The organism is Pseudomonas sp. C1C7 (assembly GCF_013359595.1).
Taxonomy (GTDB): Bacteria; Pseudomonadota; Gammaproteobacteria; order Pseudomonadales; family Pseudomonadaceae; genus Aquipseudomonas.
Genome location: NZ_JABFMP010000049.1, coordinates 1 through 45333 on the forward strand (window position 1 = coordinate 1; position 45333 = coordinate 45333).

A 45333-nucleotide genomic window follows, 5' to 3' on the forward strand; every position below is an offset into this window, starting at 1 on the left:
GCTTCAACATTTCCATTGGCTGACCCACCGCCTTCGCGAGCAAGCCCGCTCCCACAGGGTTCTGTGCTGTACACGAAATCCACAGACACCCAAAAACACTGTAGGAGCTGCCGAAGGCTGCGATCTTTTGAATTTGCTTTAAAAACAAAGTCAAAAGATCGCAGCCTTCGGCAGCTCCTAGAGGGGATGGCGTGGCTCAATAGATGGCGTAAACCTTCCTCACCGTCTCCAGCACATCCCAGCGCCCGGTCCAGCCCGGCGGCAGGATGATCAGGTCCCCGCCGCTCACATCCATGGTTTCGCCGCTGGCGTCATCGGTCAACTGGGCCCGGCCGGACAGGATGTAGGTGAACTCCGTATCCGGACGATTGACCACCGGCCATCCCCCCGGCTGGCATTCCCAGATCCCCAGATTGCCCGTCGCTTCAGGCGCCAGGGTCTGGATGGCGATCTGCGGATCGCCCTTGTCTGCCCCGGCGCGCTGGCCGGCGGCCGTCAGTGGCAACTCATGAATAGCGGCGTTTTTGATGATGGTGAAAGTAGGCATGAAGTTCTCCTGTTAATGCGCACCGGTCAATTTTTCCAGCAACATGGCGGTGCGTGATGGGCGATGGGTGAAGCGCTCTTCGATATCGCTCAGGGACGCGGCGGCGAGTCCGCTGTTCACCCCCAGCCAGCGCAGCGGCTCGGGTTCCCAGGACGGAGATCGATGATTGACGATCGGCAAGCTGTTGATGTCGTCGTTCTGTTCAAGGATCAGGTTGCGCAGAATGCGGCCCGCCAGATTGCTGGTGGCGACGCCATCACCGACATAGTTGCCGGCCCAGGCGATGCGGTTCTTGCGGTCGATGCTCACCGTCGGGCACCAATCCCGGGAGACGCCCAGCGCGCCACCCCAGCGATGAGTGATCCGGGCATCGGCCAGGTCCGGGAAGAACTCGAGCATTGTTTTGTGGATCTTGCTGTGAACGTTGTCCACCAGATCCGAATCCTCGGAAATCTTCGAACCCCACTGATAAGGCGCGCCCCGGCCACCGAACACCAGACGTCCCTCGGCCGTGACCTGCCCGTACACCCGCAGATGGCGCATATCGTTGAAGGCCAGACGGTGATGCAGGTTCAGCTTGCGCCGCAGATCCTCAGGCAACGGCTCGGTGGCCAGCACCAGCGAATACAGCGGAATCACAAAACGCGAATGCCCCGGTTGCTGCGAAGTGAAGGCCTCGGTGGCGCGCACCGTAAACTTTGCGTTGATCGAACCCTGCGCCGTACGCACGACGCCCGGTGCATGCGCGGTGACCGCCGAGTGCTCGTAGATGGTTGCGCCCATCTGCTCCACCAGCCGGGCCAGACCGCGCACCAGCTTGCCGGGATGAATCAGCGCGCAATGCTTGGTGTACAGCCCGCCCAATGCGCCCCGCGCACCGACCGTGGCGACAGCCTGGGCCTGATCGAGCATCTGCCACTGATCCGGCAGCCCGAACCGCGCCGAGGCCTCCACCGTTGCCCGCACCCGGTCAAGCTGCGGCGAGCTGCGGGCCAGGGAGAGAAACCCCTGCTTGGCATAGTCCGCATCGACTCCTTCCACGGCCAGCACACGGCCGATCTCGTCGACCGTGTGGTTCATCGCGCCCTGCAGCTTCAAGGCCGCCTCGTGGGAATACATCTGCGCCACCCGGCCCAGGGAAATCGGGAAGATCGCCGAGGCCCAGCCGCCGTTGCGGCCCGAGGCACCGAACCCGACTTCGTGCTTTTCCACCAGCACCACGCGCAACGACGGGTTGCTCTTGAGCAGGTAATAGGCCGTCCACAAACCGGTGTATCCGGCGCCGATGATGGCGACGTCCGCCTCCACCGAGCCGTCCAGGCGCGCACGGGACGGACCTTGCTCGAACCAGAGCGGCTTGTTGGGCAGTTGGGTCAAATCAATTTTTGCTGACATCGGATGGCTTCCCATAGACGGCCATGAACAAGGGGTTTCAAGCGACAGGTGTGCGCTGCGCGGCCACTTCACCGGCCCGTTGCCGGCTACGGGACAGGCGCAACACCCCGTAGGACGCGGCAATCGCGGCGATGGCGATCAGGCATTGCCCGAGGCTCAGTTGCATCGACGGATCGAAGGCCATGCTCATCAGTACGGCGATGATCGAGGCCGTCACCAGCAGCGGCAGCCAGGGGTGCCACCACATGGCGAACTTCAGGCTGCCCTCTTGCACCCAGCGGCGGCGCAGCTTGAGTTGCGACAGGCAGATCACCAGGTAGACGAACAGGAACACCGTGCCGGAGGAATTGATCAGGAACTGGAAGACCGTGTCCGGCCAGATCGCGGCGATCACCACGCAGCCATAGCCCACCAGGGTCGATGCGATCACGCCACGCACCGGCACGCCCTTGCGGCTGACACCGGCGATCCAGCGAGGCGCTTCGTCGTTGGACGCCAGCACATAAAGCAGTCGCGATGAGGTGTAGAGCCCGGCATTCAATACCGACAGCACCGCCACCAGAATCACCGCCGTCAGCATGTGCCCGGCGCCGGGAATGCCGATGTGCTCCAGGGTGGCCACGAACGGCGACTTGCCGGCCTTCATTTCGGTCCACGGTTGCGCGACAACAATGAAGAAGGTCGCCAGCACGAAGAACACCAGGATGCGCAGCATCACGGTATTCACGGCCTTGCGAATGTTGCGCGAAGGGTCTTCGGATTCAGCCGCGGCGAGGGTCGCGACTTCGACGCCGGTCATGGAGAAGATCACCACCACGACGCCGGTGAACAGTGAACCAAGGCCATGAGGCAGAAACCCGCCATGGTCGGTGAGGTTGCTGAAGCTTGCGGTCGAGTTGGGCCACAGATGGAACACGTAGGCGCCGGTGACCAGCAGGAACACGATGATGGCCGCGACCTTGACCCCGGCGAACCAGTACTCGGCCTCACCGAAGGAGTGCACCGACATCAGGTTCAGCAGGGTCATGCTCACCATCAGCCCAAGGGCGATGACCCACACCGGTATGTCGGGGAACCAGCCATTGATGATCTGCCCGCCGACCACCGCTTCGAAGCCGACCACGATCACCCAGAAATACCAGTACAGCCAGCCGGTCATGTAGCCGGCCGGTCGCCCGAAGGCCATGCGCGCGTAGTCGACGAAAGAGCCCTTGGCCGGATGCGCCGCCGCCATTTCGCCAAGCATGCGCATCACCAGGGCGACGATGACCCCGGTGATCGCATAAGTGATGAAAGCACCGGGCCCGGTGGACGCAATGACCGCGCTGGACCCCACGAACAGCCCCGCGCCAATGACGCCGCCCAGGGCCAGCATGCTGATGTGTCGCGTCTTTAAAGCCCGTTTCAAGCGCGGATCGTGTTCAGTCTGAATAGGCATCGGTTGTCTCCTTTTATTGTTAGTCATCAACACCGCCTGGGTTGAAGACTAGGGAGGACCGACCAGACTGAACATCGACAGAATCCAAGCGCAGCGAGCCCGCTTCAGACAAATGTATGAAAGCAAGAGCCTTGGCCTTGCAAGGGGTGCCGTGCCATCTTATGGAGATCTGGAGTCCAAGCCACCGAATCAGGCACCGAGACGATCAGCATGCAGACGCTTTGGGATGATGGTGAACGAGTCCTCAGCCGCAGCGAGCGACCGGGTGAGGCTCAAAGTGCCCTGATAGTACGGCCAGCTGGCGAGAAGCCGTTACCGGAAAGCCTTGATCGCCTCGCGCACGAGTATTCCCTGCGCGACGAACTCGATGACAGCTGGGCGGCGCGCCCGCTCCAGTTGCTGCGCCAGAACAATCAAACTCTGCTGATCCTGACGGATCCGGGGGGCGAGCCGCTCGCCTCCCTGCTGGGTGCGCCCATGGCAATCGGCGCGTTCCTGCATCTGGCCACCGGCATGGCGGCGGCACTGGGCAAGCTGCACCAGCAAGGCCTGGTCCACAAGGATCTCAAGCCGGCGCATATCCTGGTCAATTGCGCCGACGGACACACGCGCTTGACCGGTTTCGGCCTGGCTTCGCGATTACTCCGCGAGCGACTGCCTCCGCAAACCATCGCCGGTACGCTGGCCTACATGGCACCCGAGCAGACGGGCCGGATGAATCGCTCGATCGATTCTCGCAGCGACCTCTACGCGCTCGGCATCACCTTCTATCAAATGCTGACCGCTACCCTGCCCTTCGATGCCAGCGACCCCATGGAGTGGATTCACTGCCACATCGCCAAAAAACCCGAGGCGCCCGGCAAGCGAGTCCCGGCCATTCCCGAGGTGCTCTGCGGTATCGTCATGAAGCTGCTGGCCAAGACAGCCGAGGAGCGTTACCAGACCGCAGCGGGGGTGGAGAGTGATCTGCGCCGCTGCCTGACGCAATGGCAGGAACAGCGGCACATCAGCGACTTTGCACTCGACCAGCACGGCACATCGGATCGATTGCTGATCCCGGAAAAGCTCTACGGCCGCGAACGCGAGGTCGCCAGGCTGATCGACACCTTCAATCGCATTGTCGCCAGCAGCACGCCGCAACTGCTGCTGGTTTCGGGGTACTCGGGCATCGGCAAGTCCTCGGTGGTCAATGAACTGCACAAGGCGCTGGTGCCGCCCCGGGGCCTGTTCGCCTGCGGCAAATTCGATCAGTACAAGCGTGATATTCCCTATGCGACCCTGGTCCAGGCTTTCCAGGGCCTGGTGCACACGCTGCTGGGCAAAAGTGATACGGAACTGGCGCACTGGCGCGGCGCCCTGAAGCAGGCGCTTGAGCCCAACGCCTCTCTGATCACCGATCTTATTCCGGAACTGGAACTGATCATCGGCAAGCCGCCAGCGCTGCCTGACCTTGAGCCACAGCAGGCCAAACACCGGTTCCAGCAGGTGCTGCGACGCTTCATCGGTGTCTTCGCCCAGGCTGAACACCCGCTGGCATTGTTTCTTGACGACCTGCAGTGGCTGGACGCCGCCACGCTCGACCTGCTCAAGGACCTGCTGACCCAATCGGATCTGCGCCACCTGATGCTGATCGGTGCCTACCGCGACAACGAAGTCGATGCCTTGCATCCCCTGACGGACAAGCTCCAGGCCATCAGGAAGGCCGGCGGCAGCATCGATGAAATCACCCTGGCGCCGTTGTCCAGGGCGGATATCGAACAACTGATCGCCGATTCGCTGCATTGCCAAACGGCGCGAATCGAACCCCTGGCGCAACTGGTGCAGGAAAAGACCGCCGGCAATCCGTTTTTCGTCATTCAGTTTCTGCAGGCCCTCGCCGACGAGGGCCTGCTGACCTTCGATCATGCCGCCAGGCAATGGAGCTGGAACGCCGATCGCATCCACGCCAAGGGTTACACGGAGAATGTCGTCGACCTGATGGTCCACAAGCTGACCCGTCTGCCAAGCGACACGCAACAGGCATTGCAGTACCTGGCGTGCCTTGGCAACGTCGCCGACATCAATACCCTGGCCCGTGTGCTGGACATCCCGCCATTGCAGGTCGACAGGCTGTTCCGGGAGGCGATTCGACAGGAACTGGTCGAGCGACGGGACAACGCCTGTGCCTTCGCTCACGACCGCATTCATGAAGCCACCTACTCGCTGATTCCCGAGGCGTCGCGCGCCAGGATGCACCTGCGCATTGGTCGATTGCTGGCCGCGCAGAAGCGCTGGCAAACACGTGACGATGAAATTTTCGAGATCGTCGGCCAGCTCAATCGCTGCATTTCGCTGATTACCCGCCAGGACGAGCGCGAACGCCTGGCGCACTACAACCTGCTGGCCGGCCAGCGCGCCAGGAAGTCCACCGCGTTCGCATCGGCGCTGACCTATCTTTCCATTGGCGCGCAATTGCTGGACGAGGACTGCTGGACGCGCCGGCACGAACTGATTTTTGCCCTGGAGTCGAACCGGGCGGCCTGCGAGTTTCTGACCGGGCAACTGCAGGTCGCCGCAGAGCGATTGTGCGTCCTGGCCAACCACGCAGAAACAGCGACGGAGCAATCGCAGATCGCCTGCCTGCAGGTGAACCTCTATCTGGTGCTCGACCAGCGGGAACACGCGGTAGCAGCCTGTCTCAGGTTTCTGGCCAAAGTCGGCATCGAGTGGTCGCCCCACCCGAGCGAAGAGCAGGTTCAAAGCGAATACCAACAGCTTAAGACGCTGCTCCGGGATCGCCCCATTGCTGATCTCATCGACCTGCCGCCCATGCAGGCCACCGTCGCTCTGGCAACCCTGGAGGCCTTGACCACCCTGATCGCCGCCGCCTTGCACACCGATGCGAACCTGGCCTGCCGGACGATTTGCAAGGCCATCACGCTGAGCCTCGAATATGGCAACGGCGACGCGTCCTGTGTCGCCTATGCCAACTTTCCCCGGGTGGCCGGCCGGCGTTTCGGCGACTATGTGGCCGGACAGCGTTTCGGGCAGCTGGGTTGCGAGCTGGTGGAGAAACGAGGCCTGGAAAAATACGTGCCTCGCACCTTTTTATGCTTTTCACTGTTCGTCGAGCGCTGGATACAGCCCGTCGGCACTTGCCGCGCCACGCTCAGCCGGGTCTTCGAGGTGGCCAGCCGGATCGGTGACATTCCCTTCGCCTCCTTTGCCTGCAACAGCCTCTATTCGAACCTGTTGTTCACCGGTGAGCCATTGGCCGGGCTGCAAAGTGAAGCCGAACACGGCCTGGCATTCAGTCGCAAAGTACAGTTCGGCATGGTGACCGCCTTTATCGAGAACCAGCTGGCGCTGATCCGGACGCTGCGCGGTTCCACGCCTCGGTTTGGTGTACTTGAAGACCCGCAGTTCAGTGAGCGCAACATTGAATCCCGCCTGCCCAAGAGCTCCAGGGTCTACGCCTGCTGGTACTGGATCCGCAAGCTGCAGGCGCGTTACCTGGCCGGTGACTATGAGAGCGCCAGGCACGCGGCCGCCCAGGCCGAATCACTGCTCTGGACCACCCACACGTTTATCGAGGAAGCCGAGTTTTACTTCTACAGTGCCCTGGCCCATGCCGCCTGCTGCGATGGCACCGCTGCCGGCGAGCAGGCACAGGCGCTGGCCGCCATGGTCGCCAGTCATCGGCAGCTGGAAATCTGGACCGGGCAATGCGCCGACAACTTCGCCAGCCGCCTGGCCCTGGTCGGCGCTGAAATTGCCCGTGTCGAGGATCGGCCGGTCGAGGCCGAACATTTGTACGAACAGGCCATTGAACAGGCGCAACACAATGCCCAATTGCATATCGAGGCAATGGCCAACGAACTGGCGTCGCGGTTCTATGAAGCCCGTGGTTTTACCAGGATCGCCCGGGCGTATCTCCAGGATGCGCGCTACAGCTATCTACGCTGGGGCGCTGACGCGAAGGTGCGACAACTGGAAGCGGACTTTGCGCACCTCAGGCCTGAAGAACGCGTGCTCAGCCCGACAACCACCATTGCCACGCCGGTGGAGTGCCTTGATCTGGCGACCGTGCTCAAGGTGTCGCAGGCCGCTTCCGGCGACATCGTTCTGGAAAAGCTGATCGAGATGGTCATGGCGACCGCTGTCGAACAGGCCGGTGCCGAGCGCGGCCTGCTGATTCTGGCGGACGGTAGCGAGCCCCGGATCGCCGCCGAGGCTTGCACCGGCGAGCATGCCACCCGGTGGCGCGATGTGGTGATTGGTACGCAGTCGTTGAGCACGGAGCTTCTACCCACATCGATCGTCTATCAGGTGTTGCGCACCCGCGAGATCCTGGTGTTTGACAATGCCGCCAGCGAATCGCCGTTCGCCGCCGATCCCTATGTCCGGCAACAGGGTGTCCGCTCGATTCTGTGCCTGCCGCTGATGAACCAGGCCCATCTGACCGGTGCGTTGTACCTGGAAAACCGACTCAATGCCGGGGTGTTCAACCCGGCGCGGATCGCGGTGCTGAAACTGGTCACGCAGCAGACTGCCATCTCCCTGGAAAATGCCAGGTTGTACCGTGATATCGCGGCGCGGGAAGCGAAAATCCGTCGTTTGGTCGACTCCAACATCATCGGCATCATCGTCGGCACCACGGACGGCGACATTATCGAGGCCAATGATGCCTTTCTGCAGATGGTCGGTTACGCGCGCGAGGACCTGGTGTCAGGCCAGATACGCTGGATGGACCTGACGCCGCCCGAGTTTCTTGCCGACAGCATGCGCTCTATGCAAGAGGCCCTGAATTCCGGGCAAGCCAACCTGGCAGAGAAGGAATACTTCAGGAAGGATGGCAGCCGGGTGCCCGTACTGGTCGGTCTGGCCATGTTCGAGCCCAGTCGCAAACAGGGTGTCGCGTTCGTGCTCGATTTGAGCGAGCGTAAAAAGGCAGAGCAGCAGGTACGTGATGGGGAGCGGCGATATCGCGAAGTGCAGACTGAACTGGCCCACGCCAACCGGGTCGCGACCATGGGCCAGCTCGCCGCCTCGATTGCCCATGAAGTCAGTCAACCGATCGCCGCAACGATGATGAATGCCCAGGCGGCGGTGCGCTGGCTGAGCATCGAGCCGCCCGAGACCGACGAGGTTCGACAGGCGCTGGCCAGCCTGATCAAGGATGCCAACCGGGCGGCGGATGTCCTGGGCCGGATCCGCGGGCACATTCACAAGGCACCGTCGCACAAAGAGCCGCTGGACATCACGGCGGCGATCCGCGAAATCGTCGAGTTCACCCGGGCCCAGGCGACCAAAAGCGCTGTCTCGGTGCATACGCAACTGACCGAAGGCTTGCCTCTGGTCAAGGGCGACCGGGTGGAATTGCAGCAGGTCCTTTTGAATCTGATCATCAACGCGTTCGAGGCCATGGGCACGCTGAACGATGAACAACGGCACCTGCACATTCGTTCGGCACTGGACGACAACGACTGTGTGCTGGTGAGCGTCAGCGATTCGGGACCGGGTTTCGAAGGGGAACTGGCGGAAAAAGTCTTCAAGTCCTTCTACACCACCAAGGCCACCGGGCTGGGCATGGGCCTGTCGATCTGTCGTTCGATCATCGAGGCCCATGGCGGGCGCTTGTGGGCATGCGCGAACCATCCTCGGGGTGCGATCGTGCAGTTCTCGCTGCCGGCTTGCTGAATCTGCGTTGCCCGCGATGGACACTGAGGGGTGTCAGGCTGCCAGCGTTATCGTTGGCGACCATCGCGAGCGTGCTCGCTCCTACAGGGGGCGAGCGTCAGAAGGTATGGAACAGCATCAATCCGCCCTCGGCATCCGGGCTGGCATCGGAAAAGCCCTTGACCGCATACAGCTGGACTTTCCACTCATGGTTGAGCCGGTGCGTGAGAAACAAGGTCAGTTCCTGAATCTGCGAACCGGTGGAGACGACCCTGTCCCGCCAGTCATAGGAAAGTCCCGCCGACGTGCGGGTGGCTACGGGCATGGCAAAGCCCAGGGTGGCGAAGAACGGATCGTCGAAATCGGTACCCGTCGGGTCGCCGTACTTCTTCCAGCCCAAGGTGGCGAAGCTGGTCATCCGGCCAAAGCCCTTGGCCACGTCGACCTGGGCGGTGTAGTCGGTTTTGCCGGTGCCCAGGCACTGGTCTTCATCGGCGGTGGGAAACTTGACCTTGCCGATCAGGTCCACCAGCAGCCCGCCTTCACTGCCATCGAGCAGTGCGTAATCGACGCTGGTAACGGTATCGCCCATGCCGCTTTCCACGTCCCGGCAACCGCCGGGCAGCGGATCGCCATCGGGGCCGACTTCGGGGTTGGTGATGCGCAGCCAAGGGACGGTGACCTTGTAGATCATGGGGCCGGTTTCGTACTTGGCCACGACCGGCACGTACCAGATTTCCGAGGTGGTGCCCGTGCCATAGTCGCCGCTGGAGTAATCGACGCCGATGGCGGTGCTGAAGGTATCGGCCAGGGCTGGTGCCGAAAGACTTGCCAGCAGGCTGGCAAAAAGGGAAAGCATGGGTCTCATCTTCACCTCAAGTCCTGTCGAGAACTGTGATCGGACTTACCCAGCCTAGTTGCTTATTGACCGGTTGTAGAAATGACTGCGCCGCTCACTGGCGGCCTGATCGATCCGGACGTTCTGCCTTCTCGGTTTTCTCGACTTTCTCAACGCGCTCCGGGAGCTCTACTTTTTCCACCTTCTCGACCTTTTCCGGTCGCTCTACTTTCTCTACTTTTTCGACCTTCTCCGGTCGCTCCACTTTCTCGACTTTTTCAACTTTTTCCGGTCGTTCCACCTTTTCGACTTTCTCGACCTTCTCCGGTCGTTCCACCTTCTCGACCTTTTCTACTCTTTCTACTTTCTCGACCTTCTCAACTTTTTCGACTTTCTCGACTTTCTCGACTTTTTCAACCTTCTCTACCCTCTCGACCCTGTCAGACGGCCCGCTATTGTCGATTCTCTCGACTTTTTCAATCTTGTCGGACGGTCCGCTGTTGTCGATCCTTTCAGGCTGCTCAACTTTCTCACCGCGCTCGGACTTGCCGGACTTGTCCACCGATTCGGACTTGCCGCTTTCACTGCGGTCGACGTGATCGCTGCCACCGCCCTTGCCACTGCGATCATCGAGGCTTTCATTGCGATCCCTTGAATCGCCGCTTCCATGACCGCTACTGCTGCGATCATCTGCGTTATTGGAGCCGCGCGAATCATCGGAGCCATGCCCCGAGTCCTGCCCGGTGCCACTTTCCATCCGACCACGCCCCGAGTTATCGATGCGTTCACTGTTGAACTCGACACGGGTGGCCCGCACTTCCCGCCCGCCACTGAACACCCCGCTCACCCGGACCCGTTGGTCCACGGCCAATGCTTCGGAGCCCTCGCCGACAAACACGGTGTCGCGACCCAGTTTCACGTTGAAGCCACCCACCACCATGCGACCATCCTGCTTGCTCTGCACAAGACCTTCGATGACGGCTTCGCGCACCCGACCGGCAAACGGCAGGCTCGGATCGGGACGGCTTTGCGCCACTTCCAGCTGGCGACCGGACCACTGGCCACGCACCAGCACTTCCTGAGCCGGTGCCACACGAGTGCCCAGTTTCAAACCTTGCAGCGTACCGGCGCGATCGACCGTACCGATGGCGCTGGCTTCCTTGAGGCCCGGCGCCCGTTCGATGCGGCTGGCCACCACTTGTCCCTGGGCATCGCGCAAGCCGCTGACCCGCACCGGATCGCCCGGCCGCAGCCCTTCGGCAACCCGGGCGCCTGCCGCCAGGCGCACCGGTTGCCCCATGACCCGCAGCGGGGCCTTGGCATCGGGCAGCGCGGTCAGCGGGCCTTCATACACGTTGATGATCGAAATGCGTCCGGCCTGCAGGCCGCGTTTGGTCGGGAAGGCTTCCACGGCCACCACCTGACCGATCGCCAGATGCTCGCTGCTGGCGGCGACGCCGTTTTCGCTGACCGGCACGTCCTTGCCGAAATGCACTTCCATGCCATTGACGCAGATCGAGGCGAAGCCGGTGATGGTGCCGACGATACCGGTGCCGCCGGTACCGCCCGGGCTGAAGATCGGTGCCCCGGTGCCGCCCACGCCACCGTTATCACGATGAATGACGGGGCCATCCACGCCGGCCGCCACCGCGCCGGTGCCACCGGTGCCGCCAGGACGCTGCCTGGTGACAGGCGCGCCAGCGCCGTTGCCCATGCCGCTGGTTTCGCTGCTGACGCCGGTTCCGCCGGTGCCACCGGGGAACTGCATGCCGGTTGCACCGGCCATGCCCACTTCATCGCGGCTCACACAGGCCGGCGCTGCATCCACCCACGCCGAAGTCACCGGGTTCAAACCCAGAACCAGGACGAGCGTGACGGCACTGAAGCAGCGCTTGAGGGAAATCATGGTGCGGGTTTCACCGGCGAATGGGGCTCTGTGGGCTCAGTGTAGAAATAAAGTCCGATAGTGATGCGCTGGCGTTTGTCGATCGCCGGCAGATCCGCGTTTTCCAGATCCGCGGCGAGCCGGCTGAACTCCAGCAGCGTCTGCATGCCCTCGCTGGCCACGGCCTCGCGCAGTTTCTCGACGCTGACCGCACTCAGAGAATCATAGTGCACGCTACGTTCGAAGAGCGGTTCGCCGTCGCCGCTCAGGTTATGCACCGCGGCGCTGGCATGGTCGTGCAGGTTGTGGCCCAGATACGCAGCCTTTTCATCGAAGCCCTTCTGCGGCACGAAGGCCTGGGCTTCAAGGTGCACGCAATCCTGCTCATCGAGCCGTACGACGCCCAGGCGCAACCACTCGTCGAGCACCACCCGTGCGCGGATGTCGGTACTGATTTTCGCCACCAGGGCATCGAAGGAGCAGTCACCCCCGGCGCTGGCCAATCGCGGCAGCGGCAATGCATGACCGGAGCGTTTGCAGAATGGCTGACAGGTGGTCCAAGCGTTGACCAACTGTGCGCCCAGGGTGATGTTTTCCGGCAGGGTCGAGACCGACGCTTCGCTCTCGCTGCGCAGCCGCCGGACATCCTTGCGATGAACCCCGGTCAGCAGGCTGATGCGGCTGTCGCTCGGGGCCTTGTCGTCCAGGCGAAATTCCCGATCGGCCACATCGACGAAGACTTCCTTGAGCAGATCGGCGAACACCGTGTAAGTGACCCCTTTGCGCAGCATCAGGCGCACGAGCGGGCGCATGACCCGTCGCAGGGCACTTATCAGAGAGGGAGGGAGTGTTGGCGATTGCATTCAGCGAATTCCTTGACAGTTGACCCCAGTATAACGACGCGGGAAAAAATCCCATACGAGCTTGTTGCCTTCTTTTCCGGGACAGCTGCAAGGTTTGCCAACCATGCATCGAATCGTGCATCAAAGGGGGCGTTTCGAGCCGAGTCACGCCTCATGCAAAACCCGCCCCCGAGGTTTTGCATGAGCGCTCATTTGCTGCGCAGGTCAGCTCCTGTGATTGTCATCCCCCGGTTCGCCGCCGACGTGAACGCCGCGGTCATCACCCGGTTCGCCACCCACATGGTTGCCACGATTATCACCAGGCTCGCCGCCAACATGATTGCCATGGTCGTCGCCAGGCTCGCCCCCAACATGATTGCCATGATCGTCCCCGGGCTCACCGCCCACATGATTGCCATGATCATCGCCAGGCTCTCCACCAGCGTGATTGCCGTGATCGTCACCGGCTTCAGCATGATTGCCGTTGCGTCCGGAATTCGAGTTCCCAGCGTGGTCCGAGCCCGCATTGCCGTGACCGCTGCCACTGTTGCCGCCACCATTGCCAGCATGACCGCCGCCGTCACCACCATTTCCGCTACCGCCGCCATTTCCACCATGGCCGCCTCCGTTTCCGCTGCCACCACCGCCGCCGCCACCGTGACCACCGCCGTTACCGCCACCACCACCGCCTCCGTTACCGCCACCGCCTCCACCGCCGTGACCACCACCGCCTCCACCGCCACCCCCGCCGCCATGTCCGCCACCTTCTTTGGCGTAAGCGCTGGAGTCGTGGGAAATCGAATCAGGAATCAAAACAATGGATGCCGACAGCACACCACCGATGGCCATCGCCAATAGAGCCCGTTTGAACACTGCTTGAACTTGCATATTCCGCCTCCTGGTCATTACCGCGAGAAACGTCGAATCAAGTCGGGAATGGTCTTGAATGCTTTGGAATTCTGTGCGTGGGATTTTTTCCCACATCGAAAAACTAGACCCGTTTGGACGGACGTTCAAGGGGCGCAGGGAAAAGCCGACCGGTGGTTGGTCGGGGGGCGGTCAGGCACAACGATGACGCCGGCTGCCTGATACCACGTGGTGTTCTGGCGTTCATCGCGAGCAGGCTCGCTCCCACAGGTTTTGTGGTGGATGTGAAACCTCTGGTCGACCCTGAATTTCTGTAGGAGCTGGCGAGTGCAACGAGGCTGCGATCTTTTAAGATCAAAAGATCGCAGCCTTCGGCAGCTCCTTCACGGGTGTGGTGGGTGTGATCAGCTGGCTTGTTCCAACGCCGAAAACAGGCTCACGAACTCCTGCGACAGCTTGTGTCGTGGCGCCAGATGAATCATCGGCACCGACGCCTCATGGGACTCACGCATCTTGACCGTGCTGCTCAAGTAATCCGGCAACACCGGCAACCCTTCGGCCACCAGCTCATCGATCAGCGTCTTGTGCAAATTGGCCCGCGCCTCGAACTGGTTGACCACCACCCCTTCCACAATCAACGACTCGTTGTGGTCAGCCCGCAACTCGCTGACTTGCGCAATGACGTTGTACAGCGCCTGGCGGGAGAAGCTGTCGCAGTCGAAGGGAATCAGCACCCGGTCAGCGGCGATCAGCGCGCTGTAGGTATAGAAATTCAGCGACGGCGGCGTATCGATATAAATGCGCTCGTAATCCTCGGAAAGCTCCACCAGCAGACGCCGCAGCTTGTTGATCTTGAACTTGGACTCAAGCTTCGCCTGCAAGTCCGTCAACTCGCGGCTGGCCGTGACCAGATGCAGATTGTTGTAGCGCGTATCGGTGATGGCCACGCGATTCTTCTTGCTGGCCGGGCCGCTGGACAGGGTCTGCTTGAAGAAATCGGCGATCCCCACGGGAATGTCATCGCCGGTAAGTCCTGTCAGATAGTGGGTCGAGTTGGCCTGGGGATCGAGATCCACCAGCAACGTCCTGTAGCCCTCCGCAGCACTGACTGCCGCGAGATTGCAGGCGATGCTCGATTTGCCAACGCCTCCTTTTTGATTGAATACCGCTCGACGCATGGGACCGACAACCTTATTAGGAATCCTTGTTGGCTACTGCACTCGATCATAAGAATGAAATATTTCAAAAATGTTTCCAAATGACATTTTTGTTTCACTTTCGAGTCAGCGATTGAGCCTGGACCATGGTTTTGACCCTGAAGTGACTTGCAAGTCGTGCGATTGAGCTAACGTCTAGATGTTCGCCTTGCCAGGTTAAGGACCACAGCACCATGAGCCCTTCGGATTCTTCGCCGCCAGTTACGGAACCGGGTCGCATCGCACACAGGGGTACCGGCGGCAACACCGGTCCAAGCCGATGGCTGCCGGGGCTCAAAACACTGCGCGAGTACAAGATCGCCTGGCTGCGCCACGACATCATGGCCGGCCTGGTGCTGACCACGATGCTGGTGCCGGTCGGCATCGCCTACGCCGTGGCATCCGGTGTTCCAGGCATTTATGGCCTGTACGCCACCATCATTCCCCTCATCGCCTACGCCCTGTTCGGGCCGAGCCGGATCCTCGTACTCGGGCCGGATTCCTCGCTGGCTGCGGTGATTCTCGCCGTCATCCTGCCGCTGTCCGGTGGCGATCCCATGCGCGCCGTCGCCCTGGCCAGCATGATGGCGATCGTTTCGGGAGTGGTGTGCATTCTGGCGGGCATCGCGCGGCTCGGCTTCATTACCGAGTTACTGTCCAAGCCGATCCGCTACGGCTACATGAACGGGATCGCGCTGACGGTGTTGATCAGCCAGTTGCCGAAGCTGTTCGGGTTTTCCATCGATGCCGACGGTCCGTTGCGAAATGTGATGGCCATCGTCACGTCGATCCTGAACGGCAAGACCAACTGGGTGACCTTTGCGGTGGGCGCGGCGACGCTGGTGGTGATCCTGCTGCTCAAGGGCCACAAGCGTATTCCCGGGATTCTGATTGCCGTGGCGGGCGCGACGATTGTCGTGGGCATACTGGACCTCGGGGCGCGCGCCGGGGTCTCGATCCTCGGGCAACTGCCGCAAGGTTTGCCGGCATTCGCGATTCCGTGGATCACCCGCGAAGACATTGTTCCGGTGATCATCGGCGGTTGCGCCGTCGCCCTGGTCTCGTTCGCCGATACCAGCGTGCTGTCCCGGGTCTACGCGGCACGCACGCGCACTTATGTCGACCCGAACCAGGAAATGGCCGGCCTGGGGTTTGCCAATCTGGCGGCCGGGTTCTTCCAGGGTTTCCCCATCAGCAGCAGTTCTTCGCGCACCCCGGTGGCCGAGGCCGCTGGGGCGAAAACCCAGCTGACCGGCGTGGTCGGCGCGGTGGCGGTGGCGGTGTTGCTGATGGTCGCGCCGAACCTGCTGGAACACCTGCCCAATAGCGCACTGGCTGCAGTAGTGATCGCCTCGGCCATCGGCCTGATCGAAATCACCGACCTGCGTCGCATCTACCGCATGCAACGTTGGGAGTTCTGGCTGTCGATCGTCTGCACCATTGGCGTGGCGGTGTTCGGGGCCATCGAGGGCATCGGCATCGCCATCGTGATCGCCGTCATCGAATTCCTCTGGGATGGCTGGCGCCCCTACTCCGCCGTGCTCGGCCAGGCCCAGGGCGTGAAGGGTTTCCACGACATCCAGCGCTACCCGGACGCCACCCTGATCCCCGGCCTGGTGCTGTTTCGCTGGGACGCTTCGCTGTTTTTCGCCAACGCCGAACTGTTCCACGATCGCGTGCTGGACGCCATCGCCGCATCGCCAACGCCGGTGCGCTGGCTGGTGATTGCGGCAGAACCGATCACCAGTGTGGATGTGACCTCTGCCGACATGCTGTCGGAGCTGGACGACACTTTGAAGGCGGCGGGGATCGAGTTGTGTCTGGCGGAGATGAAGGATCCGGTGAAGGACAAGCTCAAGCGGTTCGGGTTGTTCGAGAAGCTGGGTGAAGGGGCGTTTTTTCCGACGGTGGATGATGCGGTGAGTAACTACCTTTCGAAAATCTGAACCGAACACAATCCATGTAGCAGCTGGCGCAGCCTGCGTCCGGCTGCGAAGCAGTCGCAAAACCTGAATACGAGGTCTGCCTGACACACCGCGTGGGCTGATTTCACGACGGCTGCGCAGCCGGACGCAGGCTGCGCCAGCTGCTACAGGATCTCATCGTCTGGTCAATCTGCTAGCTGGCTACCAGTGCTTTGGCGTCGCTCAAACCCTCGCATCACAACCCACACCCCGTCACTCACCAACGCCAGCACAACCGCCACCCCACCAATGCAAAACAACAGCACATGATTGCCATGGCTACTGGCGAACAACCACGAATACGCATACCCGGCCAACGCCTGAAACAGCGCAAAGACAACCGTGGCCCGACTCCACGCAGCACCTTGGGCCGCCGGATCACGGGTCAGTTGCTGCACGCGCCCGAGGGTGACCGGCACGATGCCCGGTGGAAAGCTGCCAATCACGAACACCGCCGGCACCAGCCACAGCGTCTGGCTCGACAGCGCAAGCACAGCAATGGCGAACAACTGACTGGTCAGCGCCACCCGATTGCTGGCAGTCGGGCCAATGCGGTCAGACAATGCACCGTAGACAATCGGCCCCGCGATCGCGCCCAGGCCATACACCACCCAAAGCATGGCGGCCGAGTGAGTACCCCACCCTAGCCCCCTCGCCACATAATCGACGAGAAACAACATCGTCGGCACCAGCACCACGGCCATCAGCGCGTACTGCACATAAATCAGCCCCAATCCCGGCGAAACCGCCGTGGTTCCAGACACCGGCGTCGCGGCAGACGCAACGGCGCGCGGCCAGCCAGTCCAGCTGATCGCGGTCAGCACCAAGGCAACCACACCCAACCCGATCCAGGTCTCACGCAATCCCATTTCCAGCAACAGCGGAACCACGGTGCCCGAAGCGGAAATCCCCAATCCCAGACCCAGGAAAATCGCCCCACTGGCCAACCCCTTGCGCGCCCCCGGCAGATACGGCAACACCGTGCTCGCCGCCAGCACCATGATCACGCCGCCGGCCAGACCGGACACGAAGCGCCAGGTGAAAAACCACGGGATAGACAACGGCAACGCACAAGCAAAAAACGCCAGCGCCACCAGCAGCATCATCCACTGCAGGCTGCGCCGGGCCGTGAACATCCGCGCCAGCGGGCGACCGCAGAAGGCGCCGGCAAGGTAGCCGACCAGATTCGCTGCGCCCAGATAGATCACTTCGTTGGCGGCGAACCAGCGGGCTTCGATCAGCGCCGGAACCAGCGGCGTGTAGGCAAAACGCGCCAGGCCAATGCCGACCAGACTGGCGCACAGCCCGGCCAGCACGGCATGTAAGGGGTGAGGTTGTGTACTGCGCATGGGGGACTCCTGAGGTGCCTCGATGGGGAGGCGCAAAGTGTGCGGATCATCTTTGACAGGCCTGTCATGATTGGCAGTGTTGACATGTTTGACAGGCATGTCAAGATCGCCTTCATCCCCTTCACGCAGGACGATCGACATGGCAGGCGTACGTCAATTCAACGAAGAGCAGACCCTGGATCTGGCCATGGAGCTGTTCTGGCGCCAGGGTTTCGGGGCGACCTCGATGCCGCAACTGGCGGAGGCGACGGGCGTGTTGCGCGGTTCGCTGTACAACGCCTATGGCGACAAACAGGCGCTGTTTCTCGAAGTGTTCGCCCGCTACAAGGCGCGATTTCTCGACGCTGCGCGCCAGGCACTGGACGAGCCGCAACTGGATCTGGCGCTCAAGGCGTTCTTTGCCTACACCATCGCTTCCATGACCTTGGGCAGCCCGCCGCGCGGTTGCCTGACCACCAAGACCGCCATCGACGAAGCCGCCAACAGCGAGCCGATCCGCGAAGCCTTGCGCGGTTTGCTCGATGGTCTGGAGGGATTGCTCGTGGAGCGGTTTTCAACCGAAGAGGCCCGAGAGCGCCTGACCCTGGACCCGGTGGCTGCGGCGCGGCTGGTGGTCAGCCAGACCCGGGGCATTGTGGTGATCGAACGCCTTTACCAGGACGCGCAACGCCTGCAGGACATCGCCGATTCGCTGGTTGCGGTTCTGACGCATCCAAGGGTGAAGTGAAAAACGCCGGCCAATTACCGTAGACTGCGCACCCTTTGGGCGTGAGGAAACGATGCAGATCAGAGGCGAACGGGCCGCCACGGCGTGTGGTTTGGTGGCGATTCTTTTGTGGAGTACCGCCGCGGGACTGATCCGGAGCGTCAGCGAAATCTTCGGCCCCCTGGGCGGCGCCGCGTTGATCTACACACTGGGCGCGATCATGTTGGTGGCCTTCCTGGGCAAACCCCGCCTGCGCTCCACGCCGCGCATCTACCTGATCCTCGGCACCGCGCTGTTCGTCGCCTACGAGGTGTGTCTGTCGCTGGCGCTGGGTTTCGCCAGCAACCGCAATCAGGCCATCGAACTGGGCGTGGTCAATTACCTCTGGCCCTGCCTGACCGTGTTGCTGGCCATCGTCATGAACGGACAAAAGGCACGCTGGATCATCGTCCCGGGCACTGCCTTGGCGTTGTTCGGCATCCTCTGGGTGGTCAGCGGCGACGGGCTGTCACTGCCCGGCATCATCGCCAACGTGCAATCCAACCCGCTGAGCTACAGCCTTGCACTGGGCTGTGGGATTACCTTTGCGCTGTACTGCAACGTCACGCGAAAGTACGCCGGCGGGCAGAATCTGGTGGCGCTGTTCTTCGTCATTACCGCGTGTGTACTCTGGTTGAAACTGGGGTTGAGCAGCGAGGTGCTTCCCGCGTTTACCCTGCATGGCAGCCTGCAATTGATCGCCGCCGGTGTTGCCATGGCGGGTGGTTATGCGCTTTGGAACATCGGGATTTTGCGCGGCAACCTGACGTTGCTGGCGACTGCGTCGTATTCTGCGCCGGTGTTGTCGTCGGCCTTTGCGGCGTTGTGGTTGGGGGCGTCGTTGGCGGCGCAGTTCTGGCAAGGCGCGGTGATGGTGACGGTCGGATCCCTCATCTGCTGGCAAGCAACCCGCGAACGCTGATCCACACCCCGTAGGAGCGAGGCTTGCCCGCGAAGGCAGCTTGTCAGGCAGCGCAGATGGTGAAACGGAGTGTCAGGCGATGCAGACCCCCGCTGCGGCTATACAACGGTGGAACCGTGTGAAGGGCACTACGTTCATCAAGCGCGACGTATGCAAGGCAATACGCGCCCCCTGTAGCAGCTGGCGAAGCCAGCGGCTACATGTCATGTGGCGCTTTCGAGGCCGCATTTTTTGAACTCCCCAATCCCCCCCGACGTCTAGCAAACAGGTGGGCGTCGTCCGGCCGCTCATGTTTTTCGCCGAAGCAGACACTGACCGGTACCGTGGTACACACCCGCAATCTGGAGAACGGTGAACTGGAACTGCAAATCGACGTTTGAAACACAGATCACAATCGTACTCATCGCCCGCGTCATCTCTAATTCGAGTACTGGTCATGTTTACAGAAGAACAAGAAAGGTGAACGACTTGCCCTATCTGGATTGGGTCCAATGGCCGGCAATGCTGGTGACGGTATTGTCTGCCTGGCTGATCGGGTCGCAACGTCCCGGTCGGAGAATGGCGGGATTCGTGAGCTTTATCTTCAGCAATATTCTGTGGGTGGCCTGGGGGCTGTATGCCCATGCCTATGCGCTGATCGTTCTGCAGTTCTGTCTTTGCCTGATGAACCTTCGCGGGTTCAAGAAGAACTTCGAGCGCCAGTGAGCAGAGCCTTGGCGCGTTTGTGCAGGAGCTGCCGAAGGCTGCGATCTGTTGATTTTTGCTTTTGAAGACAAGATCAAAAGATCGCAGCCTCGTTTCACTCGACAGCTCCTGCACAGGCATCCTCACTGCGGCGTTATTGGCACGGATTTTCAATAATTTGAATTTTCCCGAGCCCCGCGACTCTTTCCCTTAGAACTTAAGGAGAGACTTATGGCCCGCGCAGATATGTTCATCATCGAGTACCACCTTCATGGAAAGCCAAAGTCTTTCATCATTCGCGCGCAGTCCATGAACAATGCCCAGGCGTGGCATTGGGCCAGTTGTGATGCCGGTGTTGCACCGATTCCCAAGCCGGGGCGGCCGCCGTTAAAGGTCGTTTCGCGGCCGCAGGCGGAAAAGTATGGGATTACGGAGGTGAAGTGGCGGGAAACGGCGACGTTGGAGTGGACGCAGACGCCTTGATGTCGAATTGAAAGAACTTGTCTGTTGAGAACAGGCTGACCTGTGGCGAGGGGGGCTTGCAACCGCCGAGCAAATCGGTCAAATCCTCGTCCCAGACTGCCTGATGCCCAGGCGATCCATCTCATCGGTCTGACGCACCAGCTCGTCGTGCCAGGCGTCGGGGCAGTCCATGCGCAGCGGCTTGTTATCCAGCGCGCGGCGCCAGGCATCCAGGGTTCGCAGTCGTAACTCCTGTGCCGGTGTGAGCAGATTTCTGAAGGCATGCATGCTCTGGCCCTCGCGGTATTTCCAGGTGGAGCGAGGGACAGGGGGATAGGTTCACAAGATCTGACGATCAGCGCGGCTGATCCAATTGAAACTGTAGGAGCGAGGCTTGCCCGCGAGGGCGTCAGGCCAGCCGACATCGATGTTGAATGTGCCAGTCTCTTCGCGAGCAAGCCTGCTCCCACAGGTGTTTGCGCCAATCACAAATCCTGCAAACGACACAGGACCTGTAGCAGCTGGCGAAGCCAGCGTTCGGCTGCGAAGCAGTCGTGAAATCAGCAAACGCGGTGTATCAGGGAGACCTCGCATTCAGGTTTTACGACTGCTTCGCAGCCGAACGCAGGCTTCGCCAGCTGCTACAAGGATCGCGTTTGCCTGAGCTGATTGGCGTCAGGGATTGCCCGGCTGCTGCGGGGTTGATTCATTTTTTGCGCGGCATCACCGCGCCCGGGACCTGTCGATCCTCGTCTGTGCCGATTCGTCGTGTAAGGGTCTGGACCCTGGGGCTGGCGTTGAAGTTCGTCCGGATGTGGTCGCGCGCCTTGGTTATCTGCAATGGCGCCCGAGGGTCAGTCTTGCAGACTGCACGCCTGTATTTCGTACAGGGCTTGCGCAAGTGCCTGATTTTCCTGGGACTGGAACGTGCGTCGGGTTTGGCACAGGAAATGCGACAGCTGTCGGGACACCTCAACGCCTGACCATCGGTCAGGGCTAATTCCGTGAAGCCTGAGGCAGCCAAAAATGAACGCCATCGACCTTCTGAAAGCCGACCACGAAAAAGTCAAAACCATCCTCGGCCAGTTGAGTGAATCGACTGAGAGAGCGACCAAAAAACGCGTTGAACTGCTGGACAAGCTGGAAATGGAGATTTCCATCCATACCAAGCTGGAAGAGGAAATCCTCTACCCCGCCTTCAAGCAGGCCGGCACCAAGGAAGAGGACGTCATGTACTTCGAGGCCAAGGAAGAGCACCGCACGGTGGATTCGCTGGTGCTGCCGGACCTCAAGGAAACGGACCCGGGAACGCCTGAGTTTGCCGGGCGGGTGAAGGTGGTCAAGGAGTTGCTGGAGCACCATATCGAAGAGGAAGAGACGGAGATGTTTCCCAAGGCGAAGAAGCTGCTGGGCAAGGCGAAGCTGGATGAGCTTGGGGAGCAGATGGAAATGATGAAAAGCAGCTTCAAGAAGGAATGGGCGGCTAGCCATATGGCTGCGTAATTTCCCCCCTGTGGGAGCGTGCCTGCTCGCGATGGTTGTCAACGATAATGCGGGCTGCCTGAATGCCGTCGTTGATCGTGCGTTCATGGCGAGCAGGCTCGCTCCCCCAAAGGGGGCACGGGAGATCTGCGATGAAAAATCCGGCGGCCGACGTACAGGCCCTTTTACTCGAACCCAACGACTGGGTGCCCAACAACCCGCGCTTGCCGGTGCTGATCTACCCGCAAGCGTTTGCCGTGCAGGGCAGCGACCCGGCAGCCAGCATCGAACAGGTGTTCACCGCCAACGGCTGGCCACCGCAATGGCGTGACGGGGTTTACGACTATCACCATTACCACACCGAAGGCCATGAAGTGCTCGGCATTGCCAGCGGCCAGGCGCGGTTGATGATGGGTGGACCGGACGGCTACGAACTCCACGTCAGCGCAGGCGATGCGCTGTTGCTGCCGGCGGGCACTGGCCACTGCAACCTCGGCTCCAGCGACGATTTTCTGGTGGTCGGCGCCTACCCGCCGGGCCAGCGGCCGGACATCTGCCGGGATGCGCCGGATGACGCGCAGATGCAGCGCATCAAAGACCTGCCCTTTCCCGATTCTGATCCTGTACAGGGCAAGCAAGGCGCGGTAAAGCAATACTGGGCAGATCAATCCCGCACAGGATGAACCTTGCCGCTGAAGACCTTGAAGCCGTAGGTGTTGTAGATGAGCGTGACCGGGACCAGCACGGCGAAGCCGATCAGCATGAATAGCTGGCTGTTCGGACTGGAAGCGGCGGCTTGTAGCGTCAGGTTCGGCGGTACGATCAGCGGAAACAGGGCGATCACCATCAAGGCGAATGACAGCACGAAAATGCCCAGCGCGGCGAACAGCGGTACGTAATCCCTATGGCCTCGAAAGCCAAGCCTGAAAACGATCAGCAATGAAGCCAGCAACACCGAAGCCGGCAGCCAGACAAGCGGACTGGCGAGCCTTAACGCATACCGACTGTCCAGCATCGCCGTCCACACAACCAGAACAACCAGCAACACCACAGTGACGTTTGCCAACACCCTCGCCTGCCGGGCCGATCGCCAATGCAGCTCATCCACCGTGCGCCAGTAAAGCCAGCAGGCGCCCAGCCATGCGTAACCCACCACCAGCACCACGCCGCAATACAGCGGGAACAACTGCAGCCATTCGAGACCATCACCGCTGTACTGCCCGCCGCTGTGGGGCACGCCCTGAACCAGGGCCCCCAGCACCACGCCCTGGGTCATGCCCGCCAGCAACGAGCCGCACATCAGCAGACCATCGACCCAACGTTTGCTCCTGTCTCCCGGGGCGTGGTCGCGAAACTCCAGCGCGACTGCGCGCAGGATCAGCGCCAGGAACATCAGGATGAAAGGCAAGTAGAGCGCGGGCAGCAGGATGGCGTAGGCCAGCGGGAACAAGGCGAGCAGCCCGCCACCCGCGAGCACCAGCCAGGTTTCGTTGGCGTCCCAGATGGGCAGCAGGGTGATGGCGATGGCGCGTCTTTGGCGGCTGGAGCGGGTCAGGCCCAGCAGGATGCCAGCGCCCAGGTCGGTGCCGTCGAGAAGCACGTAGTTCAACGCCGAGAAGCCCAGGGCTGCGGCTGATAGCAGGGTCATCCAGTTGAGGTCGGTCATGGTCAGTCCCTATTTGAACGATACGCGCACCTGTGGCGAGGGGGCTTGCCCCCTCGCCACAGGGTTTGGCGCAAATTCAAGCGTCTCCTGTTTCATCAGCCAGCGTCGGCTGCGGCCCCGGCTGCTCTTCATGCGGTGGCTCGCGCAACACCCGCAACAACACCCAAAGCCCGACACCGAATATCACCAGATAAAAAACCAGAATCACCCAAGTCGATCCAACCACCTGCCCCCGCGACACCGCCGCCAGACTGTCCGCCGTGCGCATCAGCCCATAAATAGTGAACGGCTGGCGCCCAACCTCAGTCACCGTCCAACCGCTGAGCATTGCCACCAGCCCCGCAGGCGACATCAGCACGCAGCTGCGCAGCATCCAGCGCCGGGCGAACAGACGTCCCCGCCAACGCAATACCGCACCGACCAAACCCTGCCCGAGCATCAACACACCCAACCCCACCATCGCGCGAAAGGCGAAGAACACCACCGGCACCGGCGGAATATCCTCGGGCGCAAATTCGTCCAGCGCGGCGATGGTGCCGGTCAGGTTGTAACGCAGGTACAACGAACCCACATGCGGGATCGCCACCTCCCAGTCATTACGCCGCTCGCCCATGTTCGGCAGCGCGAACAGCCGCAAGGGCTCGCCCTCGCCTTCCGATGGCCGGCTCCAGGAAGCTTCGATGGCGGCGATTTTTGCCGGCTGTACCTTGAGCGTGTGCTCGCCATGCAAGTGCCCGACAACGAACTGCAAAGGCGCCAAAACCAGGATCGCCCACAGCGCCATGGACAATTGCAGGCGCGCCCGCGGGTTGCCCGAATCACGCAACAATTGCCAGGCGCCGACGCCCGCCACCACAGTCGCGGTGCCAAGCAGCGCAGCGAACGTCATGTGCACCAGCCGATAGGGAAACGACGGATTGAAGATGATCGCCCACCAGTCCTCGGCAATGAACCGACCATCGGCCGCGATGGCATACCCGGCCGGCGTTTGCATCCAGGAATTGGCCGAGAGTATCCAGAACGCACTGATCAGTGACCCCGCCGCCACTGCGCCCGTGGCGAAAAAGTGCAGGCGCGGGCCGACCTTTTTCAGGCCGAACAGCATGATCCCGAGAAAACCGGCCTCAAGAAAAAAAGCCGCCAGTACCTCGTAAAACATCAACGGCCCGAGGATATCCCCGGCCTGGGTCGACAACCGCGACCAGTTGAGCCCGAACTGGTACTCCATGATCAGGCCCGTGGCCGTGCCCACCGCGATATTGAGCGCAAACACCTTCAGCCAGTAGCGATAGACGTCCAGGTAAATCCGGCGCCTGCGCCACAACCAAAGCGCTTCGAGCACCAGCAGGAAGTTGGCCAGTCCAATGGTCAGCGCGGCGAGCACGATGTGAAAACTGATGGTGATCGCGAACTGCGCCCGCGCCGCCATCAACGCTGAATCAGCCGCTTCCATAACGCTCATTCAGCGCAAATTCCCTTTCAAGGACTGGCAGGTTCACCATCGACCGCCCTGTCCATGGACGAAACCGGCAGTGGCGGAAACTGTTCATTGAGCAGCGCGATGTGGTCCAGCGCCTGGCGAAACAGGGTGTCGGCCTTGCCACGTTGCTGCAGGTACTCCAGGAATTTCTCGCTGTCGAATTCCGGTTGTTCGAGCATTTCTGACGCGCAACGACTGAGGGCGTTGGCCTCTTCAAACAGTTTTTTGTTCTGCTCCATCGCGAAACGTCGGCAGGCCAGGAGCTGAGCGGCTGAGTAACGGGAATGCATGTAACGATTCCTTTTATAGGCGGCTCATGGGCGTGACGGAGATGGCGCAGGAGAGCCGAACCTGGTGCCCCAGAATCGACGCATTTTTAGCCGTCGATGTGCCTGTGACAGCGAGGTTCGAAGGAAAGATCAAAGTATTTGCATGCCGCCGGGCGGGAAATTCGCACAGGCGCTACCACTGGTAAAACCGAATGAATTTATGGTCCGGGCTGCTTCTCTGACGTTTACAGCCAGGAAAAGTCAGCGGAGCAGCCCTATGACAGCGCTAGAAAGGATCAACGAAAATTCGACTGCGGCGCCCACGTGCTCCCGTGACATCCCTTCCATCTATCACGTGGCCCTCAATTGCGAGGTGGATGCTCACACTGACCTGCTCAAAGACTTCCTGCACAGGCAACTGGATGCCGTGCGCGACCTGCCCTGTCCTCTTCCGGACGACGTCGCGCTGTGGCCTGACTGGATGGCGGAAAACGCCAGAGAGGTCGCCGATGAATATGCCCTGTACCTGCAAGGCCGCCATGCCGGTGAGCCCCGTCGCTTCTTCGGCAACAAGGCCCATGCGTTGTATTTCCTGCAACGGGTCGCGCCGGCCAAGCTGGTGGACGGCGCCTGGCTCTACAGCGCAGTCAAACACCCGACCGACTGGCGCTACCACGGCCTGATCCGCACCTATCTTGAAGAACTGGGCGACGGCGATCCGGCGCTGAACCATGTGGTGCTGTACCGCAATCTGCTGGCCAGCCATGACTGCGTGGCCTCCCATCAACTGGATGACGAGCTTTACCTGCAGGGCGCGTTGCAGCTGACCCTGGGGCATCTGGGGGATGATTTTCTGCCGGAGGTCATCGGCTACAACCTTGGCTACGAGCAATTGCCGCTGCACCTGCTGATCAGCGCTTTCGAGCTCAATGAGCTGGGGATCGACCCGTATTACTTCACCCTGCATGTGACCATCGACAACGCCAGCACCGGGCATGCGCGCAAGGCGGTGGAGGCGGTTTCGGCGTTTCTGGCCGGGGCCGGCGATCCCGATGGGTTTCTCGCCCGTCTGCGTCGAGGCTACATGCTCAATGAGCTGGGCAAGGGTTCGACCTCGGTGATCCAGTCGTTTGATCTGGAACAGGAGCTGGTCGGCATGCTCGAACGCAAGCGCTCCTTTGGCCAGCACATGCATTCCGATTACTGCCGGCTCGAAGGCAAGACGGTGAACGAGTGGCTGGCTGCTCCGGGGCAGATTCGCGGATTTCTGGCGGCGCTGGAGGAACGGGGCTGGATCAGGCGCTATGAAGACCCCGAACAGAGTCGTTTCTGGCAGCTTGTCGATGGCCCGGGCGCGGCGATGTTCGGGGTGTTCAACGGCTATGAGAAGCAGTTGCTGCGGGACTGGATTGCCGGGGATTCGCCGAGTGCGAATCCGTTCAGGGCGCAGTTCCGGCGCACGCAACCGGTACGGGCGATGGTTGACGAACCGTCTGGCGAGAACCGGCCTCTGGACGAGCTGGTCGGCAAGCTGTCGCCAGCGCTGCATCCCGGCCCCGAAGGCCTGCAAGCCACCCGCCTGTATGCCCGGCAATTCGGCCTCGCGGGGGGCAACCCATGAATCAGCTGAACGTCGTCGCACAGGACACCGAACATGACCTTCCGCTGCTGCAATTGGGCAGACGATTGCAGGCCGATCAATACCGCTTCATCACGGTGACGCCCCTGACCCATCAACGGGTGAACGCGCGTGCGGAGAATCATCGGGCGCGCCATCTGCGGGATATTTTTGGCTGGAGCCGGCCGTTCGAGTCCGAGCTGTTGCCCGAGGCGGAACTGAGGACTCTGATGGAGTGCGGCCTGCTGCGAGCCCACGGCGGGATGTGGCTAAGCGAGGTGCGGTGGTCGAGCATTGATGATTTGCTGTTCGTGCATTCGAGCTTTCCCACCACCAGCCATGATTCGGTGTTTTTCGGGCCTGACACTTACCGTTTCGCCCAGGCGATACAGGAGCATCTACGCACGTCCAGCCACAGGATCCAGAATGCCGTCGATATTGGTTGCGGCAGCGGCGCGGGGGCGATCGTGATTGCCCAGGCCCGGCGCGATGCCCAGGTGCTGGCGGTGGACATCAACCCCACGGCCCTGCGATACACGGCGGTGAATGCCGCGCTGGCGGAGGTCGAGAACGTGGCCACGCAGCCGAGCGATCTGCTGGGCAATGTGTTTGGGCAGTTCGATTTGATTGTCGCCAATCCCCCGTACATGCAGGACATCCAGCAGCGGGCGTATCGGCATGGTGGGGAGAATCTTGGGTCGGATCTTTCGGTGAAGATCGTTGGGCAGGCGATTGAGCGACTGGCGCCGGGTGGCACCTTGTTGCTGTACACGGGTGCACCTTCGGTGGATGGGGTCGATATTTTCTTCAAGCATGCGTGGCCGCTGTTCGACAGGCCTGACTTGAGCTGGACCTACAGGGAAATGGACCCGGATGTGTTTGGCGAGGAACTGGAAAGCGCGACCTATGCGATGGCTGAGCGTATTGCGGCAGTTGTGCTGACCGTCACCCGAATGCCAGCCAGTTAAGAATGTTCCAGACGATGAGAACACTGTGGCGAGGGTGATTCAAAGATAGGCAGGGTTATTCAGATGAGACTATTGTCCGGCCGCTTTTCACAGGCGTGTTCGCCCCGGCAGGTTTCCATCAGCAGATGATCCACGACATGGGACAAAGCCTCCTGATCACCCTTCCCGCGAGTCAGCACTTCCTGATAAACCTGCCGTTGCCGCTGCGCGCTGCTACCGTCGCTAATCATTCTGCGAATCTGCGCAAAAACACTCTCCACTCCCATCGCCCGAGCGGTTTTCTTCAGAATCCGCTCGGTCAAAAACAACCACTGCTCAAGGGTAACCGGCCGATCGAACCCTTCGACAAGAAACTCCGCATTCAGCCCCGAACGCTTGGCTCTCCAGCGATTTTCCATCAGCATCCAGCGCGATTTCTGCGTGTAGCTCGAACCCGGGCGCGGTAGTTCGATGGCGTAGGCGATCATCAGGCGAAAGAACGAAGCGATGCACAGCGCATCATCCAGGCGCGGGCAGGCGTCGGTCATGCGCAGTTCCAGGGTCGGGTACTTGGCGGAAGGCCTGATCCCCCACCAGCATTCGCTCGCGGACCTGATCGAGCCCGTTGAAAGCATGAAGGCGATGTAGGCGTTGTAGTCGAAGTGATCAGCGAGGTACTCCGGCACGCCCATGCGCGGCCACTCATCGCAGGCGGTCTGGCGATAGCTGTCAAAACCACTGTCACTGCCCTCCCAGAACGGTGACGAACTGCTCAACGCCAGGAGCAGCGGGGTCCAGGGCAGCACTTCGTTCATCACCAGGATGCGATCGAGCCGGTGGGGAATTTCCACATGCACGTGCAACCCCGACAGCAGACTGCGCCGCGCCACTCGTTGGTAGTCCTTGAACAACTGCTGGAAATGAGACTGGTCGGTGGCGTATTGCGTACGCCAATCGGCCATGGGATGGGAGCCGGCGCACACCAGGCCCAGGTCAAAGGGCTGGAGGGCATCGCGCAAAGCATCGCGGGCGTCGGTGAGGTATTCGGCGGCTTGCGGCAGGCTGGTGAACACCGGTGATGCGACTTCGATCTGCGCCTGGAACATCTCGTAAGCGAAGCTCTCGCCGACTGCCGCTTTACAGTGGTCGACAACCTCTCCGGTCAGTTGGCCGGGCATCTGTCGGGTGAACAGGTCCGTCACGAAATATTCTTCTTCCATTCCGAACTTCAGCTGTTCGTTCATTGCTCCTCCAGTGAGCCAAATGACGATCAGGTCCTTCGGCACAGGCGTCAGAGTGCGTTGCGGACGGGGAGAATCCGGTTCTTCTATGTGGAGGGAAGGCTCGAGCCAGACGTTCCCGTGGACCGACCGAAGGTTGGCGGGAGCTGGCGAATGGGGGGGATGCTACCGGCCTCATCGCGAGCAGGCTCGCTCCCACAATCCGCGCTAAACCGAAATCTCTGTAGGAGCGAGGCCGCGAAGAGGCTGGCAACCACAAAATATCTTCCGCTTGACACACCGCCTTCGCGGCCAAGCCTCGCTCCTACAGGTTTTTCGGGTGTATGCAGAATCTGCAATCAACCAGCTCCTACAGGGTTACTGGTTGATCATGGCACTGCAAACCGTCTCGATGGTTTGCACCAGTTCCTCGTACTGCACCGGCTTGGTCAGGTGCCGGTCGAAGCCGGCGTCGCGGGCTTTGTGCGGGTCGTTGCCGGCGCCGTTTTCGCGAGGCGGACGAGTTGTACCTGCAGGCGGTCAACAATGGCGACTTCCAGGAAATGTCCGAGCGCAGCAAGGCCTTCCACATGGCCATCGCCCACGCCAGCCACAACCCCTATTTCACCAGCACCTACGAGCGCCTGCTGGGCGAAGGCCAGCGCCTGCTGCACCTGCATTTCGACCACGTCGTCAGCTCCGCCAGCGCCCACCGCCTGGGCCGCGACCACGACGAAATGATCGAAGCCATCGCGGCGCGGGACGCGGACGCCGCGGAAAAAGCCGCGCATGAACACACGATGCTGTTCCAGCAGCGTTTCCTCGACTACATGCGCCAGAACCTCACTGCCGCCATCAGCGTTTGACCCATCCCCCGCAGGCTGCGATCTCTTGTAAAAAATCAAAGGATCGCAGCCTCGTTGCACTCGGCAGCTCCTACAACGCCCTGTGTCGTCCAGAATCTCTGCGCGGAAAACCTCCAGATACGCACATTCATACAATCACTGCCCGCGACAGCGCCGTGAAAATGTCCGCTCTCTCAAGCGTCCCCAGGCTATGGGCACTCGATCAGGAACCGGATGAATGCGCGTCACTTACTGGCTGCTTTGGCTACTTCCCGCCACCAGTGCGGCAGCCCTGGCCGACGAACCCTTGGCGCAAGGCTTTGTGGATGGCTCGTCACTCAACCTGCTGAACCGCAACTTCTTCCTGCAAAGCGACTACCGATCCCCTACCCCGGCCAACCAGAGCTACAAGCAGGAGTGGGCCCAGGGTTTCATCGCTTCCTTCGCCTCCGGTTTTACCCCGGGCACTATCGGTTTCGGGGTCGATGCCCATGGTTTTCTCGGGGTGAAGCTCGACGGTGGCAAGGGGCATGCCGGGACGGGGTTGCTGCCGCTGGATTCGGACGGGCGCAGTGACAGCAACTACTCCAGTGCCGGTGGCGCGGTGAAGCTGCGTACCTCGAAAACCACCCTGGCCTACGGCGAGATGATGGTGGAAACCCCGGTGTTCGACACCGCTGACAAGCGCCTGCAACCGGAATACGCCACGGGGTTTGTGCTCGACAGCCGGGAGCTGGACGATGTGCATGTGCAGGCCGGGCGTTTCACGGCGTTCAAGAATCAGGATGCGTCGACCGGCAAAGGAGATTTCACCGGGTATGGGGCGAGTACCGATACCGGCGGGATCAGCTTTCTAGGTGCGCAGTTGTTCGAAGATCAGCCGTTGGGTGGTGCGTTGTATGCCTCGCAGCTGAGCGAGACCTGGCGGCAGTACTACGCCAACCTGCACCTGAACCAGTCCGGGTTCTTTATCGACGGGAACGTCTATCACACCCGGGATTACGGCGAGGCGGCGGCCGGGGCGATCGATAACACGGCTTATAGCCTGTCGGGGAAATACAAGGTGGGGGCGCAGGGCTTCACCCTGGCCTATCAGAAGATCCACGGTGATACGCCGTTCGATTTTGTCGGGGGCGATTCGATCTATCTGGCCAACTCGATCAAGTACGCCGACTTCAACGGCCCCGGCGAGCGCTCATGGCAGGCGCGTTACGATCTGGATATGGGGGCTTTCGGTGTTCCCGGTCTGACGTTCATGACCCGCTATGTCGCCGGTCGCGGCATTGACGGTACTCATGCGCCGCAAGGGGGCGCGTACAACCCGTTCGATCCGGATACCGGCCAGTTCGTGCCGCAGCAAGGGGATGGCGGACGCCATTGGGAGCGGGATATCGATGTGCACTACGTCGTGCAATCGGGTCCGGCGAAGAATCTGTCGATGAAGCTGTCCCATGTGACCCATCGGGCCAACAGCGCCCAGGCCGGGGATGACATTGACCGGATCTACATCGTCCTCGAGTACCCCCTCAGTTGGGGGCACTTTTGAACCGGGTCAGGCGAGCTTGATCACACCACCCTGAATCTCGTCCCGCGCCATGCGCAGGTCGGTGGCGTCCTGGTTGAGCTGGTGAATCAAATTGAACAGCCGTTGCCGCAACACCTCGTCCTTGAGCTGTTCAGTTGCACGCATCACATCCAGCGCCGCGGCTTCATTGTTGCTGGCGACGGAGTCGAGCAGTTTGCGCATGCTTCTCGATGGCCGATTCATCGTGGATCCCTTCTGATTTGGTGGAGCGGATGATACGGGGGCTTTGTTGCGTCTATGTTTCAGGATTCTCGGGTCGCCTACCAACTCCGAACACACCGCAGTTCCCTGTGGGAGCGGGCTTGCCCGCGAAGGCGTCAGGTGGGCCGGCATCATTGTTGGATGTGCCGGCCTCTTCGCGGGCAAGCCCGCTCCCACAAGTTTCTGCGTTGATCACAAATCCCGTGTAGGAGCTGCCGCAGGCTGCGAACTTTTGATCTTGCCTTTAAAAGATCGCAGCCTCGTTGCACACGACAGCTCCTACAGTGATGGGTGTAAGCCTGTCAGCCCGCCACGCTCTCGCGAATCAGCTTTTTGTTGATCTTGCCAACGCTGGTCTTCGGGATTTCGCTGACGAATTTGAACTGCTTGGGGATGGCCCATTTGTTGATGCGGCCGCCGTCGACGAAGGCTTGCAGGTGGGCTTCGAGCAGTTTGCGGTCCAGGTATTGGCCGGTTTCGCACACCACCATGGCCATCGGGCGTTCGCCCCACTGCTCGTCAGCGATGCCGACCACCGCCACCGACATCACCGCCGGGTGTTCGCTGATCAGGCTTTCCAGTTCCAGGGAGCTGATCCACTCGCCGCCGGTCTTGATCACGTCCTTGATCCGGTCCTTGATTTCCACGCAGCCCTGCGGGTCGATCGAGGCCATGTCGCCGGTGTGCAGCCAGCCGCCGTCCCAAAGCTCGGCGCCCTTGCCCTTCTCCTTCAGGTAACCTTGGGTCAGCCACGGTGAGCGCACCACGATTTCGCCCAGGGACTCGCCGTCGTGGGCGACATCCTGGCCGTTGGCGTCGATGATTTTCAGGTCGACCATCGGGATCGGCGTGCCGGTCTTGATCCGTGTCGGCAACTGCTCCGTCATCGGCTTTTTCAGGTCCTCATCACGCAGATAGGTCAGGCACAGCAGCGGACAGGTCTCCGACATGCCATAACCGGCATGCATCACCATGCCCCGGCTGCTGGCTTCGCTGGCGATGCCCAAAGGCAAGGCACTGCCGCCGATGAGAATCTTCCAACCGTCGAAGCGACCCTTCTTGCCCTCTTCGCAGTTGAGGATCATCTGCAAAATCGTCGGCACACAGTGGGAGAAGCTGACCTTCTCTTCTCGATACAGGCGCACCAGGCTGTTGGGCTCGTAACGCCCCGGATAAACCTGCTTGAGCCCCATCAGGGTCGCCACGTACGGCACGCCCCAGGCATGCACGTGGAACATCGGGGTGATCGGCATGTACACGTCATCCGAACGCAGCAGCGGCTGGCCCTGGTACACGCCCAGGGTGCCGACCGCGTTCAGGGTGTGCAGCACCAGTTGCCGATGGGTGAAGTACACGCCCTTCGGATCGCCGGTGGTGCCGGTGGTGTAGAACAGCGTCGCCACCGAGTTCTCGTCGAAATCCGGGAACTCGTACTGGTCCGACGCCTCGGCCAGCAGCGCCTCGTACTCGCCGATCACCGGCAGCGAGGCATTGGCCGCTTCGTTGTCGCTCAGCTGCACGAAGCCCTTCACCGTGGTCAGGCGATCCTGGATCTGCTCGACCAGCTGCAGGAAGTCGTCATGCACCAGCACCAGGTCGTCCTCGGCGTGGTTCATGGTGAACAGCACCTGCTCCGGCGACAGGCGAATGTTCACCGTGTGCAGCACCGCGCCGATCATCGGCACGGCGAAAAAGCATTCCAGGTAGCGATGGCTGTCCCAGTCGAGCAAGGCTACGGTGTCGCCGGCCTTGACCCCGGCCGCGGTCAGCGCATTGGCCAGGCGGCGGATGCGCTGGTTGAGCGTCTGGTAGCTGTAGCGCAGCTTGTCGGCGTAGACGATTTCCCGGCCCGGCTCGTAACGCACGCCGGACAACAGCAATTGCTTGATCAGCAAGGGATAGGCGTAGGCGCCTTCGGCGGGCGGAATTATTTTTGTCGCCATCATCAATAGTTTCCTTGTTCTTTAGAACTGGTCGGCTTGCAGCGCGAAGAGGCAATCGCTACCGGCCTTGGCCGATGCGCTCAGCGAATGGATACGCGGCAGCAGTCGAGCGAAGTAGAAGCGCGCGGTGGCCAGCTTGCTGGTGTAGAAATCGTCCGAAGAATCGGCAACCAATGCGGCCCCCGCCATCTGCGCCCACATGTAGGCGTAGGCGGTGTAGCCGAACACGTGCAGGTACTCCACCGAGGCCGCGCCGACTTCATTCGGGTTGTGCTGGGCGCGGTCGAGCAGCCAGTCGGTCAGTTCGTCGAGAACGTCCACGGCAGCGTTCAGCGGCTTGGTGAACTCGCCCAGTTCGGCGCTGGCATTGGCGGTGAATTCGCGGATTTGCGAAGCGAACAGACGGTAAAGCGCCCCGCCACTGCCGACGATCTTGCGCCCGGCCAGGTCCAGGGACTGGATGCCATTGGTGCCTTCGTAGATCTGGGTGATGCGCACATCACGCACCAGTTGCTCCTGGCCCCACTCGCGGATGTAGCCGTGGCCGCCGAAAACCATCTGCCCGTGCAGGGTGGTTTCCAGGCCCATGTCGGTGAGGAACGCCTTGGCCACCGGGGTCAGCAACGCCACCAGTTCCTGGGCGCGGTTGCGGGCCGTGGCGTCTTCGCTGTACTTGGCGGTGTCCAGTTGCAGCGCGACGTAGCTGGAGAACGCGCGGCCGCCTTCGTTCAGGGCCTTCATGGTCAGCAGCATGCGGCGCACGTCCGGGTGGACGATGATCGGGTCGGCGGCCTTGTCCTTGTTCTGCGCGCCGGTGGGCGCACGGCTCTGGATGCGGTCCTGGGCATAGGCCAGGGCGTTCTGGTAGGAACGCTCACCCTGGGCCAGGCCCTGGATACCGACGCCCAGGCGCTCGTAGTTCATCATGGTGAACATCGCCGCCAGGCCCTTGTTCGGCGCATCGACGATCCAGCCGGTGGCGCCGTCGAAGTTCATCACGCAGGTGGCCGAGGCCTTGATGCCCATCTTGTGTTCAATGGAACCGCAGGACAGCGCATTGCGCTCACCCAAAGAACCGTCGGCATTGACCAGCACCTTGGGCACCAGGAACAGCGAAATGCCCTTGGGCCCCGCCGGTGCATCCGGCAGGCGCGCCAGCACCAGGTGGATGATGTTTTCGGTCAGGTCCTGCTCGCCGCCGGTGATGAAGATCTTGCTGCCGCTGAGCTTGTAGCTGCCGTCAGCCTGGGGCTCGGCGCGGGTGCGGATCATGCCCAGGTCGGTGCCGGCGTGGGCTTCGGTCAGGCACATGGAACCGGTCCAGGTGCCGGCGTACATGTTCGGCAGGTAAGCGGCCTTCAGCTCTTCGCTGGCGTGGGCGTTGATCGACAGGCAGGCGCCTGCCGTCAGCATCGGGTACAGGCCGAACGACAGGCTGGCGGCGTTGACCATTTCTTCGACCTGCGCCGAGATCGCCTTGGGCATACCCATGCCGCCGTAGTGCGGATCACCGCCGACACCGACCCAGCCACCTTCGGCGAAAGCCTGATACGCCTGGGCAAAACCTTGCGGCGCGTTGACGGTGTCCGGGCTCCAGGTGCAGCCCTGTTCGTCGCTCGGGCGGTTCAACGGGGCAATGACCTCGCCCGTGATCTTGCCGGCCTCTTCGAGGATCGCGGCCGCGGTGTCTTCGTCGATCACCTCGGCCAGGCGGGGCATTTGCGCCCACAGCCGGGAGACCTGGAAAACCTCGTTGAGTACGAAGCGCATGTCGCGCAGGGGAGCTTTGTAGTCAGACATTGTTGGCTTACTCGGAAGTGGTCAGGGCATGCGGTACGCCCGGACGTTCAGTGGTTTCAATGTTTTCGGGGGTTGCAACGGCACCGGTCGCCGGTACCCGCTCGCGCAGCAGGAAGTACGACAGGGCCGGGATCAGGATCAGCGCGCCGAGCATGTTCCACAGGAACATGAAGGTCAGCAGGATGCCCATGTCGGCCTGGAACTTGATCGGTGACCAGACCCAGCACACCACGCCCGCCGCCAGGGTGATGCCCACCAGCCCGACCACCCGGCCGGTGAAGGACACGGCGTTGCGATAGGCCTGGGACAGCGGCAGCCCCTGGCGCTGGAAGTGCAATTGCACGCTGAGCAGGTACAAGGCGTAGTCGACGCCGATCCCCACGCCGAGGGCAATCACCGGCAGGGTCGCGACTTTCACGCCGATGCCCATGGCGACCATCAGCGCCTCGCAGAGGATCGAGGTCAGCACCAGTGGCAGCAGCGCCACCAGGGTTGCGCGCCAGCTGCGGAAGGTGATCAGGCAGAACAGGGTCACCGCCGCATACACGTACAGCAGCATGGTGTGGTTGGCTTCGCGCACGACAATGTTGGTCGCCGCCTCGATCCCGGCACTGCCGGCCGCCAGCAGGAACTGCCGGTCCGGGGTGCTGTTTTCACGGGCGAACTTGTCGGCAATCGCCACCACGGCGTCGAGGGTCTCGGCCTTGTGGTCCTTGAGGAAAGTGATCACCGGCATCACCGAGCAATCGGTGTTGAACAGTTCCGGCGAGTTCACCGAAGCCTGCTGGGCGGCGTAGTTCAGCACGTCCTGGTTGCGTTGGATGCTGTTGAGCTTGGGATTACCCTCGTAAGTGCCGGCAGTGATCTGCCGAACCGCGTTGACCAGCGAAGCCGTGGCCTGCACGCCCGGATACTGTTGCAGCTCCCAGGCCAGGCGATCGGCGAGGATCAGGGTCTTGTAGTTCAGGCAGCCTTCGGGTGCGGTCTTGATCATCACCGCGAACAGGTCGCTCGACAGCGCGTAGTGACTGGTGATGTAGGCGTTGTCGCGGTTGTAGCGCGAGTCGGCACGCAGCTCCGGCGCCCCGCTTTCCAGGTCGCCGATCTTCAGATTCTGGCTGACCATGAAGCCGCCAACGCCCATCAGCGTCGCCACCAGCACGGCGCCTGTGGCCCACTTGGCGCCGGTGAAGCGATCAAGCAAGTCCCAGAGTTTGCCGAAGCCCTTGCTCTTCTCGGCGCGGGTATCGATTTTCAGCGCCCGTTCGGCAGCCTTGGCACCGACGCCGATATAGGACAGCGCCACCGGCATCAGCAACAGCGAGGTGAAGATCAGTACCGCGACACCGATACTGGCGGTGATCGCCAGATCCTGGATCACCGGAATATCGATCAGCATCAGCACCGCGAAACCCACGGCGTCGGCCAGCAACGCGGTCACGCCGGCGATGAACAGGCGGCGGAAGGTGTAGCGCGCGGCGATCAGCTTGTGGGTGCCACGGGCGATGTCCTGCATGATGCCGTTCATCTTCTGCGCGGCATGGGACACGCCGATGGCGAAGATCAGGAACGGCACCAGCACCGAGTACGGATCGATGGCATAACCCAGCCAGGCGACGATGCCCAGCTGCCAGACCACCGCGATCAGCGAGCAGCCGACCACCAGCAGGGTGCTGCGCACGCAACGGGTGTAGGCATAGATGATCACCAGCGAGGTCACCACAGCCAGGCCGAAGAACATCATCACCTGGATCAGGCCGTCGATCAGGTCGCCCATCAGCTTGGCGAAACCGATCACCCGCACCTTGTAGGGACCCTTGCCCTCCTCCCCGGCCTTGCGCGCCGAAGCGTCACCGCCAAACTCGATCTTGTCGCGCAACTGCTCTTCGAGCATCTGCGAAAAGGCGTGATAGTTGATCGGCTGGCCACCGGCGGCGGCCTTGTCCAGCAACGGCACCACCAGCATGCTCGACTTGAAGTCGCTGGCGACAAGACTACCCACCAGGCCCGCGCGGGCGATGTTCTGGCGCAGTTGCTCGATCTGTTCCGGCTTGCCCGCATAGGTGTCGGGCATCACCGGGCCGCCCTGGAAGCCGTCTTCGGTGACTTCGGTCCAGCGCACACCCGGGCTCCACAGCGACTTCATCCAGGCGCGGTCGACGCCTTCGCTGAGGAATAGCTGGTCGTTAACCTGCTTGAGCACGTCCAGGTAGCCGGGATCGAAAATATCGCCCTGGGTGTTTTCCACCACCACCCGCACCGAGTTGCCCAGGCCGCGCAGCGATGCGCGGTTTTCCAGGAAGTTCTGGATGTAGGGCTGACTCTGGGGAATCATCTTTTCGAAGCTGGGACGCAGCTCCAGACGCGTGGCCGCCATGTAGCCCAGCAGCACCGTGGTCAGCGCCATCAGCAGCATGAACAGCGGGCGGAAGTTGAACACCAGGCGTTCGAGGATGTTGCCGGAGCGCGGGTCGAAATCCCGCAGATCGCGGATCACCGGCATGGCGTCTTGTTTGATATTGCCCATGTCTGGGTTCTCGCTCTTAGGGTTCGAGGGCTGCTTTTTGCGCGGACTCGGCCGGCAGCGTTCGGGCGCCGCGGCTGCCCGCCAGCACCAGCCTGCCGTCGGCGGACTGGGTGGCACCGGCGACCGGGGTCAGGGTCGGTTGCTGCACCAGGTGCATCTGCTCGCCCGTGCCCTGGCTGACCAGCATCTGCCCGCCCTGGGTGAACAGGCGGTAGTTGCCTAGGGCATCGACCAGGCCGGCGGTGATGCTGATGTGCAGACCGGTGTCGAGCGCGGTCCAGTTCTGGCCGCCGTCGGTGCTGCGCAATACGTTGCCGCGCAGGCCGTAGACCAGCACTTCACCGGGCTTGCCGAGCACGCCGAAGAAACTGCCCTGATAAGGCGTCGGCACGGCGACGAAGCGCTGGGCGCTTTCGTCCCACTTGAGCAACAGGCCCTGCTCGCCGGCGATGTACAGCGCATCGCCCGTGGAGGCGATGGCGTTGAGGTGGAAACCCTGGGGGTTGTCGGTGCGATCCTGGAACGGCGTCCAGCTCTGGCCACCGTCTTCGGTGCGCAGGATCAGGTTGAACACGCCCACGACGTAGCCGACCTTGTCGTTGGCAAACCAGACATCCAGCAGCGGTTTGTCCGCGCCCTGTTCGACCAACCTTTGGCCCTCGGCAACCAATAGCGGCCATTGCTCGTTGTTCGGCTCGGCCTTGGCCAGGTCCGAGTAATGCTTGACCAGCAACGCGCCGATCTGGCGACCGTCCAGTTGCCGGGTCCAGGTCGCACCGGCGTCGCTGCTGTGCAGCACCACGCCGTCGTTGCCCACCGCCCAGCCTTGGGTGGCGGTCGGGAACGTCACGGCGGTGAGGTCGGCACTGACCGGCACGGCGGCCTGCTGCCAGTGCTGACCGGAATCATCGGAAAACAGAATGTGGCCACGCTGGCCGACGCTGATCACCCGCGAACCTGCGCGGGTCATGCCGGACAACGGGCTGTTGATCGCGAGGGCGCTGGTTTTGGCGGGCAGGTCCAGCACATCGACGTAATCGGCGGCAAAGCTGACGCTCTGCAATACGCTCAATACGACGCCACAGGCCAGCTGCAAGTAATTATTTTTATATGAACACATACCGCGTCCTCTTCGGAAAACCGCGTCGGGACACAGGTGCGTGTACCCGACGTTCAAACGGCGCGCGCGCTTTGCCGCAGGGCCCGCCGTCTTGTGGACGGCGGCCCCTGTGAGCGCACTGTGTAGCGGGTGTTTTAGCGAATGCCGGCGCCAGCCAGCGATTCGGAAGACCACTGGGCCTTGGAGAGCGGATCGGTGTACTTGATGCCGCCGTACGGGCCGACCACACCGTTGATGTTGTAGGAGCCGCCAACCAGGTCATAGATCATGAACGGCGTGGAGTCCGGCACCTGCTTGTCGTAGCTCTGGCTCAGGAAGGCGAACGAACCACGGTAGAGCTGACCACGGGCGTCGTACTGGTCGGAGGCCAGAGCGGTCCAGCTGTCTTCGTCGAGGTAGAAGCGGCGCTTGGCGTAGATGTGACGGGCGCCGGCCTTGAGGGTGCCTTCGACGACCCACACGCGGTGTTTTTCCCAGCGCACGAAATCCGGAGCCAGGTGGTTGGCGGTGGTCAGCGACTTCGGATCCTGAGCGTAGGTCAGCTTGTAGGTGTTGTAGGGCACGATCATTTCCTGCTTGCCCACCAGCTTCCAGTCGTAGCGGTCCAGCGCACCGTTGAACACGAACACGTCGTCGTAGGTGCCGGCACCGGCGGTACCCGGGTTAGGCGTGTCGTAGGCCAGGTTCGGCGCCAGTTTCACCCGACGCTGCCCCGGCAGGTATTGCCAGGCGCGACGCGGTTGCTGCAGCGGGTTGGCGGCGTCCTTGAGCATCACCGCTTCTCCGGCGCGGCGCGCAGGGCCGGTGTAGGCCAGCTTCATCTGGTAGTAGACGTCGGCGCTGCTGATCGGCTGCGTCAGGTTTTCGTAGATCGGGTAGGAGATGAACGCCTGCCCGGTAATCGCCAGGCTCGGCACGCCCGCGGCGTCGACGTTCCAGGAGTCGTACTTGGAACTGATGTTCACACCCTGATAACGCAGCAGGAAGTTCCACATCGCTTCGTTGCCCGATTGCGGAATCGGGAACGGCACGCCGGGCAGCACGTTGTCGATGGCCAGGCCGTTTTCCAGGGACTTGGCGCCGCTGGCGTTCTTCACGCCGTTATCCAGAATCGCCTGAGGCAGCGAAACAGTGCGGTGAGTCGGGTACACGTCGACGCGGAACGTCGGGAAACGCTTGGCCAGTTCCACGGTGGTCGCGGTCAGCAGGTTCTTGTACTGATCGACGTTCTTGCCATCGATCGACACCAGCGGCTTTTCACTGGCGAACGGGTCCGGACGCATGCTGTCGCCGGACTTGAAGCTGGCCGGCGGCGTGGTCAGGCCACCGTTGTAGGCCGGGATCGAACCATCGGCGTTGCCGGCTTTTTCGGCGCCGACCAGGGTCAGGCTGGTGCCCAGTTTGGCAGCGTCCTGGGGGGACACGGCGGCCAGCGCCTGACCGGCGAAGATCAGGGCGAGCGATGTGGCCAGCGATGTTTTCAAAAAGGTTTGAGCAAATTTCATCTTGATATTCTCCTGCTTGCGTCGAGCAAATCAGTGGTGAATCAAAAAGTGGTTTTCATCGTCAGGTACAGGGCGCCGCGGTCCTCGGTGGTGGCACCGCCACCGGAGAAGGACGAGTAGCCGCCGGCGTAGCAGGCATAGTTTTCGTTGCCGCTGAAAGCGTTCGGGGTCGAACCGTCACCGCCAGTCGGGCCGGTGCTGACACCGCTGACGTTGCACTTGTCGGTCTTGCCGAAGGAGTCCACGTATTTCAGATCGACGAAGTATTTGTTGTACACAACGGCCCCCAGGCCCACTGCGTAGTTGCCGGTGTCCTTGGCACCGCCACCGGAGACCGGTGACACGCCGTCCAGACCGACGTTGATGGACATTGGTGCGTTGAGATCCACGCCCGGGAACACCTGGTACCAGGTCGGGGTGAAGTTGATTGCCAGTCCCCAGTTGTCGCGAGTCGGCTGGTCAATGCCGCGATAGCTGTCCTTGCCTTTGTAGAGCGCCTCGTTTTTGCTATCGAGTTTGAGAAGGTTGCTGTAGTAGAGCTCGGCGAGCACGGTCGCCTGATCGAAAACCGGGGTCTTCGACAGGGTCATCAGGCCGTTGATGGTCCAGTGCAGGGTGTCACCGGTGGCGGCCATGGCATCACCCTTCTGTGGGGTGTCATACACGATGCCGGTGGCGGCGGTGCGAGCCGGCAGCAGGCCCAGGCCCTGGCCCAGTCCCAATGGGCTGTTGGTGCTGACGATCGCCGGAATACTGGCCAGCGGCATGTTGTGGCGAACGTTCAGGTCCGAACCCACGCTCACCCCGCCGATGTCCTTGGACAGGCTCAGGCCGACGATCTTGATGTTGTCGGCATAGGCCAGTTGATAGGTGGCGGTGCTCAGGGAGTTCAGCGTGTTGACCACTGCCGGGACCTGGCCTGCCGGGCGCGTGCCGTTGGCATTGGCCGAGCTGATGCCACGGGCGTCCAGCCAGGCTTGCGGGAGGATCTCCGAGGTTTCGCGGTAGTAAACGCCCAGGGTGCCGTCCAGCCACGCTGGCGACCACTTGGCCATGATGCCCCAGTCGCCGCGCTTGTCCGGCGTCAGGTCGTGGCCGCGACGTACATTGGTCAGCGCATTGCACGGCGCCAGGCCGCAGCCCAGAGGACTGCCAGGCACGACAGCATTAGTGTTACCCAGCAGGAACGACTGCGCGCCGAAACCGACCAGGTCGGAGCCGCCGTAGTAGGTGCCGGCTTCTGGTAAGCGAGCGGCGTCCCAGTCGAGAAAGTACTGCGCACCGATGGTCAACTCGGGGTTGACGGTGAACGACATCGACAGCTGGTTACGCGGAACGAACAGTTCCTTGGCTTCGGTGCCTGGGGAGGCGGCCAGCTTGGCCAGGTCCAGGCCCGACTGGCCGTAGCTCATCGAGTGCACAGGGTTGAGGATGGTTTCGCCCCAGAACACGTTGTGCTGGCCGGCCTTGACGCTGAGCATCGACTCCTCGCCCACTTCGGTGCTGTAGAACACGAAGGCATCGAGGATTTCGCCGGAGGGACCGGTGTAATAGCGCTGGGCATAGTTGCTCAGGTGCGGGCTGCCGTTGCCGACGTTGTCATTGGTGACCGGCGCCAGGCGCGGGTCGTTGGCTACAAGACCGGACGTCGAGCCATTGCCGTTGACGAACGGGTTGGAGTTGGAGCCGGTGTTTTCGTAGGCCTTGTCGTACCAGCTGGCGGCGCTGACGCGAAAGCCCATGGCGTTCTGGTAGACAACGTCCATCTCGGTCAACAGGTCGATACGGTTGGTGATGTTGGTACCGGCCTTGCGGAAGTTGTAGTCGCCGTCGTTGTTGTTCGGCGTTCCCAACATGCGCTTGTCCGCGCTTTCGGTGCGCACGCCGTAGTTGTACTTGATGGTGTTGTCGACACGCATCGTCCAGTCCGGATTCCCCGTATCGATCTCGACTGCCTGCACTACCGGAGTAAAGGCAGCGGGCATGATGGCGGCCAGGATGGCCGACGCCAGCAGGCTGTAGCGTGGAGCGGTGAAGCCGTGACTCTTGTTGTTGTGCATTGCGTTGTCTCCGCCTTTTTCTATTTGTTTTAAGCGCAGCCGCCCTCTCGCAAGCCTCTTGTGAGCCTGCGTTTCAGGAATGAGGGCAATGGCCGGTTGCGTGTTGCCGGACCGGCTCCTGTATTAGCGATCCAGCTCCAGGATGAGCGCCTCGGCTTGCTGCCATGGGCCAAATCCTGCGGCCGGATTGAGATGGCCGACGTCGCCCAGATCGAGCAAATCGGCGCCCCAGTTTTCCGCCATGCGCGTGGCGGCGGTGAAACTGGCCAGGTGATCGTTGGTGCTGGCGGCCACGATGCTCGGGAACGGCAACGGACCTTGGGGAAGTGGATTCCAGCCCTGACTCTTCAGGGTCTCGGAAGAAGGATAGTTGGACGGCCAGACCGCATCGAGGTCCGGCGGTGCGGCCAGCAAGGCGCCCTTGATCGGACGGCTGTACTGCGCGGCCCAGTGGGCGACCATCAATACGCCGGCGCTGTGGGCGACCAGGATCACCGGGCCGTCGATCTGCTCCAGTTCATGCTGGATCGCACGAACCCGCGCGCCACAGTCGAGCTTGTCGGTTTCCAGCGGCGGCACACTGCGTACCTTTTCGAGCTTTGCTTCGAGCAGCGTTTGCCAATGTTCGGCAACGTGCTCGCGCAGGCCCGGTACGATCAGAACGGTTGCGGCAGTTTGCAGTTTGTCCACGTCTACACCTTCGCTATCACGGTGAATCGGCTGACTCGGTGGTCAGCGCTTTCTTGTAGTACTGACATTAAAGACCCCCCACCCCGGGCGCTTTTCATTGGACGTCAGGCACTTTTCTTTTCATGACAAATGGGCATTGGCCATCGCTGTGCTACCGTTGATCAAGAAATCCCACGGTTGCAGTGCAGGCCGCTGTAATCAATGGGTGCAGCTCGATCGAGACGTCTGGGACGGGTGATTTTCGGCCCTTCGCAGCGACCGTCGGCGGCGAATTCGCAACTGTTCAATCGATGATGTGCTGGCTATAGTCGCCACGCTTGTTTCCACCGCAATTGGCCCGGGAAAGACCATCGCATGACCAAGCTTGTACGCGCCGCTGTGTTGACCAACTACCTGGAGGTCACTCAGTACCTGTCGTTCAACCCGCGTGATGTATTGGCGGGCGTCGGCCTGAGCAAGGCCCAGCTGCAAGCGCCCGAACACCGCATTTCCATCGATGCCGCCGTGCGTCTGCTGGAAGATTCGGCCGCCGCCAGTGGCTGCCAGAACTTCGGCCTGAGCATGGCCGAATCGCGGCAGTTGTCGGATTTCGGCGTGGTCAGTCTGTTGCTCAGTCACCAGCGCACCTTGCGCGAGGCGTTGCAGGTGGTGGTCAACTATCGGCACCTGATGAACGACTCATTGGCGATCTTCATCGAAGAAGCCGGCAAGATGGTGATCATTCGCGAAGAGGTGGTCACCGAATCGCCAATGCCCAGCCGCCAGGCCACCGAGCTGGCACTGGGGGTGATGTTCCGCCTGTGCTCCGCCCTGCTCGGCTCGCACTGGCATCCCTACAGCGTCAACTTCACTCACCAGGCGCCGGAGAATCTGCAGCTGCATCGGCGGTTGTTTGGTTGCACGCTGGAGTTTGGCAGCGAGTTCAATGGCATCGTGTGTTCCGATGCGAGTCTGGACATGACCAATCCGAATGCGGACCCGGCCATGGCGCGGTATGCGCAGAGTTATCTTGATTCGCTGCAGAGTAATGAAGGCGCTTCGATGCTGTTTGAGGTGCGCAAGGCGATTTATCTGTTACTGCCGATGGGGCGTGCCACGATCGAGCAGGTGGCGCAGAGTCAGGGGATGAACGTGCGGACCTTGCAGCGGCGGTTGAAGGACGATGGGTGTGCGTTTAACGATGTGATCAATGATGTGCGTCGGGATCTGGTGTTGCGGTATCTGGATAATCCGAACTACTCGCTTAGTCGTATTGCGGACATGCTTGGGTATTCCATGGCCAGTTCGTTTACCCGGTGGTTCATCAGCCAGTTCGGCATGCCGCCGGCGGCGTGGCGGGCGTCGCATAAGCAGTCCAAACACTCCGCCATTCCGCCTGACCTGTAGGAGCGAGCCTGCTCGCGAGCTTTTGGGGCTGTGTACATATCCGTTGCTGTGGTAACGGCCGCTTTCTCTGTTTCGGCCTGGCGGCCGACTCCCTTTGGCAAACGCCGGAGTGCCGGCCCAGCCCAAAGGAAGCAAAGGTCTTGCCCCGACGTTCGGTCCCTCGCCAAGGCTCGGGATCCCTTCGCTCCGGCATTCAT

The 45333-nt window shown here is 61.6% G+C and carries 35 protein-coding genes and 1 pseudogene; 14 read left to right on the forward strand and 22 right to left on the reverse strand.

Going from position 1 to position 45333, the window contains the following annotated elements; genetic code table 11:
- Positions 1-196: 196 nt before the first annotated feature.
- The 3 genes from HNO86_RS27150 to HNO86_RS27160 are packed head-to-tail and all read right to left on the reverse strand — an operon-like array spanning position 197 to position 3380.
- Positions 197-547, reverse strand: a complete 351-nt coding sequence (locus HNO86_RS27150) for a cupin domain-containing protein (RefSeq protein ID WP_175380005.1) — start codon at positions 545-547, stop codon at positions 197-199.
- A gap of 12 nt (positions 548-559) precedes the next feature.
- Entirely contained in the window at positions 560-1942 is a 1383-nt protein-coding gene (locus HNO86_RS27155) for an FAD-binding oxidoreductase (protein ID WP_175380006.1), read from the reverse strand.
- Between the two features lie 37 nt (positions 1943-1979).
- The gene (locus HNO86_RS27160) at positions 1980-3380 is read right to left on the reverse strand and encodes an amino acid permease (RefSeq protein ID WP_175380007.1); all 1401 of its coding nucleotides are present in this window, start codon (positions 3378-3380) and stop codon (positions 1980-1982) included.
- 210 nt (positions 3381-3590) lie between these two features.
- On the opposite strand from HNO86_RS27160, the gene HNO86_RS27165 reads away from it, so the two are divergent.
- Positions 3591-9059: an AAA family ATPase gene (locus tag HNO86_RS27165; RefSeq protein ID WP_175380008.1), complete on the forward strand. Its 5469-nt coding sequence runs from the start codon at positions 3591-3593 to the stop codon at positions 9057-9059.
- A gap of 97 nt (positions 9060-9156) precedes the next feature.
- Here HNO86_RS27165 and HNO86_RS27170 read toward each other — a convergent pair whose 3' ends face one another.
- From HNO86_RS27170 to HNO86_RS27190, 5 genes are all read right to left on the reverse strand, one after another.
- A complete protein-coding gene (locus HNO86_RS27170) occupies positions 9157-9906 on the reverse strand; it encodes a hypothetical protein (protein WP_175380009.1) in 750 nt (249 codons plus the stop codon).
- A gap of 85 nt (positions 9907-9991) precedes the next feature.
- Positions 9992-11782 (reverse strand): DUF5666 domain-containing protein, encoded by a 1791-nt coding sequence (locus HNO86_RS27175; protein ID WP_175380010.1) that lies wholly within the window; start codon positions 11780-11782, stop codon positions 9992-9994.
- Positions 11779-12624 carry a DUF6502 family protein gene (locus tag HNO86_RS27180; protein WP_175380011.1) on the reverse strand — a complete coding sequence of 282 codons (846 nt, stop codon included), beginning with the start codon at positions 12622-12624 and terminating at the stop codon, positions 11779-11781. Before HNO86_RS27180 ends, HNO86_RS27175 begins: the two co-directional genes overlap by 4 nt.
- 204 nt (positions 12625-12828) lie before the next feature.
- Positions 12829-13491, reverse strand: a complete 663-nt coding sequence (locus tag HNO86_RS30375) for a hypothetical protein (protein ID WP_256672786.1) — start codon at positions 13489-13491, stop codon at positions 12829-12831.
- A gap of 383 nt (positions 13492-13874) precedes the next feature.
- The gene (locus HNO86_RS27190) at positions 13875-14648 is read right to left on the reverse strand and encodes a ParA family protein (protein ID WP_175380013.1); all 774 of its coding nucleotides are present in this window, start codon (positions 14646-14648) and stop codon (positions 13875-13877) included.
- Between the two features lie 212 nt (positions 14649-14860).
- Here HNO86_RS27190 and HNO86_RS27195 point away from each other — a divergent pair, with 212 nt between their 5' ends.
- Entirely contained in the window at positions 14861-16612 is a 1752-nt protein-coding gene (locus HNO86_RS27195; RefSeq protein WP_175380014.1) for a SulP family inorganic anion transporter, read from the forward strand.
- A gap of 164 nt (positions 16613-16776) precedes the next feature.
- Here the strand turns inward: HNO86_RS27195 and HNO86_RS27200 are convergent, their stop codons facing one another.
- Complete coding sequence (locus tag HNO86_RS27200) at positions 16777-17979, reverse strand: YbfB/YjiJ family MFS transporter (protein ID WP_178131349.1); 1203 nt, start codon at positions 17977-17979, stop codon at positions 16777-16779.
- A 139-nt stretch (positions 17980-18118) separates the two neighbouring features.
- Here HNO86_RS27200 and HNO86_RS27205 point away from each other — a divergent pair, with 139 nt between their 5' ends.
- The 4 genes from HNO86_RS27205 (at position 18119) to HNO86_RS27220 (ending at position 20813) form a co-directional block, all read left to right on the forward strand.
- Complete coding sequence (locus HNO86_RS27205) at positions 18119-18706, forward strand: TetR/AcrR family transcriptional regulator (protein WP_175380016.1); 588 nt, start codon at positions 18119-18121, stop codon at positions 18704-18706.
- Positions 18707-18758: 52 nt separating this feature from the next.
- Complete coding sequence (gene yddG, locus HNO86_RS27210) at positions 18759-19646, forward strand: aromatic amino acid DMT transporter YddG (RefSeq protein ID WP_175380017.1); 888 nt, start codon at positions 18759-18761, stop codon at positions 19644-19646.
- Between the two features lie 468 nt (positions 19647-20114).
- Positions 20115-20351, forward strand: coding sequence for a hypothetical protein (locus tag HNO86_RS27215; RefSeq protein ID WP_175380039.1), 237 nt, complete (start codon positions 20115-20117; stop codon positions 20349-20351).
- 210 nt (positions 20352-20561) lie between these two features.
- On the forward strand, positions 20562-20813 hold the full coding sequence (locus tag HNO86_RS27220; protein ID WP_175380018.1) for a DUF6555 family protein: 252 nt from the start codon (positions 20562-20564) through the stop codon (positions 20811-20813).
- 78 nt (positions 20814-20891) lie between these two features.
- On the opposite strand, the gene HNO86_RS27225 is transcribed toward HNO86_RS27220, so the two are convergent.
- Positions 20892-21080 carry a hypothetical protein gene (locus HNO86_RS27225; protein ID WP_175380019.1) on the reverse strand — a complete coding sequence of 63 codons (189 nt, stop codon included), beginning with the start codon at positions 21078-21080 and terminating at the stop codon, positions 20892-20894.
- A gap of 266 nt (positions 21081-21346) precedes the next feature.
- On the opposite strand from HNO86_RS27225, the gene HNO86_RS27230 reads away from it, so the two are divergent.
- The 3 genes from HNO86_RS27230 (at position 21347) to HNO86_RS27240 (ending at position 22957) form a co-directional block, all read left to right on the forward strand.
- Positions 21347-21775 (forward strand): hypothetical protein, encoded by a 429-nt coding sequence (locus HNO86_RS27230; protein WP_175380020.1) that lies wholly within the window; start codon positions 21347-21349, stop codon positions 21773-21775.
- 43 nt (positions 21776-21818) lie between these two features.
- Positions 21819-22295 (forward strand): hemerythrin domain-containing protein, encoded by a 477-nt coding sequence (locus HNO86_RS27235; RefSeq protein ID WP_175380021.1) that lies wholly within the window; start codon positions 21819-21821, stop codon positions 22293-22295.
- A gap of 131 nt (positions 22296-22426) precedes the next feature.
- A complete protein-coding gene (locus HNO86_RS27240; RefSeq protein WP_175380022.1) occupies positions 22427-22957 on the forward strand; it encodes a cupin in 531 nt (176 codons plus the stop codon).
- Here the strand turns inward: HNO86_RS27240 and cydB are convergent.
- From cydB to HNO86_RS27255, 3 genes are all read right to left on the reverse strand, one after another.
- Entirely contained in the window at positions 22939-23940 is a 1002-nt protein-coding gene (cydB, locus tag HNO86_RS27245; RefSeq protein ID WP_175380023.1) for a cytochrome d ubiquinol oxidase subunit II, read from the reverse strand. The genes HNO86_RS27240 and cydB overlap by 19 nt on opposite strands.
- A 76-nt stretch (positions 23941-24016) precedes the next feature.
- Positions 24017-25402, reverse strand: a complete 1386-nt coding sequence (locus HNO86_RS27250) for a cytochrome ubiquinol oxidase subunit I (RefSeq protein ID WP_256672788.1) — start codon at positions 25400-25402, stop codon at positions 24017-24019.
- A gap of 17 nt (positions 25403-25419) precedes the next feature.
- A complete protein-coding gene (locus tag HNO86_RS27255; protein WP_175380024.1) occupies positions 25420-25710 on the reverse strand; it encodes a hypothetical protein in 291 nt (96 codons plus the stop codon).
- Positions 25711-25966: 256 nt separating this feature from the next.
- Between HNO86_RS27255 and HNO86_RS27260 the strand changes: the two genes are divergently transcribed.
- Both HNO86_RS27260 and HNO86_RS27265 read left to right on the forward strand, forming a co-directional pair.
- Positions 25967-27310, forward strand: a complete 1344-nt coding sequence (locus tag HNO86_RS27260) for an iron-containing redox enzyme family protein (RefSeq protein WP_175380025.1) — start codon at positions 25967-25969, stop codon at positions 27308-27310.
- Positions 27307-28275, forward strand: coding sequence for a methyltransferase (locus HNO86_RS27265; protein ID WP_175380026.1), 969 nt, complete (start codon positions 27307-27309; stop codon positions 28273-28275). The genes HNO86_RS27260 and HNO86_RS27265 overlap by 4 nt, the downstream gene beginning before the upstream one ends.
- A gap of 59 nt (positions 28276-28334) precedes the next feature.
- On the opposite strand, the gene HNO86_RS27270 is transcribed toward HNO86_RS27265, so the two are convergent.
- Positions 28335-29498, reverse strand: coding sequence for a carboxylate-amine ligase (locus HNO86_RS27270; RefSeq protein WP_175380027.1), 1164 nt, complete (start codon positions 29496-29498; stop codon positions 28335-28337).
- Positions 29499-29986: 488 nt separating this feature from the next.
- Here HNO86_RS27270 and HNO86_RS27275 point away from each other — a divergent pair.
- Together HNO86_RS27275 and HNO86_RS27280 are read left to right on the forward strand one after the other, a co-directional pair.
- Positions 29987-30340 (forward strand): annotated as a pseudogene (locus HNO86_RS27275) (FCD domain-containing protein); the annotation flags it as partial.
- A gap of 217 nt (positions 30341-30557) precedes the next feature.
- A complete protein-coding gene (locus tag HNO86_RS27280; RefSeq protein ID WP_175380029.1) occupies positions 30558-31865 on the forward strand; it encodes an OprD family porin in 1308 nt (435 codons plus the stop codon).
- A gap of 6 nt (positions 31866-31871) precedes the next feature.
- Here the strand turns inward: HNO86_RS27280 and HNO86_RS27285 are convergent, their stop codons facing one another.
- From HNO86_RS27285 to HNO86_RS27320, 8 genes are all read right to left on the reverse strand, one after another.
- Complete coding sequence (locus HNO86_RS27285; RefSeq protein ID WP_175380030.1) at positions 31872-32087, reverse strand: hypothetical protein; 216 nt, start codon at positions 32085-32087, stop codon at positions 31872-31874.
- Positions 32088-32407: 320 nt separating this feature from the next.
- Positions 32408-34051 (reverse strand): fatty acid--CoA ligase, encoded by a 1644-nt coding sequence (locus HNO86_RS27290; RefSeq protein WP_175380031.1) that lies wholly within the window; start codon positions 34049-34051, stop codon positions 32408-32410.
- 18 nt (positions 34052-34069) lie between these two features.
- A complete protein-coding gene (locus HNO86_RS27295; RefSeq protein WP_175380032.1) occupies positions 34070-35848 on the reverse strand; it encodes an acyl-CoA dehydrogenase C-terminal domain-containing protein in 1779 nt (592 codons plus the stop codon).
- A gap of 7 nt (positions 35849-35855) precedes the next feature.
- Complete coding sequence (locus tag HNO86_RS27300; protein WP_175380033.1) at positions 35856-38375, reverse strand: RND family transporter; 2520 nt, start codon at positions 38373-38375, stop codon at positions 35856-35858.
- Positions 38376-38391: 16 nt separating this feature from the next.
- Complete coding sequence (locus tag HNO86_RS27305) at positions 38392-39495, reverse strand: YCF48-related protein (protein WP_175380034.1); 1104 nt, start codon at positions 39493-39495, stop codon at positions 38392-38394.
- Between the two features lie 134 nt (positions 39496-39629).
- Positions 39630-41000 carry a DUF1329 domain-containing protein gene (locus HNO86_RS27310; protein ID WP_175380035.1) on the reverse strand — a complete coding sequence of 457 codons (1371 nt, stop codon included), beginning with the start codon at positions 40998-41000 and terminating at the stop codon, positions 39630-39632.
- 41 nt (positions 41001-41041) lie between these two features.
- Positions 41042-43060 (reverse strand): DUF1302 domain-containing protein, encoded by a 2019-nt coding sequence (locus HNO86_RS27315; protein ID WP_175380036.1) that lies wholly within the window; start codon positions 43058-43060, stop codon positions 41042-41044.
- A 123-nt stretch (positions 43061-43183) separates the two neighbouring features.
- Positions 43184-43750 carry an alpha/beta hydrolase gene (locus HNO86_RS27320; RefSeq protein WP_175380037.1) on the reverse strand — a complete coding sequence of 189 codons (567 nt, stop codon included), beginning with the start codon at positions 43748-43750 and terminating at the stop codon, positions 43184-43186.
- A 354-nt stretch (positions 43751-44104) separates the two neighbouring features.
- Here HNO86_RS27320 and HNO86_RS27325 point away from each other — a divergent pair, with 354 nt between their 5' ends.
- A complete protein-coding gene (locus HNO86_RS27325; protein WP_175380038.1) occupies positions 44105-45136 on the forward strand; it encodes an AraC family transcriptional regulator in 1032 nt (343 codons plus the stop codon).
- Positions 45137-45333 lie beyond the last annotated feature (197 nt).

What these genes read in the sequence shown, in the direction of transcription:
- cydB (WP_175380023.1), bottom strand. Translation starts at nt 23,940, where the DNA reads ATGACCGACCTCAACTGGATGACCCTGCTATCAGCCGCAGCCCTGGGC.
- HNO86_RS27190 (WP_175380013.1), bottom strand. Translation starts at nt 14,648, where the DNA reads ATGCGTCGAGCGGTATTCAATCAAAAAGGAGGCGTTGGCAAATCGAGC.
- HNO86_RS27290 (WP_175380031.1), bottom strand. Translation starts at nt 34,051, where the DNA reads ATGATGGCGACAAAAATAATTCCGCCCGCCGAAGGCGCCTACGCCTAT.
- HNO86_RS27310 (WP_175380035.1), bottom strand. Translation starts at nt 41,000, where the DNA reads ATGAAATTTGCTCAAACCTTTTTGAAAACATCGCTGGCCACATCGCTC.
- HNO86_RS27170 (WP_175380009.1), bottom strand. Translation starts at nt 9,906, where the DNA reads ATGAGACCCATGCTTTCCCTTTTTGCCAGCCTGCTGGCAAGTCTTTCG.
- HNO86_RS27280 (WP_175380029.1), top strand. Translation starts at nt 30,558, where the DNA reads ATGCGCGTCACTTACTGGCTGCTTTGGCTACTTCCCGCCACCAGTGCG.
- HNO86_RS27270 (WP_175380027.1), bottom strand. Translation starts at nt 29,498, where the DNA reads ATGAACGAACAGCTGAAGTTCGGAATGGAAGAAGAATATTTCGTGACG.
- HNO86_RS27295 (WP_175380032.1), bottom strand. Translation starts at nt 35,848, where the DNA reads ATGTCTGACTACAAAGCTCCCCTGCGCGACATGCGCTTCGTACTCAAC.
- HNO86_RS27260 (WP_175380025.1), top strand. Translation starts at nt 25,967, where the DNA reads ATGACAGCGCTAGAAAGGATCAACGAAAATTCGACTGCGGCGCCCACG.
- HNO86_RS27155 (WP_175380006.1), bottom strand. Translation starts at nt 1,942, where the DNA reads ATGTCAGCAAAAATTGATTTGACCCAACTGCCCAACAAGCCGCTCTGG.
- HNO86_RS27300 (WP_175380033.1), bottom strand. Translation starts at nt 38,375, where the DNA reads ATGGGCAATATCAAACAAGACGCCATGCCGGTGATCCGCGATCTGCGG.
- HNO86_RS27195 (WP_175380014.1), top strand. Translation starts at nt 14,861, where the DNA reads ATGAGCCCTTCGGATTCTTCGCCGCCAGTTACGGAACCGGGTCGCATC.
- HNO86_RS27315 (WP_175380036.1), bottom strand. Translation starts at nt 43,060, where the DNA reads ATGCACAACAACAAGAGTCACGGCTTCACCGCTCCACGCTACAGCCTG.
- HNO86_RS27160 (WP_175380007.1), bottom strand. Translation starts at nt 3,380, where the DNA reads ATGCCTATTCAGACTGAACACGATCCGCGCTTGAAACGGGCTTTAAAG.
- HNO86_RS27150 (WP_175380005.1), bottom strand. Translation starts at nt 547, where the DNA reads ATGCCTACTTTCACCATCATCAAAAACGCCGCTATTCATGAGTTGCCA.
- HNO86_RS30375 (WP_256672786.1), bottom strand. Translation starts at nt 13,491, where the DNA reads ATGCAAGTTCAAGCAGTGTTCAAACGGGCTCTATTGGCGATGGCCATC.
- HNO86_RS27255 (WP_175380024.1), bottom strand. Translation starts at nt 25,710, where the DNA reads ATGCATTCCCGTTACTCAGCCGCTCAGCTCCTGGCCTGCCGACGTTTC.
- HNO86_RS27200 (WP_178131349.1), bottom strand. Translation starts at nt 17,979, where the DNA reads ATGCGCAGTACACAACCTCACCCCTTACATGCCGTGCTGGCCGGGCTG.
- HNO86_RS27240 (WP_175380022.1), top strand. Translation starts at nt 22,427, where the DNA reads ATGAAAAATCCGGCGGCCGACGTACAGGCCCTTTTACTCGAACCCAAC.
- HNO86_RS27325 (WP_175380038.1), top strand. Translation starts at nt 44,105, where the DNA reads ATGACCAAGCTTGTACGCGCCGCTGTGTTGACCAACTACCTGGAGGTC.
- HNO86_RS27165 (WP_175380008.1), top strand. Translation starts at nt 3,591, where the DNA reads ATGCAGACGCTTTGGGATGATGGTGAACGAGTCCTCAGCCGCAGCGAG.
- HNO86_RS27205 (WP_175380016.1), top strand. Translation starts at nt 18,119, where the DNA reads ATGGCAGGCGTACGTCAATTCAACGAAGAGCAGACCCTGGATCTGGCC.
- HNO86_RS27220 (WP_175380018.1), top strand. Translation starts at nt 20,562, where the DNA reads ATGGCCCGCGCAGATATGTTCATCATCGAGTACCACCTTCATGGAAAG.
- HNO86_RS27180 (WP_175380011.1), bottom strand. Translation starts at nt 12,624, where the DNA reads ATGCAATCGCCAACACTCCCTCCCTCTCTGATAAGTGCCCTGCGACGG.
- yddG (WP_175380017.1), top strand. Translation starts at nt 18,759, where the DNA reads ATGCAGATCAGAGGCGAACGGGCCGCCACGGCGTGTGGTTTGGTGGCG.
- HNO86_RS27225 (WP_175380019.1), bottom strand. Translation starts at nt 21,080, where the DNA reads ATGCATGCCTTCAGAAATCTGCTCACACCGGCACAGGAGTTACGACTG.
- HNO86_RS27235 (WP_175380021.1), top strand. Translation starts at nt 21,819, where the DNA reads ATGAACGCCATCGACCTTCTGAAAGCCGACCACGAAAAAGTCAAAACC.
- HNO86_RS27285 (WP_175380030.1), bottom strand. Translation starts at nt 32,087, where the DNA reads ATGAATCGGCCATCGAGAAGCATGCGCAAACTGCTCGACTCCGTCGCC.
- HNO86_RS27250 (WP_256672788.1), bottom strand. Translation starts at nt 25,402, where the DNA reads ATGAGCGTTATGGAAGCGGCTGATTCAGCGTTGATGGCGGCGCGGGCG.
- HNO86_RS27175 (WP_175380010.1), bottom strand. Translation starts at nt 11,782, where the DNA reads ATGATTTCCCTCAAGCGCTGCTTCAGTGCCGTCACGCTCGTCCTGGTT.
- HNO86_RS27305 (WP_175380034.1), bottom strand. Translation starts at nt 39,495, where the DNA reads ATGTGTTCATATAAAAATAATTACTTGCAGCTGGCCTGTGGCGTCGTA.
- HNO86_RS27265 (WP_175380026.1), top strand. Translation starts at nt 27,307, where the DNA reads ATGAATCAGCTGAACGTCGTCGCACAGGACACCGAACATGACCTTCCG.